Annotated in this window: 37 protein-coding genes; 14 read left to right on the plus strand and 23 right to left on the minus strand. The window is 42.8% G+C overall.

What is annotated here, in order from left to right; all coding sequences use genetic code 11:
• Positions 1-208: 208 nt before the first annotated feature.
• Genes VMW01_14430 through VMW01_14440 form a run of 3 tightly spaced genes read right to left on the minus strand, consistent with a single transcriptional unit; the run spans position 209 to position 2203 of the window.
• Positions 209-751, minus strand: coding sequence for an RsmD family RNA methyltransferase (locus tag VMW01_14430; GenBank protein HUW07441.1), 543 nt, complete (start codon positions 749-751; stop codon positions 209-211).
• Complete coding sequence (locus VMW01_14435; protein HUW07442.1) at positions 742-1587, minus strand: DUF3822 family protein; 846 nt, start codon at positions 1585-1587, stop codon at positions 742-744. The genes VMW01_14430 and VMW01_14435 overlap by 10 nt, the downstream gene beginning before the upstream one ends.
• Positions 1588-1600: 13 nt before the next feature.
• Complete coding sequence (locus VMW01_14440) at positions 1601-2203, minus strand: hypothetical protein (GenBank protein HUW07443.1); 603 nt, start codon at positions 2201-2203, stop codon at positions 1601-1603.
• A gap of 84 nt (positions 2204-2287) precedes the next feature.
• Between VMW01_14440 and VMW01_14445 the strand changes: the two genes are divergently transcribed.
• Positions 2288-3715, plus strand: coding sequence for an AAA family ATPase (locus tag VMW01_14445; protein HUW07444.1), 1428 nt, complete (start codon positions 2288-2290; stop codon positions 3713-3715).
• A 162-nt stretch (positions 3716-3877) separates the two neighbouring features.
• Positions 3878-6538: a C10 family peptidase gene (locus tag VMW01_14450; GenBank protein ID HUW07445.1), complete on the plus strand. Its 2661-nt coding sequence runs from the start codon at positions 3878-3880 to the stop codon at positions 6536-6538.
• Positions 6539-6618: 80 nt separating this feature from the next.
• Here the strand turns inward: VMW01_14450 and VMW01_14455 are convergent, their stop codons facing one another.
• From VMW01_14455 to VMW01_14485, 7 genes are all read right to left on the minus strand, one after another.
• A complete protein-coding gene (locus tag VMW01_14455) occupies positions 6619-7035 on the minus strand; it encodes a secondary thiamine-phosphate synthase enzyme YjbQ (GenBank protein HUW07446.1) in 417 nt (138 codons plus the stop codon).
• A gap of 18 nt (positions 7036-7053) precedes the next feature.
• Positions 7054-8793, minus strand: a complete 1740-nt coding sequence (locus VMW01_14460) for a phospho-sugar mutase (GenBank protein HUW07447.1) — start codon at positions 8791-8793, stop codon at positions 7054-7056.
• A gap of 11 nt (positions 8794-8804) precedes the next feature.
• Positions 8805-9665, minus strand: coding sequence for a dTDP-4-dehydrorhamnose reductase (gene rfbD, locus VMW01_14465; protein HUW07448.1), 861 nt, complete (start codon positions 9663-9665; stop codon positions 8805-8807).
• A gap of 48 nt (positions 9666-9713) precedes the next feature.
• The gene (rfbC, locus tag VMW01_14470; protein HUW07449.1) at positions 9714-10271 is read right to left on the minus strand and encodes a dTDP-4-dehydrorhamnose 3,5-epimerase; all 558 of its coding nucleotides are present in this window, start codon (positions 10269-10271) and stop codon (positions 9714-9716) included.
• Positions 10272-10281: 10 nt separating this feature from the next.
• Positions 10282-11148 carry a glucose-1-phosphate thymidylyltransferase RfbA gene (rfbA, locus tag VMW01_14475; GenBank protein HUW07450.1) on the minus strand — a complete coding sequence of 289 codons (867 nt, stop codon included), beginning with the start codon at positions 11146-11148 and terminating at the stop codon, positions 10282-10284.
• Positions 11149-11150: 2 nt separating this feature from the next.
• Positions 11151-12092 (minus strand): UDP-glucuronic acid decarboxylase family protein, encoded by a 942-nt coding sequence (locus tag VMW01_14480; protein ID HUW07451.1) that lies wholly within the window; start codon positions 12090-12092, stop codon positions 11151-11153.
• A 73-nt stretch (positions 12093-12165) separates the two neighbouring features.
• Positions 12166-13491, minus strand: coding sequence for a UDP-glucose/GDP-mannose dehydrogenase family protein (locus VMW01_14485; GenBank protein HUW07452.1), 1326 nt, complete (start codon positions 13489-13491; stop codon positions 12166-12168).
• Between the two features lie 274 nt (positions 13492-13765).
• On the opposite strand from VMW01_14485, the gene rpsA reads away from it, so the two are divergent.
• The 8 genes from rpsA (at position 13766) to VMW01_14525 (ending at position 23251) form a co-directional block, all read left to right on the plus strand.
• Positions 13766-15700 carry a 30S ribosomal protein S1 gene (gene rpsA / locus VMW01_14490; protein HUW07453.1) on the plus strand — a complete coding sequence of 645 codons (1935 nt, stop codon included), beginning with the start codon at positions 13766-13768 and terminating at the stop codon, positions 15698-15700.
• A gap of 38 nt (positions 15701-15738) precedes the next feature.
• The gene (locus VMW01_14495) at positions 15739-16098 is read left to right on the plus strand and encodes an STAS domain-containing protein (GenBank protein ID HUW07454.1); all 360 of its coding nucleotides are present in this window, start codon (positions 15739-15741) and stop codon (positions 16096-16098) included.
• On the plus strand, positions 16098-17024 hold the full coding sequence (locus tag VMW01_14500; protein ID HUW07455.1) for a ribonuclease Z: 927 nt from the start codon (positions 16098-16100) through the stop codon (positions 17022-17024). The genes VMW01_14495 and VMW01_14500 overlap by 1 nt, the downstream gene beginning before the upstream one ends.
• Positions 17025-17086: 62 nt before the next feature.
• A complete protein-coding gene (gene guaA, locus VMW01_14505) occupies positions 17087-18619 on the plus strand; it encodes a glutamine-hydrolyzing GMP synthase (protein ID HUW07456.1) in 1533 nt (510 codons plus the stop codon).
• Between the two features lie 122 nt (positions 18620-18741).
• Positions 18742-20352 (plus strand): S41 family peptidase, encoded by a 1611-nt coding sequence (locus VMW01_14510; GenBank protein ID HUW07457.1) that lies wholly within the window; start codon positions 18742-18744, stop codon positions 20350-20352.
• Between the two features lie 34 nt (positions 20353-20386).
• Complete coding sequence (locus VMW01_14515; protein HUW07458.1) at positions 20387-22123, plus strand: DEAD/DEAH box helicase; 1737 nt, start codon at positions 20387-20389, stop codon at positions 22121-22123.
• Positions 22124-22283: 160 nt separating this feature from the next.
• Positions 22284-22853, plus strand: a complete 570-nt coding sequence (locus VMW01_14520; protein ID HUW07459.1) for a SiaB family protein kinase — start codon at positions 22284-22286, stop codon at positions 22851-22853.
• Positions 22854-22870: 17 nt separating this feature from the next.
• Positions 22871-23251, plus strand: a complete 381-nt coding sequence (locus VMW01_14525; protein ID HUW07460.1) for a DUF1987 domain-containing protein — start codon at positions 22871-22873, stop codon at positions 23249-23251.
• A gap of 72 nt (positions 23252-23323) precedes the next feature.
• Here the strand turns inward: VMW01_14525 and VMW01_14530 are convergent, their stop codons facing one another.
• From VMW01_14530 to VMW01_14540, 3 genes are read right to left on the minus strand one after another with little or no spacing between them, the layout of a single operon-like run.
• Positions 23324-26413 carry an ATP-binding cassette domain-containing protein gene (locus tag VMW01_14530; protein ID HUW07461.1) on the minus strand — a complete coding sequence of 1030 codons (3090 nt, stop codon included), beginning with the start codon at positions 26411-26413 and terminating at the stop codon, positions 23324-23326.
• Positions 26414-26421: 8 nt separating this feature from the next.
• A complete protein-coding gene (locus tag VMW01_14535) occupies positions 26422-26850 on the minus strand; it encodes a hypothetical protein (GenBank protein ID HUW07462.1) in 429 nt (142 codons plus the stop codon).
• An 11-nt stretch (positions 26851-26861) separates the two neighbouring features.
• On the minus strand, positions 26862-27776 hold the full coding sequence (locus tag VMW01_14540; GenBank protein HUW07463.1) for a hypothetical protein: 915 nt from the start codon (positions 27774-27776) through the stop codon (positions 26862-26864).
• Positions 27777-28361: 585 nt separating this feature from the next.
• On the opposite strand from VMW01_14540, the gene VMW01_14545 reads away from it, so the two are divergent.
• Positions 28362-30509, plus strand: a complete 2148-nt coding sequence (locus tag VMW01_14545) for a DPP IV N-terminal domain-containing protein (protein ID HUW07464.1) — start codon at positions 28362-28364, stop codon at positions 30507-30509.
• A gap of 207 nt (positions 30510-30716) precedes the next feature.
• Positions 30717-32078, plus strand: a complete 1362-nt coding sequence (locus tag VMW01_14550) for an MATE family efflux transporter (protein HUW07465.1) — start codon at positions 30717-30719, stop codon at positions 32076-32078.
• Between the two features lie 52 nt (positions 32079-32130).
• On the opposite strand, the gene VMW01_14555 is transcribed toward VMW01_14550, so the two are convergent.
• Positions 32131-34125: a tetratricopeptide repeat protein gene (locus VMW01_14555; protein ID HUW07466.1), complete on the minus strand. Its 1995-nt coding sequence runs from the start codon at positions 34123-34125 to the stop codon at positions 32131-32133.
• Positions 34126-34361: 236 nt separating this feature from the next.
• Here VMW01_14555 and mtgA point away from each other — a divergent pair, with 236 nt between their 5' ends.
• Positions 34362-35006 carry a monofunctional biosynthetic peptidoglycan transglycosylase gene (gene mtgA, locus VMW01_14560; GenBank protein ID HUW07467.1) on the plus strand — a complete coding sequence of 215 codons (645 nt, stop codon included), beginning with the start codon at positions 34362-34364 and terminating at the stop codon, positions 35004-35006.
• 10 nt (positions 35007-35016) lie between these two features.
• Here the strand turns inward: mtgA and VMW01_14565 are convergent, their stop codons facing one another.
• The 6 genes from VMW01_14565 to VMW01_14590 all read right to left on the minus strand — a co-directional run bounded on the left by VMW01_14565 (position 35017) and on the right by VMW01_14590 (position 40493).
• A complete protein-coding gene (locus VMW01_14565) occupies positions 35017-35424 on the minus strand; it encodes a hypothetical protein (protein HUW07468.1) in 408 nt (135 codons plus the stop codon).
• Positions 35425-35502: 78 nt separating this feature from the next.
• A complete protein-coding gene (locus tag VMW01_14570; GenBank protein ID HUW07469.1) occupies positions 35503-37344 on the minus strand; it encodes a (Fe-S)-binding protein in 1842 nt (613 codons plus the stop codon).
• Positions 37341-37676, minus strand: a complete 336-nt coding sequence (locus VMW01_14575; GenBank protein HUW07470.1) for a 4Fe-4S dicluster domain-containing protein — start codon at positions 37674-37676, stop codon at positions 37341-37343. Before VMW01_14575 ends, VMW01_14570 begins: the two co-directional genes overlap by 4 nt.
• Position 37677: 1 nt before the next feature.
• On the minus strand, positions 37678-38697 hold the full coding sequence (locus tag VMW01_14580; GenBank protein ID HUW07471.1) for an FAD-dependent oxidoreductase: 1020 nt from the start codon (positions 38695-38697) through the stop codon (positions 37678-37680).
• 12 nt (positions 38698-38709) lie between these two features.
• The gene (locus tag VMW01_14585; protein HUW07472.1) at positions 38710-39783 is read right to left on the minus strand and encodes a heterodisulfide reductase-related iron-sulfur binding cluster; all 1074 of its coding nucleotides are present in this window, start codon (positions 39781-39783) and stop codon (positions 38710-38712) included.
• Positions 39780-40493 (minus strand): 4Fe-4S dicluster domain-containing protein, encoded by a 714-nt coding sequence (locus VMW01_14590; GenBank protein HUW07473.1) that lies wholly within the window; start codon positions 40491-40493, stop codon positions 39780-39782. Before VMW01_14590 ends, VMW01_14585 begins: the two co-directional genes overlap by 4 nt.
• Positions 40494-40742: 249 nt before the next feature.
• On the opposite strand from VMW01_14590, the gene VMW01_14595 reads away from it, so the two are divergent.
• Positions 40743-41795 (plus strand): nucleoid-associated protein, encoded by a 1053-nt coding sequence (locus tag VMW01_14595; GenBank protein ID HUW07474.1) that lies wholly within the window; start codon positions 40743-40745, stop codon positions 41793-41795.
• 427 nt (positions 41796-42222) lie between these two features.
• Here the strand turns inward: VMW01_14595 and VMW01_14600 are convergent, their stop codons facing one another.
• From VMW01_14600 to VMW01_14610, 3 genes are all read right to left on the minus strand, one after another.
• Complete coding sequence (locus VMW01_14600) at positions 42223-43785, minus strand: SWIM zinc finger family protein (protein HUW07475.1); 1563 nt, start codon at positions 43783-43785, stop codon at positions 42223-42225.
• 264 nt (positions 43786-44049) lie between these two features.
• Complete coding sequence (locus VMW01_14605) at positions 44050-44346, minus strand: type II toxin-antitoxin system RelE/ParE family toxin (protein HUW07476.1); 297 nt, start codon at positions 44344-44346, stop codon at positions 44050-44052.
• A complete protein-coding gene (locus VMW01_14610) occupies positions 44343-44591 on the minus strand; it encodes a type II toxin-antitoxin system ParD family antitoxin (protein ID HUW07477.1) in 249 nt (82 codons plus the stop codon). Before VMW01_14610 ends, VMW01_14605 begins: the two co-directional genes overlap by 4 nt.
• Between the last annotated feature and the right edge of the window lie 341 nt (positions 44592-44932).

Genomic DNA, 44932 nt, shown 5'->3' on the forward strand with positions numbered 1-44932 from the left:
GAGGTCGCGGGTTCGAGTCCCGTCCGGACCGCAAAGCCCTCTTTTTGAGGGCTTTGTTGTTTTAATACATTGGTTGACTGTTCTTTTTATGTTACCAGTATGGTAGGAAAATCAATGGCATAATGATTCATTCTTTGTCAATCGCTGAAGGATCAACAATGGCAAGCCTTTAGAACGAATGGCAAAAAGGTTGCCAAACACTGGTTAATTAGTGGGCTTTTACAGCAAAAATCGAAAAGTTAACCTTGCCGTACTTTCGTGTTTCCAGAAAATTTTGTTGGAGGTTAAAGCTGTATTTTTCAGAGTGCTCAATGATCAACCATCCATCACCAGCTAAAAGATTATTTTCGAACACCAGCTGTGGAATAAGGTCAACCCCAGCAATGTCGTAAGGTGGATCAGCAAAGATGAGGTTGTACTGCTTATTGCAAAATTTTAGAAACTGAAATGCATTGTGCTTCACTGGATTAATTTGGCTAAACCCCAATTCTTTGGCTGTTTTGGAAATAAAGGCATAGTGAACTGGGTTGAGTTCCACAAGGTCAATATCGGGGCACCCTCTGGAGGCAAATTCAAAGCTGATGCTGCCGGAGCCGCTAAAAAGGTCAAGAACGGTTATCTCTTCAAAATCAAAATTGTTGGCAAGAATATTAAATAATCCTTCCTTTGCCATATCGGTGGTAGGTCTGGCCGTAAAATTTTTTGGAGGATTAATGGTTCTTCCTCTGTAGCTTCCGCTTATTATTCGCATGTGGCGCTGAAGAACAGGTTAGAAAATCGAGCTTTTACATGGTCTCGAATCTTATAGCTTAGCGTAAAGTTTCCTGAAAACGGATCGTTGAAGGTTTGTGGGTAAAACTTTTTAAGTGCTGGAATAATGGCCATACCCTCCTCAGTTGCACCGGCAACGGAAATGGTTGCTGACTCTAGTCCAACAGCACTAAGTGCATTAGCAAGAAAAAACAGAACGTCGCTTGGGGATTTGTAAGTGTAGGAATTGAGGAGCTGAAGGTTCTTCTTACTATAAATTGCAAGGTCGAAAAAGTTCTCATTAACGTGAATCCCTACAAAAGGCATTTCGATGAATTTTTCTTCACGAAGCCGTTTTAAAAATGGAAAGACTTGGGGTATTAGCAATGCTGTAGGGAATAATGACTTAAGCTTACTGGCCAATGTGGATGGAAATGTATAGATGAGCATTGCCTTTGGCTCTTCTATTTTAATGAAATGCACTTCGTCAAGTTCGTCGAGGTGGTGGGTTACTGAAAGCAATTCTTTTGCCTTAGTCTCCACAAAAAGTTCTTCAGGAACGAGGGTGTAATTGGGTGATACATATAGAATGGTTACCTTGATAGGATGTTTTGGCAGGGATAGCTCATCTTGCAGTAACTTATTTACAACTATTGCTAAGTCTTCGCTGTCAACGGCACTACTGATTTGGTAATGCTTAAAGGCCACAATTTTCTCTTGTTGCTTGTCGGCAATACAAAATGAAAGTCCATCCAAGCTAACCCGGATGGACAAACAGTATGTGTTTATGGTATTGATGTCGTATGTTTCGTCGACTAAATCAATAGTTTGTATCATTGTATTATTATTCCTATTCCCAATTACCTGCATTGTTGGTTGCGGCCTTTAGCGAACCCACCATCAAGCCAGGATACTGATCAAGATCTTTTTTGTCGTTAGTCAAGTTTACTACCTGTTGGTGATCCATACCCCAGTAAAGAATGTCATAAGGCACCTTGCACTCAAAAACTTTTACCTTAACCTTGGATGCCGTTTCTAGAACGCCAGCAGCCAACTCAAATTGATTGCGTCCTCCAGTGTAGGGAACAAACCGTAGAGAATCAACGTCAATTTTTTTGAATAGAGAATCCCTTACGCTGATTTTAATTTTTTCGCGAACGATCTGCTTTCTTGCAACGGCAATGGAGTCTTCCTCAGAACCAATTTGCTTAACAACGACGAATGAGTCGCGCTTTGCAAAGTTGATTAACGTGTCGAAACTACCAGTATAGCGATCGTACTTTGACTTAAACGCAACTTCTGCAGTTCTGATGTCTTTGAGACGTTGGATTGTTTTATTGTCCCTTCTTTCCTTTTCATTCTTAAACTTAATAGGCTGATTGATGCTCACAGTAATAAGATAACCAAGGAACACTATTAGTAAAAGCAGGAAGATTTGAACAGCTTTTTTCATTTCTCTAGAATTAAGTTATGTTTGCTTGCAAATTTAAAAAAAAAATTATTCCCTCTTCCTTTATATATTTGATTTCTGAAGAATATGCTAAAAAATCATCTTACTAGCCTGTTTATTGCAGAGTTGCTTTTCACACCAACCGCAAGTCAGCATGAAATGTTTGAAACGTTGGGCTTGTTTATTTCAGGGGAAGAGGGTTGCGATATAATGGTTGTGAATGGGTATGCAGGTACTGGTAAAACCTCTGCAATTAGTGCGGCGGTGAGGGTCCTCGAATTGTATGGTCAACGAGTTGTACTGCTTGCGCCAACTGGTCGTGCTGCAAAAGTATTTTCCATCTATTCTGGCAAACCAGCCTTTACTGTTCACAAGCAGATTTATCGTCAAAAAGTGGCAGCTGATGTGCAGAGCGTTTTCACGCTGAGCTATAATACCTATAGCGATGCTCTCTTTGTTGTTGATGAGGCCTCCATGATCTCTGACCAAAATGTGGAGCAATCACTTTTTGGTTCTGGTAACCTATTGCGTGATTTGGTTGAGTATGTTCAGCAGGGGAAAAATTGTAAGCTGCTGCTTGTGGGTGACGATGCCCAGCTGCCACCGGTGGGAATGGATAAAAGTCCGGCCTTAAGCAAAATTACGATGATCACCTTTGGCAAAGTTCTATACGCTAGGCTCACCGAGGTGGTTCGACAAGAAGCAAATTCCGGAATCTTATCCAATGCCACTGCCATTCGGCAGCTGGTAACGACTGACAGCTCTGCGATGCCAAGTTTCAATATGGATTTTGATGATGTTAGTTCTGTATCGGGTGGGGACCTTATTGAATTGCTGGAATCCAGCTATGGAAAGTATGGGCGGGACCAGGTGGTGGTTATTACACGATCGAACAAGCGAGCCAATGTATATAACAGTGGTATTCGCCAACGGATTCTTTATAGGGAGGAGCAACTTTCGATTGGTGATTCTTTGATGGTTGTGAAAAATAACTACTTCTGGACAATAGCACTAAAGGAATTGGATTTTATAGCCAATGGGGATATTGCTGTAGTAGAAAACATAGGGCGTTATGAAGAGCGCTATGGGCTAACGTTTGTAGATGTTCGGTTACGTTTTCCCGATTATAATGACCTTGAATTAGATGCCAAGATTATTATCGATACGCTTACCTCAGAGTCTGCCTCATTGTCGACTGAGCAAAGCAGGATACTCTACACTGGTGTTAATGAAGATTATGGAACCGCTACTTCTCGGCAAAAACATTGGCTACAGGTTAAGGAGGATCCTTTCTTCAATGCGCTGCAGGTAAAGTTTGCCTATGCCATTACCTGCCATAAGGCGCAAGGAGGCCAGTGGCCAGTGGTATTTATTGACCATGGGTACTTTACGAAGGAGATGTTATCAATCGATTTTCTGCGATGGCTATATACGGCTTTTACAAGGGCAACAACCAAGCTTTATCTGGTAAACTTTAGTAAGGAATTTTTCGATCTGTCTGGAGATTTAAATTAACAGTTAAATTTAAGATGAGGTAAATAACGTTTTTGATGACTCGATCAACTTAAGCAACTAATATCGGAATAGGTATAAAATGCTTATTATTGTCAACAAATTGTTCTGATTTTGAGTTTATCCTCTTTCTACTAGATCAATCAACCTACAAATTGAACCGTTATGAAAAGAATTATTTTAATTTTCTCCATAATTCTGTTTGGAGTAAATAATTGTTTGAAGGCTAATCCAGTTAGCATAGAATCTGCCCAAGATGTGGCATTAAAGTTTGTTCAGCATTTTTCTTCCCGAAGTGTAAATACTGTTTCCGATGTTATAGTATACAAGGGTAGCACTGCACCAGCCTTTTACGTGTTTACTTTTCAAGGAGGAGGATTCGTAATGGTAGCTGCCGATGATGCAGTTACCCCAATCTTAGGCTACTCTACCACCTCCACTTTTGGCAAGAATAATGTGCCGGTTAACGCACAGGATTGGTTAAATAGCTATAAAAGCCAGATTTCTGATATTGTAGCAAAGCGCGTTGATAACACTCAGACCTTGAATGAATGGAATAGGATAAGGAATGGACAATTTTCAGCAACTAGAGGTGCTGTTGCCCCTTTAGTTACTACCACGTGGGATCAAGGGTGTTACTATAACCAGCTATGCCCTTCAGATGCAAGTGCAACAACAATTTGTGAACATGCTTACACGGGTTGCGTTGCCACAGCAATGGCACAAATTATGAAATATTGGAACTATCCAAATCAAGGCAATGGATCACATACATATACTGATCCAACGTATGGAAGTTTGTCCGCTGATTTTGGCTCAACTACTTATAATTGGGCAAATATGCCAAACTCCATTGCTGATACTAATAATGATGTAGCAACGCTTATGTATCATTGCGGTGTTTCTGTTGATATGACTTATGGAGCTGATGGTTCTGGTGCCTTTTCAGGGGTGGTTCCTGCAGCTTTAATAAACTATTTTTCTTATTCACCAACGGCGGAAATTAAGTACTTAAGTAGCTTTACAACCGACAATTGGATTTTGATGATTAAGAGTGAACTTGATGCACAACGCCCTGTGTATTATGCTGGGGATAACGGTACTGAAGGCCATGCCTTTGTTTGCGATGGTTATGATAGCTATAACGATTTCCATTTTAACTGGGGTTGGTCAGGATATGCAAATGGATATTATGCAATAGGGGCTTTGAATCCAACATCATCATACAAGTTTAACTATAATAATGAAGTAATTGTAAGGATAAAGCCTCCGTCAAATGCTCCAATAGCTAGTTTTACGGCAAGTACAACAATTCCTGACGTGAATACACCTGTAACATTTACCGATAAGTCAACCAATAGTCCTACCTCGTGGAAGTGGTATTTTGAGGGAGGAACCCCTTCTACATCAAGCGATCAGAATCCACATGTTACCTATGACACTACTGGTTCATATCTTGTTTCGCTCACAGTTTCTAATACGGATGGCAGTGATACTAAGACCATGTCAGGGTATATTAGTGCAGGAGGAGCTTCTGCCGCTTGGATAAAACAAAATACTGGTTTCGTTACACCAGATAGATATATTAGCCAGATTACGATTGTCAATCCGATGGTTGTATGGGCAAAAGCTGAAGATGGATCCGGTTCAAATAATTATATCCGTGAGTTTACCCGAACAACTGATGGAGGGATTACTTGGACTCCAGGTGAAATATCGTTTACAAACTCTTCAAGTTATGGTGTTTCCAATATTTTCCCGATGAATGATACCGTATGCTATGCATGCATGTTCCCCATTACGGATAGCTATGGAGGATACATTGTCAAAACGGAAGATGGTGGCAATACTTGGGTAATTCAATCCTCTGCAACCTTTGCCACCGATCAAGGTTGGGCCGACATTGTCCACTTCTTTAACGAAAATGATGGTGTGGCAATGGGCGATCCTAATAGCCATGGGTTTGTAATATATACTACCTCTAATGGTGGAAATAACTGGACGTTGGTGCCCTATTCCAACATTCCTGCTAATCTTAGCGGCGAAACTGGTGTGACAAACTTGTACGATGCCGTTGGAAATACGCTTTGGTTTACAACATCCAAAGGAAGAATTTACAAGACCACCGATAAGGGTGCCTCTTGGACCGTTGCAAATACTGGATTGTCGAGCACTTGTACTCCAACTTTTAAGGATGCAAATATTGGAATCGTTGCCCTAAATGCATCACCATATACCTTGAAAAAAACTACCGATGGTGGGGCAACATGGACAACACTTACTCCTACTGGGACATTCCTTGTAACACCAAATCTATCCTATGTAAAGGGAACACAGTCTATGTGGGTTGATGTAAGTGCGACTCAAGGCTCTACAGGCTCTGCCTATAGTATAGACGATTGTGCTTCTTTCAAAAATATCGATATGGGTGCTGCTCAGTATACCGCTGTTGCATTTCTTGATTCCCTAACCGGCTGGGCTGGCGGATATAACATAGATTCTACTAATGGAGGTATTTACAAGTGGAATCCTACCTATAATTTAACAACTGGGGTTAATCCTATTCCTTCGGTAAACCAGAATATTAAGATGTATCCAAACCCCTCAAGCGATTTGGTTACGGTGGAGTTTTCTGCCCCATTGGAGGCATCTGCTACCGTTACTGTTTATAACCTGCTTGGCGAAAAGGTTCGAATATTAAATGCTGCATCGGGCGATAATTCTGCGCGCGTGAGCGTTTCTGGCTTGAGTTCAGGTATGTATATTCTTACCGTGCAAAGCGGTGGAAGGTTAATCACCACAGAACGACTGTCGGTTGTTCATTAGGGCATAACGCCAGTTTTTATCAAAAGAAAAAAGGGGCTTAAGTCCCTTTTTCTCTTTTGATAAATATAGTAGTGAGAGTATTATTCTCCAATTATTTTTACCAGAACTCGCTTCTTTCGTTTTCCGTCGAACTCCCCATAGAAGATTTGCTCCCAAGGTCCGAAATCAAGGCGACCATCGGTAATGGCCACCACGACTTCTCTTCCCATGATCGTTCTTTTTAGGTGGGCATCGGCGTTGTCTTCAAAACCGTTATGCTTGTATTGGGCATATGGTTTTTCCGGGGCTAACTTTTCGAGCCAAGCTTCATAATCATGGTGGAGGCCACTTTCGTCGTCGTTGATAAACACGCTGGCGGTTATGTGCATGGCGTTACACAGTAGAAAGCCCTCTTGTATTCCACTCTCCTCTAAACACTGTTGAATATCGGGAGTAATATTGATCAGCTCTCTGCGAGTTTTTGTTTCAAACCACAGCTCTTTTCTATAGCTTTTCATAGTGTAATTGGGGTTACGTTATAGCTTCAGCTCCTGTATAATGGAAGCGACTTTATCGTCCAACTTGTGCCAGTTGGCTTCAAATTCACTCTCATTGGAAATTGTGGATTTTACACCAAAATAGAGCTTTATTTTTGGCTCGGTTCCCGATGGTCTTATGGAAACCTTGGTACCATCCTGCATAATTATTTGGAGAACGTCCGATTTTGGAAGCGAAATGGCATATCGAAGGTGGGAAATCATGTCGTAGGAGGATTGCTTCTCGTAGTCGTGGATAATCATCACCTGACTTCCCAAGATGGTTTCTGGTGGCGATTGCCGAAATTTTTCCATCATTCGTATAATCTCCTCCTTGCCCTCTTTCCCCTTTTTGGTTATGGAAACCAACTTTTCACGATAAAGACCAAATTCCGTGTAAATTTTTAACAACAGCTTGTAAAGGGTTAATCCTTCACTCTTTGCCCATGCCGCAGCTTCGCAAATCATGGCACAGGATATTACAGCGTCCTTGTCCCGAACAAGGTCGCCAACTAGGTAACCGTAGCTCTCCTCGCCACCCACAATGAACTGTTTTTTGCCCTCGTTGCGACGAATTGCATCGGCAATGTATTTGAAACCAGTAAGAACCTCAAGGCATTCAACGCCAAACTTTTCGGCAATTGAAGAGAGCAAGTCGGAGGTAACAATGGTTTTAACGGTAAATTCTTCTCCTACGAGCTTGCCTTTTGCCTTCAGCTGAGAAAGTATGTAGTAAAAAAGAATTGACCCAGTTTGGTTACCATTTAAAAGGATCATCTTTCCGTCATTATCTCTAACGGCAATGCCAACTCTATCTCCATCGGGGTCGGTGCCCAAAACAATGTCGGCGCCAACTTCCTCTGCTCGTTTGAGCGCCAAGCTGAGTGCAGCAGCTTCCTCTGGATTTGGTGAGGCTACTGTTGGAAAGTTCCCATCGAAAAAGTCCTGCTCGCTCACCCTAAACACATTGGTAAAACCGAAGGATTTTAGTGCATGAGGCACCAAGTCTTTCCCCGTACCGTGAATGGGAGTGTAAACAATTTTAATATCACCATGCTTCTTTATAACCTCAGGAGATATGGAGAGTTCCTTGATGGCATTGATATAAATGTTGTCGAACTTCTCGTCAAGTGAACTAATTTTTTTGGGATTTGCCTTCCAGTTTATTTGATCGATGGAGGTTATTTTGGCAACCTCGGCAATAATGTTGTCGTCGTGAGGTGCAATAATCTGCCCTCCATCTTCCCAGTAAACCTTATAGCCATTGTATTCCTTTGGATTATGTGAAGCAGTTACAACAACTCCACTTTGGCAGCCAAGTTTTCTGATTGCATAGCTGAGTTCAGGGGTAGGGCGTGGGCCTGCAAAGAGGTACACACTAAAACCATTTGCGGAGAAAATATTGGCAGTTGTTTCTGCAAAGAGGCGGCTGTTGTTTCTTGGGTCATGCGCAATGGCAACCTTTATTTCCTTGAGGTGCGAAAATTGTTTCTTTATATAATTGGCTAAGCCTTGTGTGGCCATGCCAAGGGTGTAAATGTTCATTCGGTTGGTGCCAACGCCCATGATTCCTCGAAGCCCTCCGGTGCCAAACTCCAGCTGAGTATAGAACGCTTCAATCAGCTCTGCTTGATCATGCTCCAGCAAATGCTGAACTTTATCACGCGTTTCTTGGTCGAACGATTTGTTTAGCCAGCCTTGGGCTTTTTCCGTTACCAATTGAAGTAGTTGGGTATCCATAGCTTGCAGTTTTATTGTGACAGCAATTTAACGCATTTTTTTAAGCTCTCCTTCCAATGTGGTATTTCAATCTGAAAGGTATCCTTGATTTTTCTTTTGTTTAGAACGCTGTATGCAGGGCGAGGAGCTGGTACAGGATATTCCTTTGTCTCGATTGGGCTAACCTTGCATGGGGAGTTCGTGAGTGCCATTATTTCAATGGCAAAATCGTACCAGCTGCATACACCTTCGTTGGAGTAATGGTAAATTCCCGAGAAGCGTTTGAAGTCGTGAGTTGATTTTTTTGCTATAGTTATCAAAACTTCAGCGAGGTTATAGGCCCAAGTTGGGGTGCCCACTTGGTCGAAAACAACACCAATGGATTCCTTTTCTTTTCCGAGACGCATCATGGTTTTCACAAAATTATTTCCATGGCTCGAGTATAGCCACGATGTTCTAACCACAATTCCACCAGCATTTAGAACCGCACGTTCGCCATCGAGTTTGCTCTTTCCATACACCGAGGTGGGGTTAACATCACTCTCCTCGTTGTATGGGAGATGAGCAGTTCCGTCGAAAACGTAGTCAGTAGAGATATGAATGAGCCCAATATCCGACTTCAGGCATGCCTTGGACAAAATGGTTGGGGCAACAAAATTAACCAGCTCTGCTGAGCGTATATCCGTTTCGGCTTTATCCACTGCGGTGTAGGCAGCACAGTTAATGATAATATCTGGTTTTGACTCGGCTAAGAAGCTAGCAACTGCAACATCACTAGTAATATCGAGCTCTTGAATATCAGTAAAAACATAGCTGCTGCTATTATCGTGTTGAGCAATTAGCTGTAGCTCACTACCTAGCTGTCCATTACTTCCGGTGACAAGAATTTTCATTTGATTGTATTGTTTTGATTATTTTGCTTAGGCGCAAAAAAAGATGATTTAAGGAAATAGGAAATTCATTTCTGCGTGAGCAAACGAAGGATGAACCTTGTCTTTTGCCGAGATAATTTCTTTCTCGGCTGAGATACGCCAATCTATATTAAGATCTGGATCATTAAAGATGATTCCTCGTTCAGCCTCGGGTTTGTAAAGGTTATCGCATTTATACAAAACTGTTGCCGTCTCGGAGAGCACCGAAAATCCATGCGCAAACCCATGAGGAATAAGTAGTTGTTTCTTGTTGGTTTCCGACAATTCAACGGCGTAGTGCTGCCCAAAAGTTGGACTTCCCCTACGAATATCAAGTGCAACATCGAGTATACTCCCAGAGAGCACTCTCACCAACTTTGATTGGGCAAAAGGAGCTAGCTGAAAGTGCAATCCTCTGATTACGCCATAGCTCGATTTTGATTGGTTATCCTGGACCCAGCTCGTGTTGATTCCCACCGCCTCAAATTGTGCTAAGTTGAAAGATTCAAAGAAATAACCTCTTGAATCCTCAAAAACACGAGGGGTGATAACCATTAAGCCGGAAAAGTTCGTTGCAGCGATATCCATTAGTTCAATTTTATTCGTTTGCTAGTGCCATAAGGTATTGTCCATACTGATTCTTTGCCATTGGCTCCGCTAATTTCAAAAGTTGTGCCTTATCAATGAATCCGTTCTTAAATGCGATTTCCTCGATACACGCAATTTTAAGTCCTTGTCGCGACTCGATAGTTTGAACAAAGTTTGAGGCTTGTAGTAAGCTCTCATGGGTTCCTGTATCAAGCCATGCCATACCTCTACCCAGCAACTTTACACCGAGTTTTCCTTCGTTAAGGTATAGCCTATTAAGATCGGTTATCTCCAACTCCCCTCGCTTCGATGGTTTGAGACTTTTAGCCTTAGCAACCACATCGTTTCCATAGAAGTAAAGGCCAGTAACTGCATAGTTCGATTTTGGCTTGTCCGGTTTCTCCTCAAGGCTAATTACCTTGCCATCTTTGTTGAACTCGGCAACTCCATAACGCTGAGGGTCGTTTACCCAATATCCAAAAACGGTGGCGCCGTCTTTTTGATTTGCACTTTCTCGCAGTATACCACTAAAGCCTTGTCCGTAAAAGATATTGTCACCTAATACGAGGCAGGCCGAGTCGTTTCCAATGAACTCTTCACCAAGAATAAATGCCTGTGCAAGTCCGTCGGGAGATGGTTGAACTACATATTGAATGTTGAGCCCAAGCTGTTTTCCATCACCAAATAGCCTTTGATATAAAGGAATATCGGAAGGAGTGGAGATGATTAATATATCCCTGAGTCCGGCCAGCATCAGTACCGAAAGGGGATAGTAAATCATTGGCTTATCGTAGACGGGAAGAATTTGTTTTGAAATGGCTTGGGTTATGGGGTATAACCTTGTGCCCGCTCCACCAGCCAGTATTATTCCTTTCATGGCTATTTATTTAGCAATGTTTTAAAGAAGAAAATAGTTTTTTCAAGGCCATCGTGAAGATTAACCGAGGGTTCCCAGCCATTGAGCTCTTTTCGGGCAAGTGAAATTTCTGGTTTCCTCTGCGTTGGGTCATCCTGTGGCAGTGGTTTAAAGGACAATTTTGATTTCGATTTTGTCAACTTTATTACCTGTTCAGCCAGCTCAAGCATTGAAAATTCTACGGGATTACCAATATTTACTGGGCCAATGAATTCATCACGTGTATTCATCATACGAATCATTCCCTCAACAAGGTCGTCCACATACTGAAAACTTCTGGTTTGGTTTCCGTTTCCGTAAACCGTAATATCCTCACCATTTAGTGCCTGGACAATAAAATTGGAAACCACTCTACCGTCATTTGGATTCATTCTGGGACCATAGGTATTGAAAATCCGAATGATCTTTATTTTAACGCTATTTTGGTAGTAGTAGTTCATAAAGAGGGTTTCAGCACATCGCTTTCCCTCATCGTAACAGGAGCGGGGACCAATTGGGTTTACGTTTCCCCAGTAGGTTTCCGGTTGAGGATGGACGGTTGGGTCACCATAAACTTCGCTGGTTGAGGCTTGCAGAATTTTTGCTTTAAGCCGCTTTGCTAAACCTAGCATATTAATAGCACCTTGCACCGATGTCTTTACCGTTTTAATAGGATTGTACTGGTAATGAATTGGTGAGGCGGGGCAGGCAAGGTTGTATATTTCATCAACCTCAGCAAAGTAGGGTGCAGTTACGTCATGCCTAACAAGTTCAAAGTAAGGATTGTCCAGCAGGTGAACAATATTCTGCTTCGATCCGGTAAAGAAGTTGTCGAGGCAGATTACCTCGTTGCTCTCATTCAGCAGTCGCTCGCAAAGATGTGACCCAATAAAACCAGCACCACCCGTAACTAATATTCTTTTCATCCTCTTTAACTTAGTAGTTAGAGCACAAACCAGTTCATTCAAATCGTGGGAATGTGCTTTAATGTAATATTCTTTATTCGAGCGGTCTTTTTCCTATGCTATAGTATTTAAAACCGTGTTCCAGCATCTCCTGTGGATCGTATATATTCCTTCCGTCTACCACTACCTTGCTCCGCATTAACTTGTTTAGCATGGAGAAGTTTAGAATTCTAAACTCTGACCATTCGGTTACAAGGATTAGTGCATCGGCATCAGTGGTTGCATCGTAGGCTTCCTTGGCGTATTCAACAATATTTCCAATTCGGCGCATCGATTCATCCATTGCAACTGGGTCGTATACTCGCACAGTTGCCCCTGCATCAACCAAATTTTTAATGATGACCAAGGAGGGAGCTTCGCGCATGTCGTCGGTGTTGGGCTTAAACGATAAACCCCAAATAGCAATTCTTTTGCCCTTGAGGTTTCCATTGAAATGCTTACTTAGCTTCTTGAATAGCACCTCTTTTTGACGATCGTTAACGTCTTCCACTGCCTTTAAAATTTCAAGGGAGTGTCCGTTTTCATCGGATGTTCTGATGAGCGCTTTTACATCTTTTGGAAAGCAGCTTCCACCATATCCTGCCCCTGGATAAATAAACTTATTTCCAATTCGCGAGTCGGAGCCAATTCCTTTTCGAACCCAATTTACATCGGCACCAACCAGTTCACAAAGCGAAGCAATATCGTTCATAAAGCTGATTTTAGTAGCCAGCATTGCGTTGGCGGCATACTTGGTTAGCTCCGATGAGGCAATATCCATAAATAGGATTGGATGGCCATTGAGCACAAATGGCTTATAGAGCTTTTCCATGATGGCCTTGGCCTGTTCTGATTCTACTCCACAAACAATTCTATCGGGCTTTAAAAAGTCTTCAATGGCATTACCTTCTTTCAAAAATTCTGGGTTTGAGGCAACATCAAAGGTTATGGATACCTTGCGTTTGGAGAGTTCATCCTGAACGGCCTTCTTTACCTTGTGGCTGGTACCTACAGGAACGGTGCTCTTTGTAACAACCACGGTATATTGGTTTATGCAGGCTCCAACCTCTTGTGCCACGCCAGTAACATACTTTAAGTCAGCACTTCCGTCTTCGTCGGGTGGTGTACCCACTGCAATAAAAACAACCTCTGCATCAACAAGGCTTTCCTTTAGGCTAGTAGTAAAAAATAGGCGACCTTTGTCAACATTCCGTTTTACCATATCATCTAGCCCCGGCTCGTATATGGGGATTATTCCATTTTTTAATTCATCAATCTTTTTCTTGTCAATATCGACACAGGTAACGGTTACTCCTGTTTCGGCAAAACATGTGCCTGTAACCAATCCAACATATCCACTGCCAACGACTGAAATTTTCATAAACTGTTGATTTAAGGTTGTCTAAGATATTGATCTCAACTTTTGTAAATGTTGTAAATTTACTTTTTATAATGAAACTATCGAAAAAATGGTTGCTGCATTTTTTCGTTTTTGTTGCCTTTGCGAGAGGATAATGGCATAACAAACAAAAAATCAACACCCCCAAAGTGATTTTTTTGTCGTTTTATTTTTTCGGGTGTCCAAGTTTGATTAATTTTGCCGTCTGAGAGTTTCTACAAATAATGTCCAACTACAAACTGATTTACATTAATTAATGACAAACGAAAACGAAATCCTTCCAGAGGATGAAATTGCGGCAGTAGCTGCACCAGTAATGCAACCCAACCTCGAAAACTTCGATTGGGAAGCCTATGAAAAAGATGAGATCTATTCTAAGAATGATCGTGAAACCTATTTAGAGAAGTACAACGAAACCCTATCTTCGGTTGCTGAAAACGAGGTTGTTGATGGTACTGTAATCGCCATGAACAAGCGTGAAGTTGTTATCAACATTGGCTACAAATCGGAAGGTGTTGTGGGATTAAGCGAATTCCGGTACGATCCAGAGCTTAAGATTGGCGACAAGGTTGAGGTTTACGTTGAGAGCCAGGAAGACAAGAAGGGTCAGCTGGTCCTATCACACAAAAAAGCTCGTGCTCTACGTTCTTGGGATCGCGTTAACGCTGCTCTCGAGAAAGATGAAGTTATTAAGGGTTACATCAAGTGCCGCACAAAGGGTGGTATGATCGTGGATGTATTCGGTATTGAGGCCTTCCTCCCCGGATCACAAATCGACGTTAAGCCAATCCGTGACTACGATGTATTTGTTGGAAAAACCATGGAGTTCAAGGTTGTTAAAATCAACCAAGAGTTCAAAAATGTGGTTGTTTCTCACAAGGCACTTATTGAGGCTGAGCTCGAGCAGCAGAAGAAAGACATTATTGCTAAGCTTGAAAAGGGTCAGGTTCTTGAAGGAACCGTTAAGAATATCACCTCCTATGGTGTATTTATCGACCTCGGTGGCGTAGATGGTTTAATCCACATTACCGACCTTTCATGGGGCCGCGTAAATCACCCAGAAGAAATTGTTCAGCTTGACCAAAAGCTCAATGTTGTTATTCTTGACTTTGATGATGCCAAGAAGCGTATTGCATTGGGATTAAAGCAACTTACTCCTCATCCGTGGGATTCTCTTGATGAGAACCTGAAGATTGGTGATAAAGTTACTGGCAAGGTAGTGGTTATGGCTGATTACGGTGCATTTGTTGAGATTGCCACCGGAGTTGAAGGACTTATCCACGTTTCAGAAATGTCATGGAGTCAGCACCTACGCAGCGCTCAGGAGTTCCTAAAGGTTGGTGATTCCGTTGAAGCAGTTATTCTCACCCTTGACCGTCAGGACAGGAAAATGTCACTTGGCATTAAGCAGCTTAAGGCTGATCCATGGGAGAATATTGAAACCAAATACCCTGTTGGTTCACGTCATAACGCAAAGGTTCGCAATTTCACCAATTTTGGTGTATTTGTTGAGATTGAAGAGGGTGTTGATGGGCTTATCCACATTTCAGATCTATCCTGGACCAAGAAGATTAAGCATCCTTCTGAATTTACCCAGATTAGTGCAGATATCGAAGTGGTTGTTCTTGAAATCGACAAGGAAAACCGTCGCCTTAGCTTAGGTCACAAGCAACTTGAGGAAAACCCATGGGATGTTTTTGAAACCATTTTCACGGTTGATTCCGTCCATGAAGGTACCATCATTGAGCTTATGGACAAGGGTGCAGTAGTAGCCCTCCAATATGGTGTTGAAGGATTTGTAACGCCAAAGCACCTTGTAAAGGAAGATGGAACTACTGCCAAAGTTGAGGAGAAACTTCAGTTTAAGGTAATTGAATTTAATAAAGCTTCTAAGAGAATAATTCTTTCACATAGTCGTATCTTTGAGGATGCAAAGAAGACCGACGACAAGGTTGAGAAGAAGGTAAAGACCCAAGCAACTCAAACTACCCAAAAGGCAGTTAAAAAGTTGAAGTCTAACCTTGAAAAGACTACCTTAGGCGATATTTCTGAGTTGGCAGCTTTGAAGGAAGAACTTGAAAACAAGGAAATAAAGGAAAACAAAAAACTCAAGGAAAGTAAAGAGTTGAAGGAAAGCAAGCTCAAGGAAAGCGAAGAACTCAACGAAAGCAAAGAGAATTCAAACGAGTAAGCACTTTCGGGTAACAAGTATAACAAACTTCTACTATTATGGATTTTAAAATCGATAAGCTGGATAACTACACTATCGTTGAAGTGCTTGAAGAGAAGTTGGATACCAACGTAGCGCCCAGCCTTAAATCGGAACTTGTTCTTATTTCCGGAAATGGAGAAAAAAACATTGTTCTGGATTTGAGAAACTGTCGCTATTGCGATTCCTCTGGCTTAAGCTCTATACTTGTTGCCAATCGTTTGTGTAAAAATGCCAACGGAACTTTTGTGCTTACTGGTTTAACCGATGCCGTGGAGCGATTGATTACCATTTCGCAACTCGATACGGTTTTAAACATAGCCTTTTCGAGAGAAGAAGTGACTGAGATTATTAACAAGGCTGAGAACGAGAAGAAGTAGTGCAGTTTACATTAACCATACTCGGTACCAGCTCAGCACTTCCAACCTCATCAAAATTTCCAACCGCTCATGTGCTTAATATACATGAGCGGTTTTTTTTGATTGATTGTGGTGAAGGCACCCAAATACAGCTAAGGCGTTTGGGTATTAACCTTTCACGTATTAACCATATATTTATTTCTCACCTTCACGGTGATCATGTTTTTGGTCTCTTTGGTTTAATTTCTACGTTGAGTTTACTTGGACGCAAGGAGGATCTTCATATATATTCGTTTTACCTACTCGATAATATTCTGAAAGATCACCTCAAATACTTTGAGCCAAACTTGCCCTTCAATGTTGTTGTTCATTCGGTGGACACCCGGTTGTTTCAGCAGGTGTACTCCGATAAAAATCTTGAGGTGTTTACCATTCCACTTGAGCATCGAGTTCCGGCATGCGGTTTTCTATTTAAAGAGAAGGAGCCAGGGCTCAATATCCACAAGGAGTTGATTGGGTATTATAAAATTCCTCTATCTCAAATTCACAGGATAAAGGATGGTGAAAATTTTACTTGTGAAGATGGAAGCGTTGTAGAAAATAGGATTTTGACCTATCGACCCTACGTTCCGCGTTCATATGCATTCTGCTCCGATACTTCCTTCTCACCTGCAATTGCCAAATACGTGAAAGGCGTTGACTTGCTATACCATGAGGCAACTTTCGGAAATGAATTGGTCGAAATGGCAAAAAAAACTGGCCATTCAACGGCCGCTCAGGCGGCAGAAATTGCAAGACTAGCTGAAGTAAAAAAACTTTTAATTGGACATTTTTCATCAAGGTATAAGAATACAGATGCACTATTACAGCAGGCTCAGCAGGTTTTTCCCCATACTATTGCAGTTAGGGAAGGTGATGAGTTTTCAATTCCTCTGCGAAGGGAGTAGTGTTGGGGACTAGCCCCTAATTCGCTGAATTTGATTATTTTTACAAAATATTTTGCCTTATCATGCAGGAGAAAATACTCATTCTTGATTTTGGATCTCAATACACACAGCTAATTGCCCGTCGTGTAAGAGAACTTAACGTGTATTGTGAAATTGTACCCTTTACCCATACATATGTCCCCGATTCAAATGTAAAGGGAATAATTCTATCTGGTAGCCCTTTCTCGGTAAGAGATGCTTACGCTCCAAAGCCGGATTTAGCTTCCTACAACAGCTCGAATCTACCAATTCTTGGTGTATGCTATGGCGCGCAGCTAATGGCTCAAGTCAATGGCGGTGAAGTTTTGCCATCTATTTCTCGGGAGTATGGTCGGGCCATGTTATCGGTCCATGAAACTACTTCCGCATTATTTAGTGGTGTCAATCAGAATTCGCAGGTTTGGATGTCGCATGGTGATACCATCGCAAGACTTCCGAAAAACTTCAAGATACTCGCTGGAACAGAGGATGTTAAAGTTGGCGCCTATGTTGTTGAAGGTACGCAAACGTATGGAATTCAGTTTCATCCAGAAGTTTACCACACTGTTGAAGGGGCTACAATACTTCGAAACTTTGTGGTTGAAATTTGTGGCTGCAGCCAAAATTGGACGCCCGATTCTTTTATTGAGACCACCGTTAAAGAGCTTCAGAAAAGAGTTGGGGACGAGAAGGTAGTGCTGGGACTATCTGGCGGAGTGGATAGCTCAGTGGCTGCTGTGCTGCTTCATAAGGCAATCGGTAAAAACTTAACCTGTATTTTTGTTGATAATGGGCTGCTTCGCAAAAACGAATTTGCTGATGTTCTACAAAGCTACCATGGCATGGGGCTGAACGTGATTGGTGTTGATGCAAAGCAGCAGTTCTATACCGCGTTGCGCGGGCTTGATGATCCAGAGGCAAAACGGAAAGCCATTGGAAAAACATTCATTGAGATTTTTGATCAGGAGGCCCACAAGATACAGAATGTGAATTGGCTTGCTCAGGGAACAATTTACCCAGATGTCATTGAATCAGTTTCGGTAAACGGACCCTCGGTAACCATAAAATCGCACCATAATGTTGGTGGATTACCTGCCGCCATGAAAATGAAGGTGGTGGAACCACTTCGACTTCTGTTTAAGGATGAGGTTCGACGAGTGGGGAAGGCATTGGGTATTGGTGATCATCTTTTAAGCCGCCACCCATTTCCAGGCCCCGGACTCGGAATCCGTATTTTGGGCGATATTACCGAAGAAAAGGTGCTGCTACTGCAGGAGGCCGACCATATATTCATTCAGTCGCTGCATCGCGAGGGGCTGTACGATAAGATTTGGCAGGCTGGTGTAATCTTGCTGCCCATTAAGTCGGTTGGGGTTATGGGTGATGAGCGAACCTACGAGAATGTTATTGCTCTTCGAGCGGTGGTTTCTACCGATGGTATGACAGCCGACTGGTATCATCTGCCATACGATTTTCTCTCAAAGGTGTCAAATGATATTATTAACAAGGTGAAAGGTATTAATAGGGTAGTTTACGATATCAGTTCAAAACCACCAGCCACCATTGAGTGGGAATAAAGCTGGAGAGCAAGGTTGGTCGTGCGCTATCGGTTGTTAAATTATGTTTATTCTATACAACCAATTGGAAAAGACCGTAACTTGTGAAATTAGTAACTATTTAAGTTTTAACAACATTACATATGAATAGCTCTTTCAAAAAAGGTACACTACTTCTTTGGATTTTTCTATTTTTCTCCAGCCTTGCTTCTGCACAAGGAGTAGATGATCAGGTATTTAAATTTAGCAGGTTTCTTCGGATGCTTTCGGGCATGTACATTGAACCGGTTAACGATTCGAAGTTGGTAGAAAATGCCATTGTTGACATACTTGGACAGCTTGATCCCCATAGCGCATACATCTCTAAGGATGACGTTGCGGCAATGAATGAGCCACTTGAGGGAAATTTTGACGGTATAGGTATAGAGTTTAATATTTTCCAAGACACCTTAATTGTAGTGAATCCTGTTCCGGGAGGTCCTTCTGAGAAGGTTGGACTGGTTGCTGGCGATCGGATTATTTCCGTTGATGGTAAAAATATTGCAGGAATAGGGCTTAAGAATAGCGATGTTTTCAAGCTCCTGCGTGGACCTAAGGGCACTAAAGTTCAGCTGGTAGTGGCTCGAAAAGGCAGTAAGGATAGGCTCGATTTTTTAATTACCCGCGATAAAATTCCCATCTACAGCATTGATGCAGCCTATATGGCCGCACCGAAGGTTGCTTATATCAAAATAAGCCGATTTGCACTCTCAACTGTACATGAGTTTTTGGATGCTTGGAAAAAGCTTAAACCCTACAACCCACAGGCACTAATTTTAGACTTGCGTGGTAATGGTGGTGGTTATTTAAACACCGCTATTGGCTTGAGCGACCAGTTTCTGCCTGCCGGAAAACTAATTCTCTACACGGAGGGTGCTAATTCTCCTCGCTTCGATTATACCAGTACCAGCCAGGGCTGTTTTGAAAAAGGAGCACTTGTGGTATTAATAGACGAAGGATCTGCTTCGGCAAGCGAGATTACATCTGGAGCAATTCAGGACTGGGATAGAGGCATTATTATTGGACGACGTTCCTTTGGAAAGGGGTTAGTGCAAACTCAGCTTCCCTTGCCCGATGGATCAATGGTGCGACTCACCGTTGCTAGGTACCATACTCCAACAGGACGAGTAATACAGCGTCCCTATAAGGATGGAAATATCGAAAAATACTATCAAGATTTTTACAAGCGATATACCGACGGAGAGATGAATACCCCCGACAGTATACACTTCCCCGATTCACTTAAATATTATACGCTGGAGAAAAAACGTCCGGTATATGGCGGAGGGGGCATAATGCCCGATATCTTCGTTCCGGTTGATACCACTTTCTATTCCGACTTTTATGGTAAGTTGGTTCGAAAAGGGCTTTTTTACCAGTTTGTTATTTCATATATGGATCAAAACCGCAAAGCGTTGGCTGAGAAGTATCCTACGTTTGCGAGCTTTAAGAAAGGCTTCTCCGTTGATGGAGAGGTTATGTCCGGATTGCTGAAAATGGCCAAGGACAATGAAGTCACATGGAATGATGAGGACCTGGCAAAGTCCGGAAATGTGATTAAGCTCATTGTTAAGGGGCTAATTGCGCAGCAACTATTTACCACTTCCGAGTATTTTGAGATAGTAAATGAGGGAAACGATCCCACCTATGCCAAAGCCTTGGACGTAATTGCTAACTGGAAGAACTATAAAAACCTTGTTGGCAAAGACTACTGAGAATTTTAATAAGACAAACAGAAATTAGTTTTTAATGGAGAATTACAACGAATTTACTTCGCTGGGCTTGTCAGAAAAGACCAATGCGGTAATCAGAAAAAAAGGATTTGAAAAGCCTACGCCTATTCAAGCGTTAGCCATTCCGGTATTATTAAATTCGGAATCAGACGTTATAGGTATAGCGCAAACTGGAACGGGAAAAACTGCTGCATATGGCCTGCCAATTGTTGATAAAATTGAGGAGGGAGCAGGCTATGTTCAGGCAATTATTTTAGTTCCTACTCGTGAACTTGCACTCCAGGTTACTGAGGAGATGAACTCTTTTAAGGGAAGTCATAGATTGCAGATAATTTCAGTGTATGGAGGTCAATCCATTAGTGAGCAGCTGCGTCGTCTCAAGCAAGGTGTTGATATTGTTGTTGGGACACCAGGAAGAATTCTTGACCACCTTTCGAGAGGTAGTCTGAATCTGGACAAGGTTAGCTGGGTTGTGCTCGACGAGGCAGATGAAATGCTCAATATGGGATTTGTTGAAGATATTGAGTCTATCCTATCTCATGCACCAGAAGAGCGTCGCACTCTGCTCTTCTCTGCTACCATGCCCGACAGAATTGCTCGACTCTCTAAAAAGTATATGAAGAGTCCGAAGCGCCTTGAGATTGAGCGGCAGCAAATGACAACCGACCTTACTGACCAGATCTATTTTGAGGTACATGAATCAAACAGGTTTGATGCGCTTACCCGCATTATTGATATTGAACCGGAATTTTATGGCTTGGTATTTTGTCGAACCCGTGTTGCTGTTGACGAGCTGGTAATGAGGTTGCTTGAGCATGGATACGCTGCCGACGGATTGCACGGTGAGGTGTCTCAAGCTATGCGTGAAAAAATACTTAAGAAGTTTAAGGTTCACCAAATTAATATTTTAGTGGCTACCGATGTGGCCGCTAGGGGTATCGATATTGTTGACCTTTCTCACGTTATCAACTACTCCCTACCACAGGATTCCGAAAGCTATGTGCATCGTATTGGTCGTACAGGCCGAGCTGGTAAGGAGGGCACAGCAATTACCTTTATCTCTGCCAATGAATATCGCAGCTTTGTTACGCTTCAGAAGATAACTAAAAACACCATTCGCAAGGAGAAACTACCTCACGGTCGTGACGTGGTTGCGGTGAAAAAGGCACGTATATTAGGTGAACTTTCCGAGATAATTGAACTAGGCACCTTTGGCGATTACTTGGGAATGGCTGAAGATATGCTTTCTTCTACTAGCCCCGAAGTTACCTTGGCGGCACTGCTCAAGATGGCGTTTAAAAATGAGCTTTCTGAGGCAAATTATCCTGAATTCCGGACGTTTAATGTTGACCGGAGAGGTAAGGCTCGTGTTTTCATTGCTCTGGGTAAGCGCGATGGATACGATCCTGCCACCATGGTGAATATGATCAAGCAGAAAGTAAAACTCCCCGATTCCAACATTGATGAGGTTCAGATTATGGAGAACTTTTCTTTTGTAACTGTTCCCTTTAATGACGCTGAAACGCTACTTAATGCCTTGAATAAGGAGGGTAGAGGTGGTCGTCCCCTTGCTGAGCTAGCTAGCGAATCCAAGGGTGGTGGTGGAGGAAGAGATCGAGATCGTGGTCGCGAGGGCGGCGGTCGAGATAGAGGTAGAGACGGTAGTAGAAGTAGAGAAGGAAGCAGAGGAAGAGACGGGGGTCGAGAAAGAGGAAGTTCCTCACGACCACCTAGAAGATCTCGTGATCGATAGAATTCTCAATGAAGCCCCGAGCATTAATAAATGATCGGGGCTTTTAATCAAAAATATGCGATTGTTGTTTTATTCTTTGGTCAAATATTTTAAACTGTTCTTTTTTTTCCTAAATTTGTTTAGGTTAGAAGTTGTGGATTAATTATTGAACTGGGCAATTGTGAGTAAGCCAACCTTATTTGACCTAGATAGGCACTTTTCTCAAATCCATAGTGAGGGAGAGGCTATCTTTGCATATAGGGGAGCTATCAGCACCGATTTTATTAACAATACACTTTTCCTAGTTGAGGCAAAGCTCGACGAGATTATTCAGAAGGGATCGGTGCGGAAAAAGGTATATAATGTGTTGGTTGAGAGTTTGCAGAATCTTTTTCACCATGTTGATTGCCCTCCTGGACTATTGAATGGGAAGAACGATAGCTACGGATTGTTCTTGCTTTCAAAAACCAGCGAGGGATTTAAAATCATCACGGGGAATTTTATTCGAAACGAAAGAATACCCCTTCTTCGCGAAAAATTGGAAAAGATAAACTCGCTTACAAGAGATGAATTAAAGGATTTTTATAAATTTGTCTTGAACAATCAGGAGTTTTCTGCAAAGGGCGGAGGAGGACTTGGATTAATTGATATTGCTAGGAAAACTGGAAGTAAGTTAATCTACATCTTTGAACCCTACGATGAGAACTACCATTTCTTTGACTTTTCTGTTGTAATTCCTGATGAAGAATAATAATAAATAAGATAGCCATGGAATTCATGAACATAGAGGGAACCCCAAAAACGCCATCTATCACTCTTAACCCCGAGAGTGGCATTATCGAAATTAAGGGAAGATCCATCCCAGAGAACTCCATCGAGTTTTACAAACCAATTGTAGATTGGCTAGAGGATTATGCTAAAGCACCGAAAGAGAAAACGGTGGTAAATATCCAGCTGGAATATTTCAATACAAGCTCGTCGAAGTGCATTCTTGATGTTTTCAAGAAGCTTGAAAATTTAAAAAAAGGTAAAAACGATATTGTGGTAAATTGGTACTACGAAGAGGATGATGAGGATATGCTAGAAGCTGGTGAAGACTATGAATCCATTATCAAGGTACCCTTTAAGATGATTGAAATTGTGGACTAATTAATATCTTTGCATTCGTGTTTGAAATAACATACGATAAAAAAAGAGGAGCATACGCTCCTCTTTTTTTATTTATTCGCCTCTCTTTTTGCGGTGCATTACCTCGGATATCTCTAACAGCTTTCTTAGCAATCTGAAATAGAGGATAAGATAAAGCATACCGGACATTATCCAAATCACCACCACGTTTATCCAGAACGTGCTGTAGAAATGGCCAAAAATGGGTTTTACGGGCGAGTAGAAGTGTGCTCTTATAAATGAGCCTTCTGGATATTCAAAGATGGGATCAACCTTCTGTATAAGATGGTTGTCATACTCTATTATCCTGTCTACCTCGTCACTATTTCTTACAAAGTCGTCGAGGCTTTCGTTAAAGTAATTTTGCTTAAGTCGTAGAAAGGAATCCCTACCATTCTCACCACTTTGCAGCTCCGAAATCATCTCATCTTTTTTGGCGCTGGCAGCATTATACAGGCGAACGTAATACTTCCTAACCCATTCTAGGTAATTTCTTAAATCGGTAATAACCTCAGGGTTGAGAATCCTTGAGTTCAGCTTACTAAGGAGTATGGCTGGCGGCGCAAGTTGCGGTGAAATTGCGGCATGGCGTTTCAGTTCGTTAGTGATGAGGGTTATGGCATTAAATATTTTCTCTTTATCCCCATTATTTAATTCGCGTTCAACTTGATCCAACTTGTTGCTCAACGATTTAATCCAGTAGTTTCTTCGATAGTCAGCTATGCTCATGGCCCTATCGAGTTGGTAGAACTGTTTTTCGTAGTTATTCTCCATAAACTGGTAAACCGCAAGTCCTTCGTATGCCCAGCGGGAGGTGATCATTTCCCCATAAAAGGGAATTTGATCGGGTGAGGAAATATTGGGGTTGAGCTTTTCAAACTTCACAATTACGCCGCTGAGGATAATTTGGGGGATAACCAGAAAGGGAATTAAGATATAGATGGTAACCACTGTTTTAAAGCTATCGGAAATGACAAGCCCCAGCATATTTGCCGAAAACCAAGCGCTAAATAATATTAACCAGTAGGCAAAATACATCCCCTTGATCTCCATAATTGTATTTCCAACAATCACGAATAAGAAGGCTTGAAGGGCTGATATCCCAATTAGTATGGCAACTTTTGACAAGAGGTAACTCGCTCTTGAAAGATTGAGGAACGACTCTCGCTTGAGAATTTTCTGATCTTTGATGATCTCTTCTGCGCTGACAGTAAGTCCCACAAAAATGGCTACTATTACCGACATAAAGATGTATACCGGTAGGTTGCTATTGTTCGAAAAGGTATAGCCAAATTGATTGCTTGCATCAACGTTATAGAACTTAATAATGTAGGAGAGAATAAAGGCCAACAGAGGAGGTTCCACTAGGTTTATCACCCAGTATTGCTTGTTTGCGAATTTGGATATCAGATCTCGGCTGATAAACACCCACAGTTGCTTAAGTTTGTTTGGAATTTTAAAGAGGTTTTCAGGAACGTCGGAGTATACCATGGCCGAAAGATTTTCCTTAGCGGAAAATTCGTGGTAGTAGTAGTTCCACTCCTTCGGGCTGGTTTTTCTAACTCGCGTAGAGTTTCCATATTCGTCAAGAACGTTGGCCTCAACGATGTTGAAAATTTGCTCGGGATTTACGTTGCCACATGCGGCACACTCGCTTTCATTCCAGTTCGCATGCTGAACTCTCGACTTGAAATAAATGATGGATTCAATCGGATCCCCATTGTATATCAGGTAGCCTCCGGTATCCAAGATGAGCAGCTTGTCGAACATCTTAAAAATATCGGACGATGGCTGGTGAATTACCACAAACACCAGCTTACCTTTTAGGGTTAATTCTTTCAGGAGGTCCATTATGTTTTCGGAGTCCCGAGAGGAGAGTCCTGAAGTGGGTTCATCGAGAAAGAGAATGGTAGGCTCTCTAATGAGCTCTAGGGCAATGTTAAGCCTTTTTCGCTGCCCCCCGCTGATTTTCTTGTTGAGTGGCGATCCCACCCGCATTTCCTTGATATCGTATAGCCCCAAATTAATCAGGGTTTGATCTACAGTAACAGCAATTTGCTCCTCCGAATAGTTGCTGAAGCATAGCTTCGCATTATAGTAAAGGTTTTGGTAGACTGTTAGGTCCTCCATGAGTAGATCATCCTGAGAAACAAACCCAATCAATCCCTTGGTTTGTTCCTTGTTGGTATGAATGCTTGTCCCATTAATTAGCACCTCTCCCGAGGTGGGGCGATCGCTACCGTTGAGCACGTTGAGGAGGGTTGATTTGCCCGCCCCTGAGGCTCCCATTATACCAACCAACTTTCCTGACTCTTCCCTAAAGCGCATGGCGTGAATGCCATACAGGCCCCCTCTAAACCTATATTCTAGGTCCTTCACCTCAAAAATAATGGGCTCCTTAATCTTGTCGAGCGTGAAGCGAGAGAGGATATCGCTATAGTATATCGGTTTAATCTTCGCGTTTCGGATGGAGGCACCTGCATTGAGCACAAAAATTCTGTTTGGAACAAGCAGATGTCCATTCAGATAAAGCTCATGCTCGCCAAAGTAGCGGATGAAAAACATATTTGCAGAAAAAATCCGCAATATTTTCACCTCACCGCGAAACCCCTCAGAGTAGATATGCTTTACCCCAATGGGAGTATTCTCATCAGAAGTATTATTTATGGTAAGAATTTCATTGCCCGAGTATATGGAGTTGGAGAAGGGTAGAACGTAGCTAAGTATCGTTTCAAACTCTTGGTTGGAAATATGAAAAGTTTCGGCAACGGTTGAAATAAATGCCATTTCTTGGCTTGATACATTGCCTGCCGCACTTCTGGCAAATTCAAGAAGTCGAACAAGAACAACTAACTTTTGCTGCTGGGTAAGCTGGTTGTTTATTTCCGTACATATTTTTAAAAGGCGCACGGAGCTACTGGAGGCTCTCTTAACTGATTTACTCTTTTCGCTTAGCTTTTCTTGGTATAGATTGTAGTAAGAGTCGAAGACCCTAAGGTAGGCGTCTACTAATTCCTGATTAATTTGAAGTTTAAGGAATGATTCAACGATGGATCGACGGTCGCCAACACTCCTGCCTTTCTCCTCCGGCCAAGCAATGATGGCAAAAAGCTGCATTAGGGCTTTGAGTATCGACTCGCTCATTTTTTAGGTCATAGTTTAGGTTGCTGAAATCCAATTAACAGCATAATATATCCCGGCTGGAACCTTTCAGAATTAACCTTTAGTCGAATAATACAGCTAACAGTCGACTTGAACTTAAAATTCCAGTAGGGCGAATAGTCATATTTCTCATTGGAGAAGAGGAGATTTTTCTCCGTATCGTAGACCGAAAAGCTAAGTTGCCCTTTTTTAACGTTAGTGCAGGCCACTATACGGTAGACGTTCTCTCCATAAAAGGTAGTTCTGAACTCCACTACTTCGTCTTGTTTTAGTGGTGCATAGTATTGCTGACCGTCAGAAATAAAATCAGGAGGAAAGTATAGCGAACAAATATTTTGAAGTTGCTCCAGCTGGGGGAAAGCCTTAATGGTGGCTCCCAGTAGAATCAGTGTGAAGACAAAAATCGTTTTCTTGACCATGGCAAACACAATTATTGAACAGCCTTGTTTCTTATGGCTGCAATCTTGTTGGTTATTACCTCTAAATGGTATCCGCTTAGCACCACTTGTGATTCACTGTTGATGGTGATGAGTTTATTGTCCACATCAATTTTAGGCGGTTTATAGTAGTAATTATAAATGATTCCGTCGAATTCGTAAGCTAAATCAACTAGGTCATCTACCAGTTTGGAGTATTCCGGTGATACATAGTAATGGGGGCTAAGAATATCGATAAGGTTATCGAGTGGATGTTTCTGCTCCCCTATTCGGTTGATAATGTCCCTGTTTTGAGTTTTCGAGGCTATTTGCGTAAGTATGTATAAACTCTCTATCCAGCCTCCAGCAAGGACAAGGGCGCCCACATCACTTCGGTCATCTTGTTTGAGGTAGAGGTCTGCATTTCGGTAGGTATAGCTCATCAGGTATTGAAGAGAATCTTTGATAGATATATTTTTCTCCACTTTAGCAAAAAAATTGGTATCGAAAGAGGAGGATATGCCCAACTCGTCACATAGTTTTTTAACTGACCCAAAGTAGGTTACACACTCCTGAGATCGATCGTATATGTTGTAGTAGCTTAAATCGGTTCCATAGATGCCTAGGTTAATGCCTCGCTTAAAGGATGAGTTATATCCTTGCACTTTGTTGGCTGGGTTGCTGAGCTCATCGTTAAATGGAATGTTATTCTTTTTAAGAATGGTACTTGCTTGATAGGGTGAGGGAACGGCAAAGAGGGTATTGTCGTATTTTAAAATGAGTGAGGAGGTATCCGCATCAGCATCTTTGCTCTTCTGCTGTTCTTTGGAACCGTTTCCACTGCATGACGCCAACAGTAAAGTAACTAACATCCCTTCAAGGATGCGTAGTGTTAGAGAAGTTTTTCGGACACAATTTACTAGCTCCATTAAACGAATAATTTTTGCACAATATATGGCAAGTAAACAATTAAAAAGCAATTATCAAAGGCTGGTTGGCTGTATTTCAAGGCATTTCTTACCCTATTTTGACCTCTTTTATTCAAATTGTTGTGATAAAAGTATAAAAAACTCACAATTGCTAGGATTGCCTTGCTACCAACAAAGTAAAATATTTTAGTTCTCTTGATCATTATGGAGCTGAATTTGGAACCAACTTATCTGGATTCAGATTGAATAGTAGTATTTTAAGGGCACAACTGAAGATTAATATGCTCGGCAATTTTGTTTTTATCCAATTAATTGTTTTTTTTCGAGAACCGCAGCAAACCTTTTTTTGTGAACCTTATCTTATGGTATGTATTTGCATAAATGATTTTTTCAGGTTAGCACTCTAGCCTAGATTTTATCTTTGCATACCATCCAATACTAGGGTGAAAAATTACGGGGTAATGATTTAATGAAAAGTAATACTCTGGCACAATTTCATAATATGGCTGTAATGGCGTGTTTGATGTGCCGGCTGTTCTATCGAGAATAACATTCGTATGCCTTAATAAAAACTTATCGTACCTAATGAAAAAGATTCTTCTATTATTAAGCTTATTTGCCTTTACTATTGGCGGATTTGCGCAGCAAAAGCTCTTATCGATAGATGAGGCTGTTGTTGGACAGTGGTTCCAGCTGGCACCAAATAACCTAGCCGCATTGCAGTGGAGAGGGCAGAGTGCTGAATTTACTTTTATGCGTAAGGATACCTTGTTTGTCCAAGGCGTAAAGGATGAAAATCCGCACATACTCTTTACTCTTCAGGATTTAAATGGATGGATGAAGGAAGATGGTCGACCAGAGTTGAAGCGACTTCCCGCTATTGGATGGCTTTCTGCCAATGACTTTTTGTTCACAGATGGTAGTGCATCTATCACATTTGATATAGCAACGCATAGGATCATTAACACTTTAAAGGTTGACGAAGACGCGGCAAACCTTGATTACAGGCCTGACCATAAAGCCGTTGCCTTTACCGTTAAAAACAACCTCTACATCTCCATTGAGGGAAAGGAGATTCAAACCGTGGCCAAGGACTCAAATATAAATATTATTTATGGTCAGGCAGTTCACCGCAACGAGTTTGGCATTGAGAAGGGAACATTTTGGTCACCAAATGGTAGCAAGTTGGCATTCTATCGGATGGATCAAACCATGGTGACCGATTATCCGCTGGTGGACATCACCACTCGAATTGCGACGGTAGTTCCTATAAAGTATCCCATGGCAGGTATGACGAGCCATCAGGTGAAGGTTGGTGTTTATGATCCAGCCACAAAGAGCACTGTATATCTCAAAACTGGGGAGCCGCTCGATCACTACTTGACAAACATTGCCTGGACACCCGACGAAAAGTATATTCTTATCGCGGAGGTTAACCGTGAACAGGATCACATGAAGATGAACCTCTATGATGCAACAACGGGCGATTTGGTGAGAACCCTTTTTGAAGAGACTAACCCTCGGTATGTTGAACCGCTGCATCCAGCTATATTTTTACCCAACGATCCACAAAAGTTTCTTTATCGCAGTCAGCGTGATGGTTATGACCACTTCTATCTCTATGATATTACCGGCAAGCTCTATGGTGAGGTAGGTAAGGGTCCGTGGGTAGTTCTCGATTTCCTAGGTTTTACGAAGGATGGGAAGAATATTCTCTATACCTCCACCCAAGACAGCCCTATTGAGGTGAATGTGTATAAGCAAAACTTGAAGACTCGAAAGGTTGAACGCTTAACCAAGTTGGATGGCACGCATAGGCCATTGGTAAACTTTGGCCAAGGGCTCATCCTCGACAGGTGTAGTAGCACTACTACTCCCAATAGGATAAGCATTATAGACCTTAACGGTCAGGAAAAAAAGTTGTTGCTGAATGCTCCAAATCCGCTGGCAGCATACAAAATGCCTGAAATGAAGATATTCAAGATAAAGGCTGCTGACGATTCTACCGATCTCTACTGTAGAATAATTAAGCCCATCGATTTTGACTCTACCAAGAAATATCCGGTGATAGTGTACGTGTATGGTGGCCCCCATTTACAGCTGGTGACCAACGAGTGGCTTGCCGGGGCAAGGCTTTGGGAATATTACATGGCCCAAAAGGGATATATTATGTTTACGGTTGATAACCGTGGTTCTTCGAACCGTGGCTTTGCTTTCGAAAGTGTAATCCATAGACATCTTGGGGTGAACGAGCTGGCGGATCAGATGCGGGGAGTCGATTATCTTTCAAAGTTGCCCTACGTGGATACATCTCGAATTGGTGTTCAAGGCTGGAGTTTTGGTGGATTTATGACTACAACCATGATGGTAAAGGAGAATAAAATCTTCAAAGTTGGAGTTGCCGGTGGACCAGTTATCGATTGGAAACTTTACGAGGTGATGTATGGCGAGCGATACATGGATACTCCTGAGGAAAATCCTGAAGGTTACAAGAACGCTGACTTGATCAATTTTGCAGGGGATCTTAAGGGTAAACTTTTGATTATCCATGGTGCCATCGACAATACGGTGGTTTGGCAGAATAGTCTTTTGTTTATTAATGAATGTATCAACAAAGGTGTTCAGGTTGACTATTTTGTTTACCCACGCGATGAGCATAATGTTAGAGGATACAGGCGCATTCATCTTATGCGTAAGATTACCGACTACTTCGACCAAAATCTAATGAAGTAGCGATGGTTTAATATTACCCCGAAGGCATTGCTTTCGGGGTTTTTTGTGCAATGAATAGGACTGTATATTCCCACATTGGGATTAAATGACGAATTTTACACTCGATTGAGAAGGACAATTATTCTTTGGTAAGCCTTGTTATTAGGGAGCTAAAAAATCTCGTAGTCAGGCTGCTTGTTGGTGATGTAGAATGGAGATTTGAGTAGAATGGATGTACGTAAATATTTTAAGGATAGCGTAAATGCTGATGTAGGTTATCGGCGAATTTGGCACATAGCCTTCCCAATTATTATTGGGAGCTTGGTGCAGAATCTTCTAAATATTACCGACACCATTTTCTTAGGACGACTGGGGGTGGTTGCTCTTGGTGCAGGTGCCATTGGTGGTTTGCTACACCTTGCTGCCGTAATGGTTGCTTATGGTTTTACCATTGGAACTCAAATTGTGGTGGCTCGCCGCTTTGGTCAAAAAAAGTATGGAAGCATTGGCATTACGCTTACACATTCCTTCTACTTTTTGCTCACCCTCTCGTTGCTGCTCTTTTGGGTGCTTTGGCAAATGGCTCCTACCATTTTAAGTGCAACGCTAAAGTCGCCACGGGTTATGGTGGCGGCGGTAGAGTTTATATCGTGGCGTAAATGGGGACTTTTTTTTGTCATAATCAGCTTGCTTTTTCAGTCTTTCTTCATTGGGATTGGACGCACAAAGATAATTTCGGTGGCAAACATAGTGGTAGTAATCACCAATATCATTCTGGACTACTGCATGATTTTTGGAAATTTTGGCTTCCCGGCCATGGGAATTGCCGGCGCTGCTTTAGCCTCTGTTTTGGCTGAGTTGCTAGGTGCCGTTTTCTACGTTGTTTACACCATGGTTGCCATCGATAGCGTAAAGTATAACCTCTTTGCGTTTACCCGCTTTAGCTCCAATTTTTTAAGGCCACTGCTGAGGGTTTCGTTGCCCACGATGCTTCAAAACCTACTCTCCTTTTCTTGCTGGTTGCTGTTCTTTTTATTTATTGAGAATATGGGTGAACGTGTGCTCGCCGCATCAAATATTGTTCGCAGCCTTTACGTGCTACTGTTAATTCCAGTATGGGGGTTTGCATCGGCCACCAGTAGCCTCACTAGCTATCTAATTGGAAGCGGTAGAAAGGAGGAGGTAATAAGGCTCGTAATGCGATCGGAAATGCTATCGCTGGTATCTGTTTTGGTGGTGTTGGCTGTGTCTGCCTTTTTTTCGCACGATTTGCTGATGCTCTTTACTACCGACTTGACGCTAGTGAAGTTTACGAGTCCAATTCTGTTGGTTGTGGCAGTTGCTGGTCCAATGCTTTCGATTGGTATGATTGCTTTTCAGGCAGTTGCGGGAACGGGTAAAACCAATATTACGCTACTGTTTGAAACCTCTGATTTGTTGCTCTACCTCTTTTTTGCTTTTCTATTCTCAATGGTGTTGCACTTTTCGATCTCTGCTGTTTGGACCGTGGAGATTCTCTATGGCGCTTTTCTGGCAGTGTCATCACTACTTTACCTAAAGTATGGAAAGTGGCGCAATGCCTCAATTTAATCTCTTTGTTTAAAGAAATAGAGAAGGGCACCCAACGCGTGCCCTTCTTTTGTTATTTATCGTCGTCCTTAACACAGTATCGCTTAATAACGTTGTAGGCATCTTTTACCCCCAGCTCGCCCGATTTGCTGATGTCTAAGCAACCTTTCTCGGTTTCCTGAAGGTAGAGCTGCACCAAACCTCTGTTGTAGTATGCCTCACCCAAGTTGGGGTAAAGATCAATTGCTTTGGTGTAGTCGGCAATGGATTTGGTAAACTCACCTGACAAGCAATCTAAATTTCCCCGATTGTAGTAAATGTAAGGGAAATCGGGCATGAGCCTTGCGGCTTCATTGAGATCCTCTATAGCCTCCTTATAGTTATAAATCACTACGTTTTGCTGCCTTTTAACCGATGGCTTTCCCGACTCGTTGAGTGTGACCGCCTGAAATGAGTTGTCAACGGAGTTGATGAACTCAATCATTTCGCCTTGAACGCTGCTGCGGTTGATAAGCGCAAATGGGTCGGTCTTGTCCTGTGCATAGAGCGTGCTATAGGCTTCAAGTGCACTGGTGTACCGCTTGAGATCACCCAGTAAAATGGCTTGTTCATAAAGTAGTGTTCGTGATGAGGTTCTCTCTATCAGGCTGTCCACCTTCTCAAGTTTTTCTTTCAATGTGTCTGGCGAGAGTGAACTGCGGTTTGCTGAGATGGCTGTAGGCACAAGGTCAAGACTTTTTCTAAAGTTTTCAAATTTCTGCGAATAGAAATTGGACGTTGTAGGTGGCTCGTAGGCTTCTACAGCAGTAATTCGGTAAAGCGGTTGCAGGGTAATATCCACCTTTTTGTTTTGAACCATATTGTTGCCTTCTGTGCCACGACCAAAATCAGCATCGAACGCAAGAAGCTTGTTGAACTTCTTACTGGTATCGGCAAATTCCGAAAAGTTTTTATCCCCCAGCTTAGATTTATATTCCTGAATTTTCTTCTGAGCAGTTTCGTAGTCAAGGTATGCCCCCTTTTCGTCATTAAGCTGGCGCTTAGCAACCGATCGGTTGAGGTAGGCTGTCGCAAAATCGGGGTATAGCTCAATAGCCTTGGTGTAGTCTTTTACCGACTCTTTGTATTTCCCTAGTTCGTAATACACGCCCCCCCGATTATAGTAAATGAGAACATTATTTGGGTTGAGTGCAGCAACTTGATTGTAGTCGTTCAAAGCATTATTATAGTCCCCAATGGATGATCGGATAAGTGCCCGATTGTAGAGCGTTAAGGCATTTTCGGGCTCTATGGTGAGAACCTTGTTGAAATCACTAAGTGCACCCTTAATATCTCCTTTGCTGTTCCTTACAAGCGCACGGCTAAAGTATGCGAGGGTGACGGTTGAGTCGAGCTGTATTGTTTTATTCAAGTCGATTAATGCAGAATCCAACTTCTCCATTTTGAGGTAAAGCATTCCGCGCTTAAGGTAGGGCTCTGGATTTAGGTTGTTAAGCGTAAGTGCTTTGTTGTAATCGGAAAGGGCACCAGCTGTGTCTTTTAGATAAATTTTTGCTGTTCCGCGGTTGATGTATGCATCTGCAAACTTAGGGTCGAGCTTGATAGCTGTCCCAAAATCCTTGAGCGCATCTTCAAAGTCCTGCCTTAGGAAATTGGTAATACCTCTGTTAAAATATACTCCTGGAATATCAACCCGAAGGTCAAGCGTTTTATCGAAATCGGCAAGGGCTTTATCGTATTCACCCATTCGGGTAAGCGTAATGGCCCTAAAGTGGTAGGCTTGGGTATAAATGGGGTTAAACTTAATAGTCTTGGTGAAGTCCTCACGTGCCCCAATATAATCGCCCAGGTTATACTTGGCAATCCCTCTGAAAAAGTAAGCTTCGGCAAGGGTAGTATCAGCCTTGAGTATGGTGTTGAAAGAGGAGATAGCGTCAATATATTGGCTGTCGAACAGTCGCTGTCTACCCTGAAACAGAAAATGTTCCTTGTTGAGCTGCGAAAATGCTGAAACTGATGACAAAAGAAATCCAGTAAGTATAAGGATTATCGTTAGTTGTTTTCTCACGGATGGATTGCTTTAATTAAGAAACAAATATGGCAAGATTTTGTCGAAACATGGCAAAATCAAAATATAATTTGGTGTTTGTAGCATTTCTCACTTCAACTTGTATCAATTGCTATTTTGCTGTAGGTAGATTCGTCGTGATATATTAAATTGCTGAACTTTTATTAGGAGAGAATTGGTTTATGGACTTGAAAAAGTATAGTTGGAAACGGATATGGAGGCTGGTTAGGTATGCCATGGCAGCTTTTTTTATTTTGTCTATTGGATCTGTTATTCTATTTCGCTTTGTACCTATACCAGTAACCCCTTTAATGCTAATACGATGTAGCGAGCAGCTATCAAAAGGAAAAACTTTAAAACTTCAAAAGGATTGGGTTTCCTTGCGCAACATTTCGCCAAACATGGTTCAGGCTGCTGTGGCCTCTGAAGACAATCGTTTTCCTGACCATTTTGGCTTCGACTTTGAGGCTATTCGTAAGGCTTTGCGCCACAATGAGCACAGCAAGAGGTTGCGTGGGGCAAGTACTATTTCTCAGCAAACGGCCAAAAATGTGTTCTTATGGCCAAGCCGCTCCTATTTACGCAAAGGCATTGAGGCTTACTTTACCCTCCTAATTGAGGTTTTCTGGACCAAGGAGAGAATAATGGCGGTTTATCTCAATATTGTGGAGATGGGGGATGGCGTGTATGGTGTGGAGGCAGCTTCGCAGAAGTACTTTCATAAACCTGCTTCAAAGTTATCGCAGTCGGAGGCAGCCATGTTGGCGGCTATCCTACCGAGTCCAATAAAACGTAATCCGGCCAGACCGTCCCGATTCCTACTCAATAGCCAATATCAGATCATGGTAGCTATGCGGCAGCTCGGCCCTGTAGAACTTTAACTTCCAAAAATTAGGGTTGCTTACACTTGGCAATGGCTTCCACCGTTTTAGCATCCCGTTTTGCCGCATCGGTAGCAAAAATGCCCGTGGAAACGATCTTCCCATCTTTGTCGCGGTAGGCGTACTCATAAGGTCCATCGTTACGCTGTAGCAACAGGTATCCATCAATGGTTTCGGCCCAGTGGTGATGTTCGTCGCCGTAGAGCTTAATAGTAAGTGTATCGCCATTTGGTTGGGCATACTTTATGGGGTAGGGAGTGGCGGGAACCCTACTTGGACGCTGCTGCGATGTTTGTGCGGTTGGAGTTGCAGCTTTAGATTCAGAAGTTTTTGCTTTGGTGGTGGCACAGGCAGTAATAATTGCTAGTGAAATACCAGCAACAATTAGCGCCCCAGTTGTATGTCCAATATTTTTCATATTTTCTTGCCCTAAGTATTAATTCTCATTCCGATTTTTAGTTGACCTATACAAATATAGCACTTCCTACGAATAGAACTAGTGTAGCACCAGGCTCTTTTCAACCACTGGCTTCACCACTTTTTTCTTTAGCTTTTCAGGTTTTTGAACATCAACAACCGCTTCTAGTAGTATCTCTGCTATGTCGGCTACCCTTGTGGTGGATTGGGCTGCAAATGTTTTTTTGCAGAGTGGGCAGGCGGTGGCTATAGTGTCAGGCTTGTTTATGGTGAGCGATGCCAATGTTTTTTGCGTGATAACTGCTCGGCTTTCTGCTCCAATTACGGTAATGCCTAAGCTTCCGCCACAGCAAAGCGAATTACTCTTTTCGTTATTGGTTTTCACCAAGGTGCCCGTTCGACTGAGAAGCACGCGGGGCTGCTTATAGATATTGCTTCCTCGTCCTAGGTCGCAGGGGTCGTGGTAGGCTACCGTTGAGGTTCCCTTTTTAACTTGCAGTTTTTCTTCAACTATCAGCTGCAGCAAATATTCGCTGTGATGATATACTGGAATGGATAGTCGGTAATCTTCCTTAAATGTCTTGTAGCAAATGGGGCAGGAGGTTACCAAATACTTTGCTCCAGACTTTGCAATAATTTCAGAGTTTTTGGATGCAAGGGCTGCCGCAGCCTCGCTGTTGCCTGCCAGTTTTAGGGGACGACCACAGCAGATGCTGCCATCGGAATCTATGAACGTAAAGTTAACATCGGCTTTGTGGAAAAGTTCCTTCATTGCGCCAATAGTGCTAGGGTTGAGGTGCCCCATGCATCCGGCGAAGTAAGCAACTTCTGCTTTTTTCACGGCAGGTGATTGCCCAACGTAGCAATAAGACGTTGCAGAAAACAGAGGACTTTCTTTGCGTTGGTTGAGCCTAATGGTTGTGTTTTCGATACCAACCGGACAAAGGTCGTTGCAACGACCACACATCATGCAGGTCTTTGTAATATCGGCCTGTGGATTATTGTCACGCAGCAGCTGGTTGAAGTATGCTGGTTGTATATTGCTAATGTTTAGGTCGCTGCTTAGCTGACATTTGTCGATGCAAATACCACATCGTGAGCAGGAGTTTATCTCAACCTGAGTGTAGGATGTATGCCGGTACTTCTCCTTGATTCCAAAACTCCGAAGGTATATAAGAAATACCTCGGTAAGGATGTGCATGTATCGGGTAAAGGGAACGGCTACAAAAAATAGCCCTAATGAGATGGAGTAGGCCCACCAGGTTGGGTAGCAGAGGTATTCGAGCGGGAGAAACTTGGCAAAAAAGTGACCGAGCGTGTTGGTAAGAAATCCACCTGTATCGTAAAGCCCAGCGTTGAAACTTTCGGCAAAAAGGCGAAGTGGAAAAATGAGCCACAGCGAAATTAAAGCAACCTTATCGATGGTTTTAAGGCGGGTAGTCTTCTTCATTCCAACTACCTTGCTCCTAAACCGTTTTATAACGGCTATGGCTACCCCCGAAAGAACAAAGAGTAGGAGAAAGTCCATGGCAAAGATAAAGAACTTCCGGTAGGGAAGCTGGCGAAGGTCGTGGACAAAGAACTCAAAAAAGATGGGGTAGTATGGTGCGTTAAGGTGCCCATGGCTATGCCAGCGAGCTTCAAGATTTCCGGCTACAATGAGTAGAAACCATCCAAAAGCCAAGCTCATGTGCATGTAGCCCAACCATGGGTTAATCCGGAATACTTTCCGGTGCAAAAGACTTTCAGAAAACACCTCACCAGTTGCGGTGACGGTTTTGTGGCTAAATAGTGCCCTCGAAAATATTCTTCGTTCCTGCTTTGTGAGCGCTTTGAACCAAATAGTCCACTTCGCAAATACGGTAAAGAGAACAAATACCATACCTCCTAAAAACGGCAGCACAAATGGGTCAAACTTCATCGATGTATGGTTTGAACGTTTTCACGGATCAGCACAATAATATTCCGAGTGTTTACATTTCTCGGGCAAACGAGGGTGCACTTTCCACAGAGCATGCACTTGGCAGCCTCTTTAATGGAACTCTCTTCCTCGCCGCGACGAATTTGGTGTGTAAGGCTTCTGAAGCTGAAGTTGGTGAATTTGGCAGCGGTGCAGGTTGCTGCACAGGCACCACAAGCTATGCAAAGGTTAAAGGAGGGCTCATGCGCTGCAAGGTAGGAGGCAAGCTCCGTTTTTGCAGTGTCGAGGTCGAAGTTATTCGCCTTTACCGTTCCATAGCCAAAGTCCACCATGCTACTTCCCATTTAGGTAACCATGAACCTGAAGCGCGGCCGAGCGAGCTTCGGTAATTGAATCGGTTATGTTGTTGGGGCCAGTGCAGGCACCGGCCACAAAAACGCCTTCAGTAGTCATTTGGGTAGAGGCCATATGAACGTCCTTCACCGGGGCAAAGCCATCCTCATTGGTTTTTAATCCAAGGCTATTAAGAATCTTGTCAGTTCCAACAGCAGGAGTCATGCCAACCATGAGTACCACCATATCGGTGGAGAGTCGCATGGGCTTGGAGGCCAAGGTGTCCTCCACCTTTACGTTAACTCTGCCGTCTGGAGCTTCGCTGGTTTCGGACAGTCTACCCCTCACAAAGTTTATTCCCATTACCTGCGCCTCCTTGTAGAGCTGCTCGTAGCCGTGACCAAACATGCGCAAATCCATGTAGAAGCAAAAAACTTCGGCGGATGGAATGGCCTCCTTTACCTCAATTGCCTGCTTCACGGCAGTAACGCAGCATACTTTGGAACAGTAGGGCCGATTTACCTTTTCGTCGCGGGAGCCAACGCAGTGTATAAATGCTACCCGGTGAGGTGTCTTTCCGTTGGTCATGCGTGGTTTACCATAATCGGCAAACATCTTCTCCAGCTCGCCGGAGGTGATAACGTTCTCAAAAATCCTGTAGCCATACTCCTCCTTTTTCTCGGCCGGGAAGAGTTCAAACCCGGTAGTTAGCACCACTGCCCCTGCTTGGAATTGCTTGCTGTCGGCTGACTGAATAGTGAACGCGCCATTCTCCTTTTTGACGGAGGAGATGGAGGTGGAGGTGTAAACCGATACCTCGCCATTCAGGGAGGATAACGCATTCTCAATTACCTCTTTTGCCGGGCGACGGGAGGGGAAGAGCCTATCCCAGTTTCGAACGTTGCCCCCCAATTCTGCGGCTCGTTCGAAAAGCATCACCTTGTAGCCCAACTTGCCCAGCTCCGCCGCGGTTTCAATTCCCGCAACGCCGCCACCGATTACTGCAACTGATTTGTCCATGTATATGGGCTTCTACTTGTAAAACCTTAAATTCTTTGGAGATTCGGGTCTTCCCAAATCCTCATTATTTATGCCTTTAAACTTATCGTCGGGGTTGTATGCAATACCCATTTTGTCGAGCAATGGGTCTACGGTTACCTGATGCATTTGCAGTCCCAGCTCCCAAGGGTCGAAGCCTAGAACCAGGCCGGCAACCTCCTCGTAGGTGAGGGATGGAATGCCGTAGCCATCTTGCCCGTAGGTTTTGCCCTCCATTTCTGCCAAGGCATATTGCCACCTATCGAGAAAGTATCCACATCCTGGGCAGTTGGAGATGATGAAGTCGGGCTTGAACGGCTCCATGGAGTCAAACTTCTTCTTGGAGGCCGAGAGGGAGTAACCTCGGTTGGCCTTTACCATGTATTGCCGGAATCCGAAACCGCAGCAGTGTCTTCGCTCGGGATAGTCGATAACCTCGCCGCCCCAAGCCTCCACCATGCCTGCAAGCACATAAGGATATTCCGCGCCACCAACGCCCTTTGCTGGGAACATCTTGGCGTAGTGGCAGCCAATGTGATCCACCACCTTAAGGGGCTGGCCCGTGGCCTTGTTTATGAGCTTATACTTTGCCTTTTGGGCTATCTCTTCTCTAAACTTAAAAATGATATCGCTGGTGTGGGCGAGGTTGTTGGGAGCCTTGAAATTTCTACCCGTGGCCCGCTTCAAGTTGTCATGAACTCGCTCTTCAACCTCTGGATGGTGCTCCCAGGTGTCGAGTATCTCCGTATAGAGCCCAAAAGAGGTAACGCACGATGGAACAAAGTTTCGGAAACCAGACTCCTTCATCAAGGCAAAATTTCTTCCTACTACGGTCATAATGGTTTCGAACGGAACCACCTCGCAGTGGTAAGCTATGCCGGTGCAGGTTGTGTGGTGCTGGTCGTCGTGCACGTTCTTCTTCAGCACCTCCCTCAGAATGCGTAGGAATGTTGATTCAGAGCCCGGAAAGAAATTTTGCCGGATGCAGCTACGAACGTAGTAGTAGTCATCCTCTGCGATCTCCTTCTGGTAGTCCTTCCAAATATTGCGCTTGCCCTCTATCTTCATTGCTTTGAATGCTTTTCCTGATTGTTGGTGTTGTAAACCTCCTTGAAGTATTCGCTATCCTTGCCCGTTCCAATTTCGAGCCCCATCTCCTTGGCCTTTTGCGCTGAGTAATCCTCAATCTTGTTAAACCAATCGATGCCGCCGGTAACCTCAAAAATGCGGCGTAGCTCATCAAGGTCCTCCTGGGGAATGTTGCGCAACGCTCCAGGGCCGTCACCCTTGTAGTTAGCACCTACTTTGGGTAGTATCTGTTCGGCATTTGCTCTTATCCAATCCCAGATAGGGCCTTGTTCTGGGTGCATATCGGTGTCGATATGGTCCATATAAACGCAGTAACCTGTTTCCAGAATAGACTCACCCACAGTGCGCTTAAGAGCCAGCTGCTGCCTTCCCTTTTCACTCTCCACAAAGTGGCCCAGCTCAATGGAGAGGCCGCGCAACGCCTGAATAATTAGTCCGGGTGCATTGTTTCGGGGGCAGCGTGTTTTACAGCTCATGCATTCACCGCAGTACCAAATGGTTTCGCTCTTTAGCAGTGCCTCAATGGCCTTGTCGTCGCGCGACTGAACGGTGTCGGCAATAATGCGTGGCTGGTAGTCGTAAACCTCGGCTGCCGGACAAATGGCTGTGCAGGTGCCACAGTTTATGCACGCTATAATGCCTTCGGTGAAGCGGACGTCCTCAATGAGCCTATCGTATAGTTGTCCCATTTTTTATTTCAATTTTGGAAAAGAGTATGGGCTACCTTGCCTTCTTATTATGAATTGTATGTTAAAACTTCCTAATATGAAAGGTGTTGTAACTGTTAAAAATGATCGCAATTGCCTGAATGTATTAACTTTTCCGTTATGCAAATATAATTTCCCTAGTCCAATAGTTATCCTTTTGTTCTCTTTATTTTAATATTTATATTCTTTCCAAAGAAGAAATAGTGCAATTTTGAGGTAGATAAATGTACTATGGCTATACTCGATTTTTCAGAAGCCCGCTTGGAGGAGGTGATGGTTCACCTGGTGGGTAGCAGGGGACAGGATGAGGAGCTGGTTCTTTCCAACTCCATGCTCGACCTTAGTGGCGATTTGCTGCGAACGCTCCTTCAGGGCTATTTCCTCTCACACTTTAAGCCTGGTGAGTTCTACTCATTTACCCACGATAGCGACGTAAAGCTCAACGATGTTTACTCCTTTGTCTCCTCATTTTTTGTGGAGCAGAAAAACCTCATCGACGTGTCGCAGGAGATTGCCAAGCACCTCTTCTACGTGAGCAGCCATCCCAACATCAAGAATGGCGAGCTGTATGTTGCCTCCATCCGCGGCTGTGTGGTGGAGGGTGAGCAGGTGGATGCGCTGGGCATATTTAAGTCGGAGGTGAAGGAGAATTTTTTGAAGGTTCGCTCCAACGATAAATCCGTTGTGGTGGAACCGGAGATGGGAACCAGCATTAACCGGCTCGACAAGGGCTGCCTTATTTTTAACACCGAGCAGGAGGATGGCTTCAAGATTATGGTGGTGGACTCCACCAACAAGAGCAACGACGCCCTCTACTGGAAGGAGGCCTTTTTGCGGGTTGCTCCCCGTAGCGATAGTTTTTACCAGACCAAGAACTACCTAAACCTTTGCAAGGACTTTGCCCGTGAGGTTTTTTCACCCCAGAACGAGGTGGAGAAAACCGACCAGCTGCTACTGCTCAACCGCACGGAGGAGTTTTTCACCAAGGCCGAAAACTTCGACGAGAAGGTGTTTCAGGAGGTGGTGCTGGAGCAGCCCGAGGTGGTGGAGGCGTTCAACGACTACAAGCACGCCTATGCCGAGATGAACCAGGTGGTGTTTGAGCCAAAGTTTGAGATATCTACAGAGGCCACCAAGAAGGCGAAGAAGTTTTTTAAGAGCGTTATAAAGCTCGACAAGCGCTTCCACGTGTATGTGCACGGCGGGCACGAGTTCATGGAGAAGGGATCCGACCCCGACAAGGGCATGCACTTCTACAAGCTATACTTCGAGAATGAGGAGTAGAGGTTAATTTGAGAATTTGAGAATTTGAAAATTTGAGGATTTGAAGATTAGGCGATGGAGGTAATTATCGTTAAGGTGAGGACCACGCAAATTCAAAAATAAATGATGAAGTTTGAGTTGCCTGCTACATACAGTGGTGTGAGTCCCGCCTGGCTGGCGGGACAGGGGTTATCCCCGTCAGCTTAGCTGAGGTGAGGCTCCTCGACTATGGGTTTGTGTTCATTGTTTTGTCAATTTGCTATTTTGTTTTTGTATGCTGCTCATTGGCATTGGTGGCTCTTTTGCAATTTTGGCTTTAGCGATGGCTTATATGAAACGAAGTTCAGCGAGGCCAATTGCAAATGTGCAACCGCATATTAGGGTATTCACGAACTCCAAGTAAAAATATTATTCCGCGCGTAAGTGCGTGAGCAAAAGTTTTAGCTATTTATACTTTGTTCAGTTCATCCATTAATGCTTTTCTTTTAGGGTATTCAGTTCTCAAGTAGGAAATAATTCCATTTGCTTTGTCCCGTGCACCAAGTTTAATAATCTTTCGAATATATCTGCATGCATTTTGGTAATGGTCTCGCCCCATGTTGTTTTTCATGTATTTTATAATGCCTTTTGCATACAATTCAACTATCTCGTTTGCATAATTCTTTGAAAGATGTTTTTCGTAATGGTCAATTGTGTTTAAATCGGGTGATTTATTAACCAATTCTAAAAGCCTGTCCCACCACTCTTCTTTTATGAATATACTTGCAATTAATCCTGAGTCAAACCATTGCTTTTTAGTTGTAATATCCTGAATAACCGCTTCAATAAATGCATTCCATTTTTCAGGTTTTACATGCTGTTTAAGTATATGGTAGTAATCTTGTTCATGCCTGAAATTGTCAATAAACAGCAGACGAGCGTATTCAATAATTTTTTCAGAATTGTTTTGGGCTTGTGCTATTTTTAGCAACCAATCGTACCATTCTACTACCAATCCCGGCTTGTCCTTCAAATTATAATTTACTCCGTCTTTGGCTAATGAAATGGCTTTCTCAAAGTTTTTCTTTTTTAATGCTTTTTGAATAGCTTCCCGTCTTAGGTTTGAATTTGTAATGTTTTGCTCCAGGTATTTTTCTGCAGCATTTTCACCTTTGGTTTTTAGCAATATATCGTACTTTATGCTTTGTGCTTCTTCTCTCTCGTAATCTGACCTTTGTGCTTCATCAATTTGTTTAAAGATATGCTCTGTTTCTTCTTCTGTTTTTAAAAGTAGGGCAGCAAGTCGCAAAACACCAATATGCCAATCCCAACCCGAATATATTTGCTTATCGAAAGCCGCGAAACAATATTCAATGATTAGCTTCCTGATTTCTTCGGATGATTGTTCCTGTGCAATAGTAAAAAGCATTTCGTATGCAGCATCTACACATCCGCCAATATCGCCATTGCTGTCGTCGGCATATTGCAGAGCTTCGGTCATTTGTTCCATAATAGCAGTACAGATAAAAACCGCGCTTTTATAATTGTGGTTGTTAATCTGTTTTTGAGCCGTCTCCAAAAGGTTGTCAACCGCATTGCCTACAATCCTTGAAGCCGACCAGTCGATAAAACCGTGTCTGTCGGAAGCGGTTTTAAGGATTGATTTTACCTGCTTTACATAAAGTTCCTTCGATTCATCGGAATTATGCTGGGCAAACGACGATAAAAACAAGTTTCGGAAAGGTGGGTTTGCTGCTGTTTTTTCGCGCACAAATTGTTTCAGCTCTTCGTGAGTAGCTTTTTCAAGCAGCTCGTTTACCTGTTCGACAACTGTTTTGCGTTTTGCTGCTTGCCCAGTTTTTGCCCTTTTAGTTTTCTTGTTTAGCTCCAACTCATCCTGTTGCAGGTAGAAAATTACGGCAGCCACATGCTTACACACCGGACCAAAGTCGTAGGGGCAATCGCACACATACTCGGTAATTACACCGTTTTTAAGGGTCAGTTGCACAGTGTAGTCTTCTGTGCCTTCCACAATGGCTTCGTACTGGCCCGGGTTTATCTCTTCGGGTTCGTGCACATGCCCGTTTTTAAAGTAAGACAAACCGCGTTTCAGTATGGTTTCGTCTATATACTGCTCAAACTGGTTCAGTGGAATTTGCATATTTTATCCCATTAATATTTTTTCAATTTCCTCACTCGCTTTTTTCAAAGCTTCTTTAGTTTTGTCTTTCAGTTTTTGGGCTTGTTGTCTTATGCCTGTGATATGGGTGGTCTATTCGATTGTGTGTAGTTTTATTTATTCGTCCATTCGGTTTTCAATGTCCATTTTCTGGTGTAAAACTCTTATTATTTCAACAATATTTCTTCTGGATTTCTTATAGAAGATAATATGCGACTTCACAATTGATGCTCTATATCCTTTTTTAATGTAGTCAACGGATTTTCCACTTTCAAAGTTCTCAGATATAAATTCGATTTCGTCTAAAATTAGATTGTAGTATCTATCAGCTTGCTCAAGCGACCAATTTTCAAACGTGTACAACCATATCTTTTCGATATCTTGATTTGCTTTCTCGCTAATTAAGTATTTCATTTCTTCACGTGTTTAGCATGAAGATTTTTAAGATTTTCTTTTCGGTCAAAGTCTTTAACAAACCCACTCTTCTCTCCAATTTCGAGTTCCTTAATCAACGCTTTATACCTATTTTCCTCATTCTCCAAAAGACGAAGAGCGGTTCTAATAACCTCACTAACCGATGAAAATTTTCCAGAAGAGATTTTCTCACTAACAAAGTTCTCGAAATATTCTCCTAGTAGTATTGATGTATTCTTTGCCATGGCAGATAATTTTTCTCAAAAATACCAATTCTTGGTATAGTTTCAAAATCTCGGAACGGCTTTTTGATAAAATTACACACAACGGTTTTCGGCTTGGCGATGTGGCGGATTATTAGCATAAAAGTTCAATAAAATTCCTGCTGTTGAACGTTGAACCAATGTTTCAAAGAAGCACTTCAGCCGCCATATTGCCAAACCGATGTGTGTGCCTTGAATGGTAAATATAGTAAAAGTTCTTTTAAACGATGCGTTTTAGGAGCCAGTCCAGAGGGTGCAAGTCCCTTGTGCGCGGAGTCGTGTCCGAACGGCGAGGCCCTCACGAGCATTTGCGAGTAACCACT

Origin of the sequence: Williamwhitmania sp., assembly GCA_035529935.1 — a bacterium.
GTDB lineage: Bacteria > Bacteroidota > Bacteroidia > Bacteroidales > Williamwhitmaniaceae > Williamwhitmania.

Coding starts and splice junctions, on each gene's coding strand:
- VMW01_14570 (HUW07469.1), bottom strand. CDS start 37,344: ATGAAGTTTGACCCATTTGTGCTGCCGTTTTTAGGAGGTATGGTATTT.
- VMW01_14445 (HUW07444.1), top strand. CDS start 2,288: ATGCTAAAAAATCATCTTACTAGCCTGTTTATTGCAGAGTTGCTTTTC.
- VMW01_14535 (HUW07462.1), bottom strand. CDS start 26,850: ATGGTCAAGAAAACGATTTTTGTCTTCACACTGATTCTACTGGGAGCC.
- VMW01_14610 (HUW07477.1), bottom strand. CDS start 44,591: ATGGCAAAGAATACATCAATACTACTAGGAGAATATTTCGAGAACTTT.
- VMW01_14480 (HUW07451.1), bottom strand. CDS start 12,092: ATGAAAAGAATATTAGTTACGGGTGGTGCTGGTTTTATTGGGTCACAT.
- mtgA (HUW07467.1), top strand. CDS start 34,362: ATGGCAGCTTTTTTTATTTTGTCTATTGGATCTGTTATTCTATTTCGC.
- VMW01_14485 (HUW07452.1), bottom strand. CDS start 13,491: ATGAAAATTTCAGTCGTTGGCAGTGGATATGTTGGATTGGTTACAGGC.
- VMW01_14435 (HUW07442.1), bottom strand. CDS start 1,587: ATGATACAAACTATTGATTTAGTCGACGAAACATACGACATCAATACC.
- VMW01_14430 (HUW07441.1), bottom strand. CDS start 751: ATGCGAATAATAAGCGGAAGCTACAGAGGAAGAACCATTAATCCTCCA.
- VMW01_14575 (HUW07470.1), bottom strand. CDS start 37,676: ATGGTGGACTTTGGCTATGGAACGGTAAAGGCGAATAACTTCGACCTC.
- rfbA (HUW07450.1), bottom strand. CDS start 11,148: ATGAAAGGAATAATACTGGCTGGTGGAGCGGGCACAAGGTTATACCCC.
- VMW01_14585 (HUW07472.1), bottom strand. CDS start 39,783: ATGAAGATAGAGGGCAAGCGCAATATTTGGAAGGACTACCAGAAGGAG.
- rpsA (HUW07453.1), top strand. CDS start 13,766: ATGACAAACGAAAACGAAATCCTTCCAGAGGATGAAATTGCGGCAGTA.
- VMW01_14515 (HUW07458.1), top strand. CDS start 20,387: ATGGAGAATTACAACGAATTTACTTCGCTGGGCTTGTCAGAAAAGACC.
- rfbC (HUW07449.1), bottom strand. CDS start 10,271: ATGGATATCGCTGCAACGAACTTTTCCGGCTTAATGGTTATCACCCCT.
- VMW01_14455 (HUW07446.1), bottom strand. CDS start 7,035: ATGAAAAGCTATAGAAAAGAGCTGTGGTTTGAAACAAAAACTCGCAGA.
- VMW01_14580 (HUW07471.1), bottom strand. CDS start 38,697: ATGGACAAATCAGTTGCAGTAATCGGTGGCGGCGTTGCGGGAATTGAA.
- rfbD (HUW07448.1), bottom strand. CDS start 9,665: ATGAAAATTCTTGTCACCGGAAGTAATGGACAGCTAGGTAGTGAGCTA.
- VMW01_14450 (HUW07445.1), top strand. CDS start 3,878: ATGAAAAGAATTATTTTAATTTTCTCCATAATTCTGTTTGGAGTAAAT.
- VMW01_14495 (HUW07454.1), top strand. CDS start 15,739: ATGGATTTTAAAATCGATAAGCTGGATAACTACACTATCGTTGAAGTG.
- VMW01_14550 (HUW07465.1), top strand. CDS start 30,717: ATGGATGTACGTAAATATTTTAAGGATAGCGTAAATGCTGATGTAGGT.
- VMW01_14540 (HUW07463.1), bottom strand. CDS start 27,776: ATGGAGCTAGTAAATTGTGTCCGAAAAACTTCTCTAACACTACGCATC.
- VMW01_14595 (HUW07474.1), top strand. CDS start 40,743: ATGGCTATACTCGATTTTTCAGAAGCCCGCTTGGAGGAGGTGATGGTT.
- VMW01_14605 (HUW07476.1), bottom strand. CDS start 44,346: ATGAAATACTTAATTAGCGAGAAAGCAAATCAAGATATCGAAAAGATA.
- VMW01_14460 (HUW07447.1), bottom strand. CDS start 8,793: ATGGATACCCAACTACTTCAATTGGTAACGGAAAAAGCCCAAGGCTGG.
- VMW01_14510 (HUW07457.1), top strand. CDS start 18,742: ATGAATAGCTCTTTCAAAAAAGGTACACTACTTCTTTGGATTTTTCTA.
- VMW01_14525 (HUW07460.1), top strand. CDS start 22,871: ATGGAATTCATGAACATAGAGGGAACCCCAAAAACGCCATCTATCACT.
- guaA (HUW07456.1), top strand. CDS start 17,087: ATGCAGGAGAAAATACTCATTCTTGATTTTGGATCTCAATACACACAG.
- VMW01_14545 (HUW07464.1), top strand. CDS start 28,362: ATGAAAAAGATTCTTCTATTATTAAGCTTATTTGCCTTTACTATTGGC.
- VMW01_14590 (HUW07473.1), bottom strand. CDS start 40,493: ATGGGACAACTATACGATAGGCTCATTGAGGACGTCCGCTTCACCGAA.
- VMW01_14565 (HUW07468.1), bottom strand. CDS start 35,424: ATGAAAAATATTGGACATACAACTGGGGCGCTAATTGTTGCTGGTATT.
- VMW01_14530 (HUW07461.1), bottom strand. CDS start 26,413: ATGAGCGAGTCGATACTCAAAGCCCTAATGCAGCTTTTTGCCATCATT.
- VMW01_14440 (HUW07443.1), bottom strand. CDS start 2,203: ATGAAAAAAGCTGTTCAAATCTTCCTGCTTTTACTAATAGTGTTCCTT.